Source organism: Streptomyces sp. NPDC052020, assembly GCF_040680575.1.
Taxonomy (GTDB): domain Bacteria; phylum Actinomycetota; class Actinomycetes; order Streptomycetales; family Streptomycetaceae; genus Streptomyces.
The window spans coordinates 114,285-171,269 of the sequence record NZ_JBFAWY010000007.1; the positions used below are offsets into that span (position 1 = coordinate 114,285).

A 56,985-nucleotide genomic window follows, 5' to 3' on the forward strand; every position below is an offset into this window, starting at 1 on the left:
CCCATCGCGAGCCATGTCGTCCCGGCCGCCGACAAGCCGCACTTCCTCGCGCGGGCCTGGGAGCGGGTGCGCGAGGAGGTCGGCAACGGCCACCAGGCGTACGTCGTCTGCCCGCGCATCGGCGACGACGCCGACGAGGCGGCGGACGCCAAGAAGGCCGCGAAGAAGGAGGCTTCCGAGGGCGAGGCGGACAAGCGCCCGCCGCTGGCCGTCCTGGACGTCGCCGAGCAGCTCGCCCGGGGGCCGCTCAAGGGGCTCCGGGTGGAGGTGCTGCACGGCCGGATGCAGCCCGACGACAAGGACGCGGTCATGCGCCGGTTCGCCGCCGGGGAGGCGGACGTGCTGGTGGCCACCACCGTCATCGAGGTCGGCGTCAACGTCCCCAACGCCACCGTGATGGTGGTCATGGACGCCGACCGCTTCGGTGTCTCCCAGCTCCACCAGCTGCGGGGCCGCGTCGGCCGGGGGTCCGCCCCGGGGCTGTGCCTGCTGGTCACCGAGATGCCCGAGGCCAGCGCCGCCCGGCAGCGGCTCAACGCGGTCGCCGCCACCCTCGACGGCTTCGAGCTGTCCCGCATCGACCTCGAACAGCGCCGCGAGGGCGATGTCCTCGGCCAGGCGCAGTCCGGCGCCCGGTCCTCCCTGCGCGTGCTCGCCGTCATCGAGGACGAGGAGGTCATCGCCGAGGCGCGCCGCGAGGCCGCGGCGGTCGTGGCGGCCGACCCGGACCTGGAGTACCTGCCGGGACTGCGCACCGCGCTGGACGCCCTGCTGGACGAGGAGAGAGAGCAGTACCTGGAGAAGGGCTGAGGACCGCGCGGACGGCCGGGCGCGCGGCGGCCCGCCCGGCACCACGGGCCGGCACCACGGGCCGCGGCCGCCCACGGCGGCCGGGCGCCCCGTGCCCCGCCCGCGGAAAAGGCGGCGAGGCGCCCCCGTGTGCCGCCTGCGAAACTGGATCCACCACCGCACTACTCACAAGGACCCCAGATGACCCGCGTGATCGCCGGCGCGGCCGGCGGACGTCGCCTGGCCGTCCCGCCAGGGACCGGCACCCGCCCCACCTCCGACCGCGCGCGCGAGGGCCTCTTCTCCACCTGGCAGTCCCTGCTCGGCGGCCCCCTCCAGGGTGAGCGGGTCCTCGACCTGTACGCGGGTTCCGGCGCCGTCGGCCTGGAGGCGCTGTCCCGGGGCGCCGGCCACACGCTGCTCGTCGAGGCCGACGCCCGCGCCGTCCGCACGGTCCGGGAGAACGTGAGAGCCCTCGGCCTGCCCGGCGCCGAGGTCAGACAGGGCAAAGCGGAACAGATCATCCGCACGGCACCCCCGGCCGCGCCGTACGACCTGGCCTTCCTCGACCCGCCGTACGCCGTCTCGGACGACGATCTTCGGGAGATTCTGCTCACACTCCGCTCGGAGGGCTGGCTCGCGGAGGAAGCCCTCGTCACCGTGGAGCGCAGCACCAGAGGCGGCGAATTCCGGTGGCCCGACGGCTTCGAGGCGATCCGGGACCGTCGCTACGGCGAGGGAACGTTTTGGTACGGTCGCGCCGCCTCTACGTGCGAAGACGCACGATGACCGGACCGGAGAGCGAGGGATCACAAGTGCGCCGCGCCGTCTGTCCCGGGTCGTTCGACCCGATCACCAATGGACACCTCGACATCATCGCCCGCGCGTCCAGGCTGTACGACGAGGTCTACGTCGCGGTGATGATCAACCAGTCCAAGAAGGGCCTGTTCGCCATCGAGGAGCGGATCGACCTGATCCGCCAGGTCACCGCCGAGTACGGCAACGTCCGCGTCGAGTCCTTCCACGGCCTGCTCGTCGACTTCTGCAAGCAGCGCGACATCCCCGCCATCGTCAAGGGCCTGCGCGCCGTCAGCGACTTCGACTACGAGCTCCAGATGGCGCAGATGAACAACGGCCTCTCCGGCGTGGAGACGCTCTTCATCCCCACCAACCCCACCTACAGCTTCCTGTCGTCCTCCCTCGTCAAGGAGGTCGCGACCTGGGGCGGCGACGTCTCCCACCTGGTGCCCGAGCCGGTGCTCCAGGCGCTGACCGAGCGGCTGCGCACCGACTGAGCGCCACCGGGCCGGATGCCGCCGGACCGCCACGGGCGCGGCCGGCCCGGCCGCTCGTCACCCGGTGTCCCCCGCCCGCCCCGGGGCCGTACAGTCGTCCCGTCCGTCTCCAACACAGCTGTAGAGAGTGGCGAGCACAGGTGGACGTGCAGAAGAAGCTCGACGAGATCGTCGCGGTGGTCTCCGGCGCCCGGTCGATGCCCATGTCGGCGTCGTGCGTGGTCAACCGCGCCGAACTGCTCTCCCTGCTGGAGGAGGTGCGCGCGGCGCTCCCCGACTCCCTCGCCAGAGCCCAGGAACTGATCGGCGACCGCGAGCAGATGGTGGCGCGGGCCCGCCAGGAGGCCGAGCGCATCATCGAGAGCGCGCACGCCGAGCGCGGCTCCCTGATCTCCGGCACCGAGGTCGCCCGCCGCTCGCAGGCCGAGGCCGACCGGATCCTGGCCGAGGCCCGCCAGGAGGCCGAGGAGATCCGCGCCGAGGCGGACGAGTACGTCGACTCAAAGCTCGCCAACTTCGAGGTCGTCCTCACCAAGACCCTCGGCTCCGTCGGCCGCGGCCGCGAGAAGCTGCTGGGCACCGGCCCCGGCCTCGACGAGGACGGCTACGCGGACGCGGACGCCCCCGAGCGCAGCCACGACCCGGAGACCCTGCGCCGCGACGCCGACGCCTACGTCAACGCCAAGCTGGGCGCGTTCGAGGCGGTCCTCGCCAAGACGCTGGAGGCGGTCGGCCGCGGCCGGGAGAAGCTGCACGGCCGGATCGCCACCGACGACCTCGGCGCCCTCGCCGACGACACCACCAGCCTCCAGCACTCCAGCGACGCCGACTACCTCGCCGACCTGGCGGCCCTCGCCGCCGGGCCCGCGACCCCGCCGCAGCCCCCGGCGGCACCCCCGACGGTGCCGTCCCAGCCGTCGTACGGCGCCCAGGAGTCCTACGCCTACCAGCAGGCGCCCCAGGCCGACCCGTACGGCTACCAGCAGCAGTACGGCGGCCAGGACCCCTACGGCTACCAGCAGGCCGACCCGTACGCCTATCAGGGCTACGAGGCCCCGCAGGAGGCCCGGGAGGGCCACCCGGGCGCTCCCGGAGCCGGCGGCCCCCAGGCAAGCCCTCAGCCGGACTCCCGGGGAAGCCACCAGGGGTACGCCCTGGACGAGACCAGCCTGTTCGACACGAGCATGATCAGCGCCGAACAGCTGCGCCGGTACGAGCAGCAGTACGAGCAGCGGTACGAGCAGGACCGCTGACCGCGGATTGGGCCGAGAGCGAAAGGTCCAGTATCCTGGCTGTTCGGTCGCGTGTACGTCCGCGATCAGCGCTGCCCGGGGACACCGCTGGGCGGCGTCCCCTGAGCTCGAAGACCGAAAGCAGGAATGGCCCTGAACGCCCGTCTCGACCACCGCAACCCTCTCGTGATCGACACCCACGAGCTGGGGCGGCGGCCCGGTGCGCTGCAGCGCCTGACCCGCACGGTCGACGCTCCCCGGGACCTCGGTATCCAGGGAGTGATCGGGGTGCCGGAAGGCGCCCCGGTGGAGCTCGAACTCCGCCTTGAGTCGGTCATGGAAGGTGTGCTCGTCACAGGCACCGCCCGTGCGACGGCCGAGGGGGAGTGCGTAAGGTGTCTGGAGCCGGTCGAGCTGGAGCTCGAAGCGGACTTCCAGGAGATGTTCTCGTACCCTGACGCCGACGACCGGGGCCGCCCTGTGGCGGAACCGGGCGACGACGCCGAGGACGACGAGGACAGGCTCTTTGTCGAGGACGGTCTGATCGACCTCGAAGCCGTGCTGCGTGATGCGGTGGTGCTCGCACTGCCGATGCAGCCGGTGTGCCGGGAAGACTGCCCCGGTCTGTGCGCCGAGTGCGGGGCACGGCTGGCGGACGACCCGGACCACCACCATGACGCCGTCGACATCCGTTGGGCGGCACTGCAGGGACTCGCCGGTTCACTCGAACCCGGTGATAAGGACGACAAGAGCGGCGCCGAAGCGGGCGTCGACGAGAAGCAGGAGAAGTAGCCGTGGCTGTTCCGAAGCGGAAGATGTCGCGCAGCAACACGCGCCACCGCCGGTCGCAGTGGAAGGCTGCGGTCCCCACCCTGGTTGCGTGCGAGCGCTGCCACGAGCCCAAGCTGCAGCACATCGCGTGCCCGTCGTGCGGCACCTACAACAAGCGCCAGGTCCTCGAGGTCTGAGCGGCTGGTGAGAGGCACTGTGTCCACTGCCAAGAAGGCGGAAGACGCCGAAGCCGGCAGTTCCCGCCGACGCGGGGGCGGCCCGGCGGACAACCAGGCCTCGTCCCACACGCTTCTGGAAGGGCGGCTCGGCTATCAGGTCGAGTCCGCCCTTCTGGTGCGAGCACTGACCCACCGTTCCTACGCGTACGAGAACGGCGGTCTGCCGACGAACGAGCGGCTGGAGTTCCTCGGGGACTCCGTGCTCGGTCTCGTCGTCACCGACACGCTGTACCGCGCCCACCCCGACCTGCCCGAAGGCCAGCTGGCCAAGCTGCGGGCCGCGGTGGTCAACTCGCGCGCGCTGGCGGAGGTGGGACGTTCGCTCGACCTCGGCTCCTTCATCCGGCTCGGCCGCGGTGAAGAGGGCACGGGCGGCCGGGACAAGGCGTCCATCCTCGCCGACACCCTCGAAGCGGTGATCGGCGCGGTCTACCTCGACCAGGGTCTCGACGCGGCGTCCGAACTGGTGCACCGCCTGTTCGACCCCCTGATCGAGAAGTCCTCCAACCTCGGAGCCGGCCTGGACTGGAAGACCAGCCTCCAGGAGCTCACCGCGACCGAGGGGCTCGGCGTGCCCGAGTACCTGGTCACGGAGACCGGCCCCGACCACGAGAAGACCTTCACTGCTGCCGCCCGCGTCGGAGGCGTCTCGTACGGCACCGGCACCGGCCGCAGCAAGAAGGAGGCGGAGCAGCAGGCCGCGGAGTCCGCGTGGCGGGCCATCCGGGCCGCGGCGGACGAGCGCGTCAAGGCGACGGCCGCCGAGGTCGTCGCACAGAACGGCGCCGACACCTCGGCCTCCGCCTGACACCGAGCCCTACCCGAGCGCCCGCCCCCGCCCAGGGGACGGGCGTTCGGTTCTCGATACGGCCCGGCCCTCGCGGCGGGCCCCTCGACGGCCCGGCCGCGATCGGCACGGGCCATACGGCGGCCCCGACAGGTGTTCGGGCCGCACACGTGCGGACAGGGGAGCACATGCCCGAGTTGCCCGAGGTCGAGGTCGTCCGGCGCGGCCTGGAACGGTGGGTCGCCCACCGCGCCGTCGCCGACGCCGAGGTCCTGCACCCGCGCGCGATACGCCGCCACGTCGCCGGTGCCGACGACTTCGCCCACCGCCTCAAGGGCCACCGCATCGGCACCCCCAGCCGCCGCGGCAAGTACCTGTGGCTGCCCCTGGAGGACACCGGCCAGGCCATCCTCGCCCACCTCGGCATGAGCGGCCAGCTGCTGGTCCAGCCGCACACGGCACCGGACGAGAAGCACCTGCGCATCCGGGTCCGCTTCGCCGACGGCCTGGGAACCGAACTGCGCTTCGTCGACCAGCGCACCTTCGGCGGCCTGTCGCTGCACGACACCACCCCCGACGGGCTGCCCGACGTCATCGGGCACATCGCCCGCGACCCGCTGGACCCGCTCTTCGACGACGAGGCGTTCCACCAGGCGCTGCGCCGCAAGCGCACCACGATCAAGCGGGCCCTGCTCGACCAGTCCCTGATCAGCGGCGTCGGCAACATCTACGCCGACGAGGCCCTGTGGCGCGCCCGCCTCCACTACGAGCGCCCGACGGCCGGCTTCACCCGCCCCCGCACACTGGAGCTCCTCGGCCACATCCGGGACGTCATGAACGCGGCCCTCGCGGTGGGCGGCACCAGCTTCGACAGCCTGTACGTCAACGTCAACGGCGAGTCCGGCTACTTCGACCGCTCGCTCGACGCCTACGGCCGCGAGGGCCTGCCGTGCCGCCGCTGCGCCACCCCGATGCGCCGGCGCCCCTGGATGAACCGCTCCAGCTACTACTGCCCCGCCTGCCAGCGGGCACCCCGCGTCCGGCCGTAGCCACGGCGCACGGCGTTAGGCGGAGGGCCGGCGGGCGTCGTAGCGCTCCCGCGCCGCGAGCACCTGGTCCATGCTGCCCTCCAGGAACTCGATGAGACCGGCCAGCCGCTCGGCCACCTCGCGCCCGAGCGGCGTCAGCTCGTAGTCCACGCGCGGCGGGTTGGTGGGCTGCGCCTCACGGTGCACCAGACCGTCGCGCTCCAGCGCGTGCAGCGTCTGGGAGAGCATCTTCTCGCTGACGCCGTCGACCCGGCGGCGCAGCTGGTTGAAGCGGAAGGACCCCTCGCACAGGGCGCCGAGCGTCAGCGCGCCCCAGCGCCCGGTGACGTGCTCCAGGATGCCGCGCGAGGGACAGTCCCGTGAGAACACGTCGTACGGAAGGTCCCGCTCCGCCGTACGCCCCTGTGTGATCGCCATGACTCCAGCGTAGGCGAGCACAGCGCTGACCGAGAGCTTGCGCTCACCGCAAGACAGCGTAGGTGTGCGGCTCAGTAGCCGAAGTTCTGCGTCCACCACGGGCCGCCCGACCCGAAGTGCACGCCGACTCCCAGCGTCGTGAAGTCGCAGTTGAGGATGTTGGCGCGGTGGCCCGGGCTGTTCATCCAGGAGTCCATGACGGCCTGGGCGTCGGCCTGGCCGCGGGCTATGTTCTCCCCGCCGAGGTTGCTTATCCCGGCCTTCTCGGCCCGGTCCCACGGGGACGCGCCGCTGGGGTCGGTGTGGTCGAAGAAGCCCTGCTCGGCCATGGCGTCGCTGAAGTCCCCGGCCAGGTCGGCGAGGGCGCTGTTGGCCGCGAGCGCACTGCACCCCACCTTGGCCCGCTCCTCGTTGACCAGCCGGAGCACCTCGGCCTCGGCGGCGGCCTCGCGGGACACGGTGACGGGTGCGCCGGACTTCTCCGGCTCCTGTGTGGCCGTGCGGGTGGGCGCCGGGGCCGTCCCGCCGGCGGAGACCGTCGGCCGCTCCGCCTCCTTCGGGGCCTGTGACCCCTGCGGCTCGCCGGACTTCGAGGGCGTCCCGGACTTCGAGGGCGTCCCGGACTTCGAGGGCGTCCCGGACTTCGAGGGCGTCCCCGACTTGGACGGTGTCCCGGACGGTGACGCCGACGGGGTCGTCGGGCTCGCGGCGGGGGAGGACGGGGAGCCCGGGCCGGTCGTGCCGGGGCTCGTGGCCGTGCCCTCCTCGCTCTCGGCGCTGCCGGAGGTGCCGCCCTGCTCGGCGGGGGTGTTGGTCGGCAGGTCGGCGGACTGCACCCGGTCGCCGCCGGAGCCGCCGCCGAGCCGGTAGTTGTCCAGCCCGGGCACCGCGCCCGTGGTGACGGCGACCGCGCCGATGGCGACGGCGGCGGAGATGCCGAGCAGGCCCGTGCGGACCGGCGTCGCGGCCCTCTTCTTCCGGCGCCGGCGGGGGCCCGCGCCGCGCGTGCCGTGCTCGGGCGTGAAACCGCCGTGACTCCCGTCGGGAGGGGAGGCGGGACCGGCGGCCACCCCTTCGACTTCCCGGCCGGCGTCGCTCGCGCCGCCCGTCGCGTCGTCCGTCCCGAACAGGTAGGCGTCGCTCTTGGCGCGGACCTCGGCGTACGCCTGGGAGTCCAGCGAGGGCGGGGTCCCCATCGCGGGGCGGCCTGCCGCGGGAGAGTCCAGCGGGGGGCGCTCCCCCGGGGCGGAAGCGTCGGTGTGTCCGGCCGTCGTGGCGCGGCCCGTGGCGGCGCGGCCGGCGGCGGAGCGTCGGTGGCGTCCCATGTCCTGGCCTTCCCTTGTCCTCGCGGTCGACTCGTCCTCGCGATCCACACCCAACTCACACGATCGAGTGAGTTTCATATGAGATGCATTGCGTCGGGACGGTACCTCATGCTGGGAAGGGACGACGTGTCCGGAGAGGCATCGCCCGGTTAGGTTGCCCCCATGAGCGAGGATGTACGGATGGTCGCCTGGGTGCGCGGACGCGTCCAAGGTGTGGGTTTCCGCTGGTTCACGCGGGCGAGGGCCCTGGAACTCGGGAGTCTGAGTGGTTTTGCTCTCAATTTGGACGACGGGCGGGTCCAAGTGGTCGCGGAAGGCCCGCGAGAGCGCTGTGACGCCCTCCTGGACTGGCTGCGCGGCGACGACACGCCCGGGCGCGTGGACGGAGTGACAGAGATCTGGGACACACCTCGCGGCGGCTACGACGGCTTCGCCGTCCGCTGACCGCGCGCCACCGGCGGCCCCGGCGGCGGTCCGCGAGACCGTCCGCCGGGGGCGCCGGAAGGAAAACGAGCAGGTGATTGCGGACGAGGGCTTGCCCTGCGGAGCCGCGCACGACAGGATGATCGCCACGCCCTGAGGGCCCCGCAGAAGTCGCCGCGCCGCCGGTTCCGGCCGCGCGCCCCGGGTCGCCCGCCCCTACAGGGCGTGATCGTGTTGACCGTCAAACTTTTTGGTGAGACGCTGAAAGCCCGCGCACCTTAGCTGTTTGGCATGGCTGAACGGCAGCACAACTCCAGGCCCTGCCAAGCACCGCGGGTGCGGAACCCTCACGACCCACACCGCTTCGGTCGGTCACTCATTGTGGAGGACCATCCATCATGGCAAAGGCGCTTCTCGGTTACGTCGGCGGCTCGGACCCGCGACTCCTCGCCGAGATGCGACGGCTCCAGCAGCGCGTCCAGGACCTGGAATCCGAGCTCGTGCGGATTCAGGCGGAGAACGACGCGCTGACGGCTGCCGCTTCTCACGACAGGATCATGGAGAGCGTTGACGCACACCAGGCGGAGCCTGCGCTGACCTGATCACTGCAACGCTCCACGAAAGCACCAGCAGTGGTCGGGCTGCCCGTACAACCGCTCAGTTCTCAGAGTTGCAAGGGACGCCTCCGGCGTCCCTTCTTTCTTTCCCCCGCGCCCTCGCCCGCCGGCCGCGCCGCCTTCTCTTCCCCGCGCATCCTTTCAGTGTCTTAACGTCTGGTGTGCCCTGCGCGTTGATCCGTGAAACCGCGCGAGGCGGCCGCTTCATGGAGCGGGGCACCCCCGGAAGGTAGAGTCCACCGGCGTGCACCTGAAGGCCCTGACCCTGCGCGGGTTCAAGTCGTTCGCCTCGGCGACCACGCTCCGGTTCGAACCGGGGATCACCTGCGTGGTCGGACCGAACGGCTCGGGCAAGTCCAACGTCGTCGACGCGCTCAGCTGGGTCATGGGCGAACAGGGCGCCAAGTCGCTGCGCGGCGGCAAGATGGAGGACGTCATCTTCGCCGGCACCACGGGCCGCCCGCCCCTGGGCCGCGCCGAGGTCTCCCTGACCATCGACAACTCCGACGGGGCCCTGCCCATCGAGTACTCCGAGGTCACCATCACGCGGACGATGTTCCGCAACGGCGGCAGCGAGTACCGGATCAACGGTGACACCTGCCGCCTGCTCGACATCCAGGAACTGCTGTCCGACTCCGGCATCGGCCGGGAGATGCACGTCATCGTCGGCCAGGGCCAGCTCGACTCCGTCCTGCACGCCGACCCGATGGGCCGCCGCGCCTTCATCGAGGAGGCGGCCGGTGTCCTCAAGCACCGCAAGCGCAAGGAGAAGGCGCTGCGGAAGCTGGACGCGATGCGGGCCAACCTCGCGCGCGTGCAGGACCTCACGGACGAGCTGCGCCGACAGCTCAAACCGCTCGGCCGCCAGGCGGCCGTGGCCCGCAGGGCCGCCGTCATCCAGGCCGACCTGCGCGACGCCCGGCTCCGCCTGCTCGCCGACGACCTCGTACGGCTGCGTGAGGCACTCCAGGCCGAGATCGCCGACGAGGCGGCGCTGAAGGAGCGCAAGGAGGCCGCCGAGCAGGAGCTGAACCGGGCCCTGAAGCGCGAGGCCCAGCTGGAGGACGAGGTGCGCCGCCTCACCCCGCGCCTCCAGCGCGCCCAGCAGACCTGGTACGAGCTGTCCCAGCTCGCCGAGCGGGTGCGCGGCACCGTCTCGCTGGCCGACGCGCGCGTGCAGAGCGCCGCGTCGGCGCCGGTGGAGGAGCGACGCGGCCGGGACCCGGAGGACCTGGAGCGCGAGGCCGCCCGCGTCCGCGAGCAGGAGGCCGAACTCGAAGCCGCCCTGGAGGCGGCCCGGCACGCCCTGGACGACACGGTCGCCCACCGCGCCGAGCTCGAACGCGAGCTGGCGCAGGAGGAGCGGCGGCTGAGGGACGCCGCCCGCGCCCTCGCCGACCGGCGCGAGGGCCTGGCCCGGCTCACCGGGCAGGTGGGGGCGGCCCGCTCGCGGGCCGCCGCCGCCCAGGCCGAGACGGAACGCCTGGGCGCCGCCCGGGACGAGGCCAGGGAACGGGCGGTGGCCGCCCAGGAGGCGTACGAGGCGCTCAAGGCCGAGGTCGACGGCCTCGACGCCGGTGACACCGAACTCGCCGAACGGCACGAGGCGGCCAGGCGCGACCTCGCCGAGGCGGAGGCCGCGCTGGCCGCCGCCCGGGAGGCCGCCACCGCGGCGGAGCGCCGGCGCGCCGCCACCCAGGCCCGGCACGACGCCCTCGCCCTGGGCCTGCGCCGCAAGGACGGCACCGGCGCGCTGCTCGCCGCGCGGGACCGGCTCACCGGCCTGCTGGGCCCGGCCGCCGAGCTGCTCACCGTGACCCCCGGGTACGAGGTGCCGCTCGCCGCCGCCTTCGGTGCCGCCGCCGACGCGCTCGCCGTGGCGAGCCCGGCCGCCGCCGCCGACGCCCTGCGCCTGCTGCGCAAACAGGACGCCGGCCGGGCCACCCTGCTGGTCGCCGGCGCCCCCGGCGACGTACCCGAGGAGACCGGCAGCGGCGGGCCGCCGTACGCGGCCGACCTGGTGCGCGGGCCGGACGAGCTCATGCCCGCCGTACGGCGGCTGCTGCGCGGGATCGTCGTCGTCGCCACCCTGGAGGACGCCGAGGAGCTCGTCTACGCGCGGCCCGGCCTGACCGCCGTCACCGCCGAGGGCGATCTGCTGGGTGCGCACGTCGCGCACGGCGGATCCGCCGGGGCGCCCAGCCTCCTGGAGGTGCGGGCGTCCGTGGACGAGGCCGCCGCCGAGCTGGCGGAGCTGGCCGTACGGTGTGCGGAACTGGCCGGGGCGCAGCAGGCGGCGGGGGAGCGGCGCCGGGAGTGCGCCGCGCTGGTGGAGGAGCTGGGGGAGCGGCGGCGGGCCGCCGACCGGGAGAAGTCGGCCGTGGCCCAGCGGCTCGGGCGGCTGGCCGGGCAGGCGCGGGGCGCCGCAGGTGAGGCCGAGCGGTCGGAGGCCGCCGCGCGACGGGCGCAGGAGGCGTTCGACGAGGCGGCGGCGCGGGCCGGGGAACTCGCCGAGCGGCTCGCCGTCGCCGAGGAGACGCCGGCCGGGGAGGAGCCCGACACCACGCGCCGCGACCGGCTCGCCGCCGACGGGGCCAACGCCCGCCAGACCGAGATGGAGGCCCGCCTCCAGGTCCGTACGCACGAGGAACGGGTCAAGGCGCTGGCCGGGCGGGCCGACTCGCTGGACCGGGCCGCCCGCGCGGAGCGCGAGGCACGCGCGCGTGCCGAACGGCGCCGGGCCCGGCTGCGGCACGAGGCGGCCGTCGCCGAGGCGGTCGCCTCCGGTGCCCGGCAGCTCCTCGCCCACGTCGAGGTCTCCCTCACCCGTGCCGAGCAGGAGCGGACCGCCGCCGAGGCGGCCAAGGCGCGCTGCGAGCGGGAGCTGGCCGCCGCGCGCACCGCGGGCCGGGACCTCAAGGCGGAACTCGACAAGCTGACGGATTCAGTCCACCGGGGAGAGGTACTCGGCGCCGAGAAGCGGCTGCGGATCGAGCAGCTGGAGACCAAGGCGCTGGAGGAACTCGGTGTGGAACCGGCGGGGCTCGTCGCCGAGTACGGTCCGGATCAGCCGGTGCCGCCCTCGCCCGCCGCCGACGGCGAGCAGCCGCCGGACGATCCGGACCATCCGCGCAACCGGCCCCGCCCCTTCGTACGGGCCGAGCAGGAGAAGCGGCTGAGGGCGGCCGAGCGGGCCTACCAGCAGCTCGGCAAGGTCAATCCGCTGGCCCTGGAGGAGTTCGCGGCGCTGGAGGAGCGGCACCAGTTCCTCAGCGAGCAGCTGGAGGACCTGAAGAAGACCCGCGCCGACCTGCTCCACGTCGTCAAGGAGGTCGACGAACGGGTCGAGCGGGTCTTCACCGAGGCGTACCGGGACACCGCCCGCGAGTTCGAGGGCGTGTTCGGCCGTCTGTTCCCGGGCGGTGAGGGCCGGCTCGTGCTGACCGACCCCGACCGCATGCTGACCACGGGTGTGGACGTCGAGGCCCGGCCGCCGGGCAAGAAGGTCAAGCGGCTGTCGCTGCTGTCCGGCGGGGAGCGCTCGCTGACCGCCGTGGCGCTGCTCGTGTCGATCTTCAAGGCGCGGCCCAGCCCGTTCTACGTCATGGACGAGGTCGAGGCCGCGCTCGACGACACCAACCTGCGGCGGCTGATCCGGATCATGCAGGAGCTGCGGGAGACCTCGCAGCTGATCGTGATCACGCACCAGAAGCGGACGATGGAGGTCGCCGACGCCCTCTATGGCGTGTCCATGCAGGGCGACGGTGTGTCGAAGGTCATCTCCCAGCGGCTCCGCTGAGGTTCGGGCGGGTCTGGACCGGTCGCGACCTGCACATCTGAAAACTTCCACCCCCAGGACTTCAAGTCTTGAACACTAGGACGCCAACTATGGCTGAAAACTCACAGGCTTTGGCCTATTGACTTCGAAACTTGAAGGCATAGTCTCTGCAACGTTGCTTTTACCTTCAGGTACCTTCAGGTCACCTCGAAGGGCTTCACCCACCCCGGCAGCGTTGCCGGTGGCCCGAGGAGTACACGTGACCAGCACAGCGCAGGCACCCAAGTCAGGAGCCAGGACGGCTCACCCCGAACATCTCGGGCACGTCATCTTCATCGCGGCGGCGGCCGCCATGGGCGGCTTCCTCTTCGGCTACGACAGCTCCGTCATCAACGGCGCCGTCGAGGCCATCCGGGACCGCTACGACGTCGGCTCCGCGGCGCTGGCCCAGGTCGTCGCCATCGCGCTGATCGGCAGCGCCATCGGCGCGGCGACCGCCGGCCGCATCGCCGACCGCATCGGCCGCATCCGCTGCATGCAGATCGCCGCTGTCCTCTTCACCGTCAGCGCCGTCGGCTCCGCCCTGCCCTTCGCGCTGTGGGACCTCGCCTTCTGGCGCGTCATCGGCGGTTTCGCCATCGGCATGGCCTCCGTGATCGGCCCCGCCTACATCGCCGAGGTCGCCCCGCCCGCCTACCGCGGCCGGCTCGGCTCCTTCCAGCAGGCCGCCATCGTCATCGGTATCGCCGTGTCGCAGCTCGTCAACTGGGGGCTGCTGAACGCCGCCGGCGGCGACCAGCGCGGTGAGCTGCTGGGCCTGGAGGCCTGGCAGGTCATGCTCGGTGTCATGGTCGTCCCGGCCATCCTCTACGGCCTGCTGTCCTTCGCCATCCCCGAGTCCCCGCGCTTCCTGATCTCCGTGGGCAAGCACGACCGCGCCCGCGAGATCCTCGCCGAGGTCGAGGGCAAGGACGTGGACCTGGACGCCCGCGTCACCGAGATCGAGACGGGCATGAAGCGCGAGGAGAAGTCCTCCTTCAAGGACCTGCTCGGCGGCACCTTCTTCTTCAAGCCGATCGTCTGGATCGGTATCGGCCTGTCGGTCTTCCAGCAGTTCGTCGGCATCAACGTCGCGTTCTACTACTCCTCGACGCTGTGGCAGTCGGTCGGCGTCGACCCGTCGGACTCGTTCCTCTACTCGTTCACGACGTCGATCATCAACATCGTCGGCACCGTGATCGCCATGATCTTCGTGGACCGCATCGGCCGTAAGCCGCTCGCCATCATCGGCTCGGTCGGCATGGTGATCGGCCTGGCTCTGGAGGCCTGGGCCTTCTCCTACGACCTGGTCGGCGGCAAGCTGCCGGAGACCCAGGGCTGGGTCGCCCTGATCGCCGCCCACATGTTCGTCCTCTTCTTCGCCCTGTCGTGGGGTGTGGTCGTCTGGGTCATGCTCGGCGAGATGTTCCCGAACAAGATCCGCGCCGCCGCGCTGGGCGTCGCCGCCGCCGCGCAGTGGATCGCCAACTGGGCCATCACCGCGAGCTTCCCGTCGCTGGCCGACTGGAACCTCTCCGTCACCTACGTGATCTACACGGTCTTCGCCGCGCTCTCCATCCCGTTCGTCTGGAAGTTCGTGAAGGAGACGAAGGGCAAGGCCCTGGAGGAGATGGGCTGACCGGCCCGCCGCACAGGCCCGAGGAGAAGGGCCAAGTCCCCGCTGCCCCTCTCCTCGTACCCGAGGCGCGCTGCCCCGGCTCCCCCCGACCGCGAGGTCGGCGGAGCCGGGGCAGCGCGCCTTTCGGTGTTCGTGGACGTTCGAGCGTTCGGGAGTCCCGGGGTCTACGGGGGCGTGGCGGCAGGCAGCGCTGAGTGCTCCACAACGTGGGCGCGGGGACGGCGGGGGAGAGGCGGCGAGGGCCCCCGTGTGAGGGGAGCGGCGGACGGGAGCGGAGCCAAGCGCGGTCCGGTGCGTCTCCCGGCACCACCCGGACGTCCCCCCTTCTCCTGGACGTTCACGTCCCCCCTTCTCCCGGACGTTCTCCTGGACGCCGGACACCGCTCCCGAAAGCCCGCTCTCCGGACGCTGTCCCGTGCTCTACGGGGCGCTCCCGTCCCCGCTCCCTTCGCGCCACGACCGCCGCCGGAATCGGGCGCACGGCAACGGCCCACGACAGCGACACGGGAACGGGCGCAGAAGCGGGGCACACGACAGCGGGCACAGGAGCAGCCGGGCACACGACCGCGGGTGCAGAGCAGCCGGGCACACGACCGCGGCGGCACAGGAGGGGGGCACCCACCGCGTCCGGCCGCGCGAACGACGACGTCCCCCTCCGCCCGGCGGGGCGAGGGGGGACGTGGGCGGAGGCCGAGGCCGAGGATCAGACGGTGAGCGAATCCGGTCGCGCGGCCTGGCCGGCCTGCCCGGGGACCCCTGCCCGCTCGGTGGGCCCGCCCGGCTTCCCCGGGGTGACCACGGCGGGCTTGGGCAGGGCCAGATACAGCAGACCGGAGATCACGACCGTGGCCACCCAGCCGAGGCCGTACTCGCCGATGACGTTGTTGGTGGCGAGCGGCCCGGTGAACCAGTCGGACGTGCTGAACATCAGGCCCGCGACCAGGCCCACCGCCCAGGCGGCCACCGCGGCGGGGGAGAACCCGCCCCGGTACCAGTAGGCGCTGGTGCGTCCCGTGTCGGCCATGGCCTCGCCGTCGTACTCCCGGCGGCGCAGCATGTCGGCGCCGAAGACGCCGACCCAGGCGGAGAAGGCCACCGCGAGCAGCGACAGGAAGGCGATGAAGGAGCCCATGAAGCTGGTCGCCACCAGCATCAGCACCCCGCCGAACACCAGGGAGATCACGGCGTTGACCGAGACGGCCCAGTGCCGGGGGACCTTGATGCCCAGGGTCTGCGCGGTGAAGCCCGCCGAGTACATCGACATCGAGTTGATCAGCAGCATGCCGATCAGGGCGATCAGCAGGTACGGCACCGCGATCCACGTCGGCAGGATCTCGCCGAGGAAGGAGACCGGGTCGGCGGCCGAGGCCAGATCCGGCGTCGAGACGGCCATGACCACGCCCATCAGGACCATGGGCAGGACGACGATGCCGGCCCCGCCGACCGTGACGCCCACGATGCCCTTGGCGGAGGCGGTACGCGGCAGGTAGCGCGTGAAGTCGGGGGCGGACGGGATCCAGCTGACGCCGCCCGCCGCGATCAGCCCCACGCCGGCGATCATCGCCGCCACCGAGCCGGCGGACCGGTCGAAGACCCGCGCCCAGTCCGTGTCGACGACCAGATAGACCAGCACCAGCACCGAGAAGACGCCGAACAGGTACGTCGCGTACTTGTTGCACTTCTGGACCGCGTTGATGCCGAGGCCGGAGATCGCGAAGGTCGCGACCACGAAGGCGAGCAGCATCACCATGTCCAGGACGCTGTTGGCCCGTACGCCGAAGAGGATGTCGACGACGGAGAGCATGGCGTAGGCGCCGGTGACCGCGTTGATCGTCTCCCAGCCCCAGCGGGCCACCCAGATCAGCGAACCCGGCAGCAGATTGCCGCGCTGCCCGAACACCGCGCGGGACAGCGCCATGCCGGGCGCGCCGCCGCGCTTGCCCGCGATGCCGATCAGCCCGACCAGGCCGTACGACACGATCGGCGCGGCCACGGCGACGACGAGGGCCTGCCAGAGGTTCAGGTGGTAGGCCACGACGAGGCTCGCGCCCATCGTCAGCAGCAGGACGCTGATGTTGGCGCCCACCCAGGTGGGGAACAGCTCGCGCGTCCTCGCGGTGCGCTCCTGGTCGGGCACCTGCTCGATGCCGCGGGTTTCCAGGGCGCCTTCGGTCTCGGCGGTTTTGCTCATGAACGTGGGGTTTCCATGCCTCGGTCGTGGGGGGTCCGCGCCCCGGGGAGCCGCTGCGTTCCGGGTCCTCGGGCGGCGGGAGAGGTGGAGCGGGGGGCAGTGGGGACGACGGGGACTCTACGCGCGTTGAAGCGCTGTCTTCCATCGTACTTTGCTCCGAGTCCTGCCCCCCAGGGGCCTTTGTCCTTTGGATGAAGTCACAAACGGGGTGTCCCCGGGACCCATGGCTGATACTGGACGGGTTATGGACATCGTCATCCTTGCTGTAGTCATCGCCGTGGTCGTGATCGGCGCCCTCGGCGGGCTGGTGGTGGGCAGTCGCCGCAAGAAGCGGCAGCTGCTCCAGCCGCCGCCCACCGCGCCCGACATCACCGCCCCTCCGGCCGAGCCGCACGTCGGCGAAGAGGCCGAGACACCGCGCGACGAACCGCGCCGGACGGTAGAGGAGGTGGACCTCCCGGACGGCGGCACCGGCCCCGTCGCCGTCGAGGAACCGCCCGCCGTCGAAGAGCTCGAAGTACCCGCGATCGAGGTGCCCGAGCCCACCGCCGGCCGTCTGGTCCGGCTCCGCGCCCGCCTGTCCCGCTCCCAGAACGCCCTGGGCAAGGGCCTGCTCACGCTGCTGTCCCGCGAGCACCTCGACGAGGACACCTGGGAGGAGATCGAGGACACGCTGCTGACCGCCGACGTCGGCGTGATGCCCACCCAGGAACTGGTCGAGCGGCTGCGCGAGCGCGTGAAGGTGCTCGGCACCCGCACGCCGCAGGAGCTGCGCGGCCTGCTGCGCGAGGAACTGCTCACGCTGGTCGGTCCCGACCTGGACCGCACCGTCAGGACCGAGCCCGAGGGCCGCAAGCCGGGCATCGTGATGGTCGTCGGCGTCAACGGCACCGGCAAGACCACCACCACCGGCAAGCTCGCCCGCGTCCTGGTGGCCGACGGCAACTCCGTCGTCCTCGGTGCCGCCGACACCTTCCGCGCCGCCGCCGCCGACCAGCTCCAGACCTGGGGCGAACGGGTCGGCGCCCACACCGTGCGCGGCCCCGAGGGCGGCGACCCGGCCTCCGTCGCCTTCGACGCGGTCAAGGAGGGCAAGGAGATCGGCGCCGATGTCGTCCTCATCGACACCGCCGGCCGCCTGCACACCAAGACCGGCCTCATGGACGAGCTGGGCAAGGTCAAGCGCGTGGTGGAGAAGCACGCCCCGCTGGACGAGGTGCTGCTCGTGCTCGACGCCACCACCGGCCAGAACGGCCTGGTCCAGGCCCGTGTCTTCGCCGAGGTCGTCGACATCACCGGCATCGTGCTCACCAAGCTGGACGGCACCGCCAAGGGCGGCATCGTGGTCGCCGTGCAGCGTGAGCTCGGCGTGCCGGTCAAGCTGATCGGTCTCGGCGAGGGCGCGGACGACCTCGCGCCGTTCGAGCCGGAGGCGTTCGTGGACGCGCTGATCGGTGACTGAGACGCGGTTACCGAGCACGACGGCCCGGTCGCCGGCCCCGGTGGCCGCGTACGAAGAGGCGCCCGCCCCGAGACTCAGCCGGGAGCGGGCGCTTCGCCGTACCGGCCGGCGAGCCCCGGGGCCCGCCTGACGGTTCCCGCCCCGCCCCGCGGCGTCCGGCGGGACCGCTCACCGGCGCCGGTCAGGCGCCGTCGTTCGCCCGCGAGCCGATCCGGGACGGCCGGCCCCGGGCCCGCGACCGGTGCGCCAGATGGGCCAGGGTCCCCAGCAGCAGCCGCGCCTCCGGCGGGCTGGCCGCCGAGTCGAGAGCGGGCGGACGCAGCCAGCGCACCGGGCCCAGCCCGCCCCGGTCGGAGGGCGGGGCCGTCAGGTACGCACCCGGGCCGAGGCCGCGCAGGTCGAGGGTGGAGGGAGTGTCCCAGCCCAGGCGGTACAGCAGCCGGGGCAGCTCGGCCGCGCCGCCCGGAGCGACGAAGAAGTGGGCGCGGCCCTCAGGGGTCGCCGTGACCGGGCCGAGCGGCAGGCCCATGCGCTCCAGCCGGGTCAGCGCCCGGCACCCGGCCGGCTCCGCCACCTCGATCACGTCGAAGGCCCGGCCGACCGGGAGCATCACGGAGGCGCCGGGGACCCGGGCCCATGCCTCGGTCACCTCGTCCAGCGTGGATCCGGCGGGGATCTCCGGCGCGAAGTCCAGCGGATGCGCGCCCGGGGCCCGGCAGTCGCCACGGCCGCAGGAACAGGCCCCCGCGGCGGCCCGCGCGCCCGGCACCACGTCCCAGCCGTACAGCCCGGTGAACTCGGCCACCGCCGTGCACTCCGACGAACGGCCACGGCGGCGCGAGCCGGACCGGATGTCGCGGATGCCCCGACTGCCGCCGATGGTGAACCCCATACCCCCTCCAACGGGTCCGGCGCACCGATGGTTACGCAACGGACGCACGACGTGACTCTCTGTTTCCACATCCCCGGTGCCGCGCGATTCAGTCAGCGCCTTGTGGCACTCGGGGTGGCGGACCGGGCGACGCGCGCCCCGGTGTGTACCGCCGCGCTCACCCCCGTCCGGGCTCTGTCAAGTGAATCGTGCGAAGGTTGCCGGGCGTTCATTCGTTGGGGTGGCGAATGGTGGCGTTTCCGGGAACCGCGTGGCCGGAGGGGTGATCGTGGGATTACGGTGCGTGCACACCGCCTGGCGGCACATGCACATGCGGGTATGCCGGAGGCAAGGCGGCGATCTTGCTCGAAGGGCGGGAACCGCCGGACGGCCGGCCGTGTCCACCGGCATTCTGATAGGGCTTGGCGCACCCGGCGCCACGTGGTCTCAGGGATGGGGGCGTTCGAGTGGGCGGCAACGGCGGAAGCGGGACGAGCGCTGGAGACGCTGCCCACGCTGGACACGCTGTGAGCACCGAGAAACGCCCCAACGAGCTGCTGGCGTCATGGTTCGTGCGCAGCGGCTGGTCCAAGGGGGAGCTCGCCCGCCAGGTCAACCGGCGCGCCCGCCAGCTGGGCGCCCACCACATCTCCACGGACACCTCGCGCGTGCGGCGCTGGCTCGACGGGGAGAACCCCCGCGAGCCGATCCCGCGCATCCTGTCCGAGCTGTTCTCCGAGCGCTTCGGCGTCGTCGTCTCCATCGAGGACCTGGGCCTGCGCATCTCCCGCCCGCTCCCCTCGGCGATCGGTGTCGACCTGCCCTGGACGGGCCCGCAGACCGTGGCCCTGATCAGCGAGTTCTCGCGCAGCGACCTGATGCTGGCGCGGCGCGGCTTCCTCGGGAGCTCGCTGGCCCTCTCCGCGGGCCCGTCCCTCATCGAGCCCATGCAGCGCTGGCTCGTCCCCACGCCCCAGGCCCCGCAGCCCGAGCCCGAGCCGGTCCCCGCCACGCGGGCGCGCGGACGCCTGTCCAAACCGGAGCTGGACCTGCTGGAGACGACCACGATGATGTTCCGGCGGTGGGACGCCCAGTGCGGCGGCGGCCTGCGCCGCAAGGCCGTCGTCGGCCAGCTGCACGAGGTGACCGACCTCCTCCAGGAACCCCAGCCCGAGGCCGCGCGCCGCACGCTGTTCAAGGTCGCCGCCGAGCTGGCCGAGCTCGCCGGCTGGATGTCGTACGACGTCGGGCTCCAGCCCACCGCGCAGAAGTACTTCGTCCTCGCCCTGCACGCCGCCAAGGAGGCGGGCGACCGGCCGCTCGGCTCGTACATCCTCTCCAGCATGAGCCGGCAGATGATCCACCTCGGCCGGCCCGACGACGCGCTGGAGCTCATCCACCTCGCCCAGTACGGCAGCCGGGACTGCGCCAGTCCGCGCACCCAGTCGATGCTGTATGCGATGGAGGCCCGCGCCTACGCCAACATGGGCCAGCCCGGCAAGTGCAAACGGGCCGTCCGGCTGGCCGAGGAGACCTTCGCCGACGCCGACGAGTGGGACGAGCCGGACCCCGACTGGATCCGCTTCTTCTCCGAAGCCGAACTGCACGGCGAGAACTCCCACTCCTTCCGCGATCTCGCCTACGTCGCCGGCCGCAGCCCCGCCTACGCCTCCCTGGCCGAGCCCCTGATGCGGCGGGCCGTGGAGCTGTTCGAGAAGGACAGCGAACACCAGCGGTCGTACGCGCTGAACCTGATCGGCATGGCCACCGTGCACCTCCTGCGGCGGGAACCGGAGGAGAGCACGGTCTATGCCAAGGAGGCCCTGCGGATCGCCGCCAAGGTCCGCTCCGAACGCGTCAACACCCGGATCCGCAAGACGGTCGGCACGGCCGCACGCGACTTCGGCGACCTCGCCGATGTCGCCGACCTCACCGAACGGCTCGCCGTCGAGCTGCCCGAGACCCCCGTGGCGGTCTGACGCCCCGCAAGCCCCGGCCGCGGCCGGCCTTCCCGAACCGCCCGACTCGGCTCCCCCACGCCAGGTCAGCGGAAGGCCGCCGCGGCCGGTTCGGTTCGGTTGCGCCACGATAACGATCGCGCGGCCGGACATCTCGCGGTTCATCGACGCGTAACACGCACGGCGCCTTCGTCACGGCGGCGAAACAACGAGGGGCACCCACCGAAACCGCGCTGCGCCAATCTCATGGCGCACAACCGGCCCACCCCTCATTCCGCTCTGGCTTCGCCCGCACGGGGCCGTACCAACGACGAGGAGACGCCGATGGCTCCAGCCATCACGCTTGCCGCAGAGACGGAGCTCTCTGCCGCCAACACAGGCTTCATGCTCATCTGCTCCGCCCTGGTGATGCTCATGACCCCGGCGCTGGCCTTCTTCTACGGGGGCATGGTCCGCGTCAAGAGCACCCTGAACATGCTGATGATGAGCTTCATCAGCCTCGGGATCGTCACCGTCCTGTGGGTGCTGTACGGCTTCTCCCTCGCCTTCGGCACGGACTCCGGCGGCCTCATCGGCTGGAACTCCGACTGGGTCGGCCTGAGCGGCATCGGCCCGGCCGAGCTGTGGGACGGCTACACGATCCCCGTCTTCGTCTTCCTGGTCTTCCAGCTGATGTTCGCCGTCCTCACCCCCGCCCTGATCAGCGGCGCCCTCGCCGACCGGGTGAAGTTCACGGCATGGGCGCTGTTCGTCGCCCTGTGGGCCACGGTCGTCTACTTCCCGGTCGCCCACTGGGTGTGGGGCGCCGGCGGCTGGGCCTTCGAGCTGGGCGTGATCGACTTCGCGGGTGGCACGGCGGTGCACATCAACGCCGGTGCGGCGGCGCTCGGCGTGATCCTCGTCATCGGCAAGCGCATCGGCTTCAAGAAGGACCCGATGCGCCCGCACAGCCTGCCGCTGGTCATGCTCGGCGCCGGTCTGCTGTGGTTCGGCTGGTTCGGCTTCAACGCCGGCTCCTGGCTCGGCAACGACGACGGCGTCGGCGCGCTGATGTTCGTCAACACCCAGGTCGCCACCGGCGCCGCCATGCTGGCCTGGCTCGCCTACGAGAAGATCCGCCACGGCGCCTTCACCACGCTGGGCGCCGCCTCCGGCGCGGTCGCGGGCCTGGTCGCCATCACCCCGGCCGGCGGCGCGGTCTCCCCGCTCGGCGCGATCGCCGTCGGCGCCCTCGCCGGTCTGCTGTGCGCCATGGCCGTCGGCCTGAAGTACAGGTTCGGCTACGACGACTCCCTCGACGTCATCGGCGTCCACCTGGTCGGCGGCATCGCCGGCTCCCTCCTGGTCGGCTTCTTCGCCACCGGCAAGGGCCAGTCCGACGTCGCGGGCCTCTTCTACGGCGGCGGCCTGGACCAGTTCTGGAAGCAGTGCGCCGGTGTCTTCGCGGTCCTCGCCTACTCCCTGGTCGTCTCCGCGGTCCTCGCCTTCCTCCTCGACAAGACGATCGGCATGCGGGTATCGGAGGACGACGAGGTGGCCGGCATCGACCAGGCCGAACACGCCGAGACCGCGTACGACTTCAGCGGAGCCGGCGGCGGTGCCGCCCGCACGACCGCCGCGCCGGCCCCCGTGGCCGTCCCGGCAGAGAACAGGAAGGTGGACGCATGAAGCTCATCACCGCGGTCGTCAAGCCGCACCGGCTCGACGAGATCAAGGAGGCCCTCCAGGCGTTCGGCGTGCACGGCCTGACCGTCACCGAGGCCAGCGGCTACGGCCGCCAGCGCGGCCACACCGAGGTCTACCGGGGCGCCGAGTACACCGTCGACCTCGTCCCCAAGGTCCGTATCGAGGTGCTGGTCGAGGACGACGACGCCGACCAGCTCATCGAGGTCGTGGTCAAGGCGGCCCGCACCGGGAAGATCGGCGACGGCAAGGTCTGGGCGGTCCCGGTCGAGACGGCCGTACGGGTCCGCACCGGCGAGCGCGGTCCCGACGCGCTCTGACACGGCACAGGACAGAACAGGAGCCACCGGGTGACGAGTACGGACGTGACGAAAGAAGCGGAGGACTCCGGACCCGGCGGCTACGCGGCGGCCCGGCTGCGCCTCCTCACCGAGGGGACGCGGTCCGGGCCGCCGCGCCGTACGGCCCTCGCCGAACTGACGGACGACTGGCTGGCCGGCCTCTTCGGCGCGGGAGCGGCGGGGCTGGAGGGCGTGGCGCTGATCGCCGTCGGCGGCTACGGCCGCGGCGAGCTGTCCCCGCGCAGCGACCTGGACCTGCTCCTGCTGCACGACGGCGGCGATCCGCGCGCGGTCGCCGCCCTCGCCGACCGTCTCTGGTATCCCGTCTGGGACCTCGGCCTCGCCCTCGACCACTCCGTCCGCACCCCGGCCGAGGCCCGCCGGACGGCCGGCGAGGACCTCAAGGTCCAGCTCGGCCTGCTGGACGCCCGGCACCTCGCGGGCGACCTGGAACTCGCCGCCCGGCTGCGCGCGGCCGTGCTGGCCGACTGGCGCGAACAGGCCTCCGAGCGCCTCCCCGAACTGCACGAGCTGTGCGCCGAACGTGCCGCGCGCCAGGGCGAGCTGCAGTTCCTGCTGGAACCGGACCTGAAGGAGGCGCGGGGCGGGCTGCGGGACGCCACCGCCCTGCGCGCCGTCGCCGCCTCCTGGCTCGCCGACGCCCCGCGCGAGGGCCTCGCCGACGCCCGGCGCCGGCTGCTCGACGTGCGGGACGCACTGCACCTGGCCACGGGCCGGGCGACCGACCGGCTCGCCCTCCAGGAGCAGGACCAGGTCGCGGCCGAGCTCGGCCTCCTCGACGCCGACACCCTGCTGCGGCAGGTGTACGAGGCGGCGCGGGTCATCGCGTACGCCAGCGACGTCACCTGGCGTGAAGTGGGGCGCGTACTGCGGTCCCGCGCGGCGCGCCCGCGCCTGCGCACACGGGCGAGGGAGCGGGGCGACTTCCTCAGAAGGACGGTGGCGGGCGACGGGAGGGCGCTGAGCGGGGGGAAGCCGGCCGCCGAGCGGTCACCGCTGGCGGAGGGCGTGGTGGAGCAGGACGGCGAGGTGGTGCTCGCCCGTACCGCGCGCCCCGAACGCGACCCCGTGCTTCCGCTGCGCGCCGCGGCCGCCGCCGCGCAGGCCGGGCTCCCGCTCTCGCCGCACGCCGTACGGCGCCTCGCGGCCGCCGCGCGCCCCCTGCCCACGCCCTGGCCCGCCGAGGCGCGCGAGCAGCTCGTCACCCTGCTCGGCTCCGGCCGCCCCACCGTCGAGGTCTGGGAGGCGCTGGAGGCCGAGGGGCTGATCACCCGCCTCCTGCCGGACTGGGAGCGGGTCCGCTGCCGCCCCCAGCGCAACGCCGTGCACGTGTGGACCGTCGACCGGCACCTCATCGAGACCGCCGTGCGCGCCTCCGCGTTCACCCGCCGCGTCAGCCGCCCCGACCTGCTGCTCGTCGCCGCCCTGCTGCACGACATCGGCAAGGGCTGGCCCGGCGACCACTCGGTGGCCGGCGAGATCATCGCCCGCGACGTGGTCGGCCGCATCGGCTTCGACCAGGCGGACGTCGCCGTCGTCGCCACCCTCGTACGCCACCACCTGCTGCTCGTCGAGACCGCCACCCGGCGCGACCTGGACGACCCGGACACCGTCCGCTCGGTCGCCGAGGCGGTCGGCACCCCGGGCACGCTGGAGCTGCTGCACGCCCTCACCGAGGCGGACGCCCTGGCCACCGGGCCCGCCGCCTGGTCGTCCTGGCGCGGCTCCCTCGTCGCCGACCTGGTCGAACGGGTCTCGGCGGTGCTCTCCGGGGACGCGCCCGCCGACCCCGAGGACGCCGCGCCCACCGCCGAGCAGGAGCGGCTCGCCGTCGAGGCGTTCCGCACCGGCGGCCCGGTGCTGGCGCTGCGGGCGCAGACCGAGCCCGCCGCCGAGGAGCCGGCCGGGGAGCCCGAGCCGCTCGGCGTCGAGCTGCTCATCGCCGTACCCGACCAGCCGGGCGTGCTGCCCGCCGTCGCCGGAGTCCTCGCGGTGCACCGGCTGACCGTCCGCACCGCCGAGCTGCGGTCCCTGCCGCTGCCGGACGGCGTCGACGGCTCCGTCCTGCTGCTGGACTGGCGGGTGGCCGCCGAGTACGGCTCCCTGCCGCAGGCCGCCCGGCTGCGCGGGGACCTGGTCCGGGCACTGGACGGCACCCTGGACATCGCCGCCCGCCTCGCCGAACGGGACGCCGCCTACCCGCGGCGCCGTGGCGTGGTCGCGCCCCCGCCGCGGGTGACGGTCGCCGCGGCCGCCTCGCGCCTGGCCACGGTGATCGAGGTGCGCGCGCAGGACGCGCCGGGGCTGCTGTTCCGGATCGGGCGGGCGCTGGAGGGGGCGGGCGTGCGGGTGCGCAGCGCCCATGTCTCCACGCTCGGCGCCAACGCTGTCGACGCGTTCTACGTCACCGGTGCCGAGGGCGCGCCGCTGCCGGCGAAGGAGGCGGTGGCCGTGGCGCGGAGCCTGGAGGAGACGCTGCGGGCGTGAGGTGTCCGGCACGACCGTGACCCGGGGGTGTGGAGCCGGGATACCCTGGAGGGCGATTCACCAGCCGTCACCGACCCCGAGGACCGCGAGCGCCGTGTTCGACACTCTCTCCGATCGCCTGTCAGCGACTTTCAAGAGCCTGCGTGGCAAGGGGCGGCTGTCCGAAGCGGACATCGACGCCACCGCGCGCGAGATCCGCATCGCGCTCCTCGAGGCGGACGTGGCCCTGCCGGTCGTCCGGACGTTCATCAAGAACGTCAAGGAACGGGCCCTGGGCGCCGAGGTCTCCAAGGCGCTCAACCCGGCCCAGCAGGTCCTCAAGATCGTCAACGAGGAACTGGTCACCATCCTCGGCGGCGAGACCCGGCGCCTGCGCTTCGCCAAGCAGCCGCCCACCGTGATCATGCTCGCCGGTCTCCAGGGTGCCGGTAAGACCACCCTCGCGGGCAAGCTCGGCCGGTGGCTCAAGGAGCAGGGCCACTCGCCGCTGCTGGTCGCCTGCGACCTCCAGCGCCCCAACGCCGTGAACCAGCTGAGCGTGGTCGCCGAGCGCGCCGGTGTCGCCGTCTACGCGCCCGAGCCGGGCAACGGCGTCGGCGACCCGGTCAAGGTCGCCAAGGACTCCATCGAGTTCGCCAAGGCCAAGGTCCACGACATCGTCATCGTCGACACCGCCGGCCGCCTGGGCATCGACCAGGAGATGATGCAGCAGGCCGCCGACATCCGGGACGCGGTCCGGCCCGACGAGATCCTCTTCGTCGTCGACGCGATGATCGGCCAGGACGCGGTCAACACCGCCGAGGCCTTCCGCGACGGCGTCGGCTTCGACGGCGTGGTGCTCTCCAAGCTCGACGGCGACGCCCGCGGCGGTGCCGCCCTGTCGATCCGGCAGATCACCGGCAAGCCGATCATGTTCGCGTCGAACGGCGAGAAGCTCGACGACTTCGACGCCTTCCACCCGGACCGGATGGCCTCCCGCATCCTCGACATGGGTGACCTGCTCACCCTGATCGAGCAGGCGGAGAAGACGTTCAGCCAGGAAGAGGCCGCCAAGATGGCCTCCAAGCTGGCGTCCAAGAAGGGCCAGGACTTCACCCTGGACGACTTCCTGGCCCAGATGGAGCAGGTCCGGAAGATGGGCAGCATCAGCAAGCTGCTCGGCATGCTTCCCGGCATGGGCCAGATCAAGGACCAGATCAACAACATCGACGAGCGGGACGTCGACCGCACCGCCGCCATCATCAAGTCGATGACCCCGGCCGAGCGCCAGGACCCGACGATCATCAACGGCTCGCGCCGCGCCCGTATCGCCAAGGGCTCCGGCGTCGAGGTCAGCGCGGTGAAGAACCTGGTCGAGCGGTTCTTCGAGGCCCGCAAGATGATGTCCCGCATGGCCCAGGGCGGCGGCATGCCCGGCATGCCGGGCATCCCCGGCATGGGCGGCGGGCCCGGCCGGGCGAAGAAGCAGCAGAAGAAGGCCAAGGGCAAGCAGCGCTCCGGCAACCCGATGAAGCGCAAGCAGCAGGAGCAGGAGGAGGCCGCCCGCCGCGCCGCCGCCGCGCAGAACGGCGGCGCCTTCAACCTGCCGCAGCAGGGCGGCCAGGACTTCGAGCTGCCGGACGAGTTCAAGAAGTTCATGGGCTGACGGACCGCCCGCGATCCGGGAACACGGCACTGGGGGCGCCCCTCGCACCGAGGGCGCCCCCAGTGCCGTATCCACACGTGCCCGCGAGGCATTCCTGGCGTAACGTCCGAATATGAGCGATGCCACCCCGCCGCGCGACGCCCCGGAACCGCCCTGGCGGACCGAGGGCACGCCGGAGGAGCCCCCGAAGCCACCGCCCGGCGGGCGGCGGATACGCGGCGGCTGGTGGAGCCTGGTCGTCGCCGCGCTGGTCGTCTACCTCGTCACCAACCTCGTGCTGTCCTTCCTCGACGAGGGCGACGAGCCGACGATCTCCTACACCGAGTTCAGCAAGCAGGTCGACGCGGGCAACGTCAGCAAGATCTACAGCAAGGGCGACTCCATCCAGGGCCAGCTGCGCAAGGCCCGGGACAACCCCGAGGGCGACGGGACCTACACCAAGTTCCAGACCCAGCGCCCGGCCTTCGCCGACGACCGGCTCTGGGAGGACCTGACCCGGCACCACGTCACCGTCACGGCCGAGCCGGTCGTGCGGCAGCGCGGCTTCCTCGCCAACCTGCTGATCTCGCTGGCGCCGATGCTCCTGCTGATCGTCCTGTGGATCCTCATCGCGCGGCGGATGCGCGGGGCGATGGGCGGCGCCGGCGGCATGCTCGGCCGCAAGGCCCCGCCCAAGCCGGTGGAGCTGGAGCCGGGCCGCGGCCGCACCACCTTCGCGGACGTGGCCGGCATCGACGAGGTGGAGGGCGAACTCAACGACGTCGTCGACTTCCTGAAGAACCCCGACGCCTACCGCCGCATGGGCGCCAAGATGCCCCGCGGCGTGCTGCTCTCCGGCCCGCCCGGCACCGGCAAGACGCTCCTCGCGCGCGCGGTGGCCGGTGAGGCGGGGGTGCCCTTCTTCTCGGCGTCCGCCTCCGAGTTCATCGAGATGATCGTGGGCGTGGGGGCGTCCCGGGTGCGGGAGCTGTTCGCGGAGGCGCGGAAGGTGGCGCCGTCGATCATCTTCATCGACGAGATCGACACCATCGGCCGGGCCCGCGGCGGCGGCTCCGGCATGGGCGGCCACGACGAGCGCGAGCAGACGCTGAACCAGATCCTCACCGAGATGGACGGCTTCTCCGGCGCCGAGGGCGTCATCGTCATCGCCGCCACCAACCGCGCCGACATCCTCGACCCCGCTCTGACCCGCCCCGGCCGCTTCGACCGGGTGGTCAGCGTCTCCCCGCCGGACCGGGGCGGCCGGGAGGCGATCCTGCGCATCCACACCCGCGAGATCCCGCTCGCTCCCGACGTCGACCTCCGGCAGGTCGCCCGCACCACCCCCGGCATGACCGGCGCCGAACTGGCCAACCTCGCCAACGAGGCCGCCCTCCTCGCGGTCAAGCGCAAGCAGCGGCAGGTGACGCAGACGGACCTGTCCGACGCCCTGGAGAAGGTCCAGCTCGGTGCCGAACGCGCGCTGGTGATGCCCGAGGAGGAACGCCGGCGCACCGCTTACCACGAGAGCGGGCACGCCCTGCTGGGCATGCTCCAGCCGGGCGCCGACCCGGTCCGCAAGATCACCATCGTCCCGCGCGGGCGGGCGCTCGGCGTGACCCTGTCGACGCCGGACTCGGACAAGTACGCGTACACCGAGGAGTACCTGCGCGGACGGATCATCGGCGCGCTCGGCGGCATGGCGGCCGAGCACGTCGTCTACGGCGTCATCACCACCGGCTCCGAGAACGACCTGGAGCAGGTCACCCGGATCGTGCGCGGCATGGTCGCCCGCTGGGGCATGAGCGAGCGGGTCGGCCGCCTCTCCGCCCTCCCCAACGACGGCCAGCAGACCTACGGGCTCGCCGCCGCCCCGCAGACCCTCGACGCCATCGACGGCGAGATGCGGCGGATCGTCGACGAGTGCTATGAGGAAGCCTGCCGCAAACTGCGCGACCACCGCGCCCGGCTCGACGCCCTGGCCCAGGCGCTGCTGGCGAACGAGACGCTGGAGGAGGCGGACGCCTACCGGATCGCCGGCATCACCCGCCCGCACAAGGAGGCGCCGGAGGCCTGAGGCCCCCGGCCGGGCCCGTCCCGGGCCGCCGGGCGGGCGTCACGGAGTCCGGGCGATCAGGTACCGGAACACGTTCGGCATCCACACCGTCCCGTCCCCCCGCCGGTACGGGTGCAGCGCCTCCGCCAGCTCCTTGTCCACCTGCTCCGGGTCCGTCGCGGCGATCGCCGCGTCGAACAGCCCCGTCGACAGCAGGCCCCGCACCGCGCTGGCGAGGTCGGCGTACCCGAAGGGACAGGCCACCCGGCCCGAGCCGTCCGGCCGGAGACCGGCGCGCTGGGCGACCTCCTCCAGGTCGTCCCGCAGGGCCGGCCGCCAGCTGCGCGCGCTGCGCAGCGGATCCGCCAGCCTGGTGGCCACCCGCAGCACGGTCGAGGTGGCGCAGCGCTCCGGCGGCCCCCAGCCGGCCAGCACCACCGGCGTCCCCCGCCCGGCGAGCGGCGTCGCCTCCGCGAGCAGCTCGCCGAGCCCCTCCGAGTCGCCGGCCAGGCACCCGATGGGCTCGAAGGCGGTCACCAGGGTGTACGCGGCCGCGCCGGCCTTCCGCGCGTCGTCCGCGTCGCGGGGTGAGCCCTCGACGATCCTGGTGTCCCCGCGCGCGCGGGCGTTCTCCGTCCCGGGCAGCAGCCGCTCCCGTGCGAGGGCCAGCCGCTCCGGGGCGCGCGCGTCGACACCGGTGACCGCGGCGCCCCGGGAGGCGGCCATCAGCAGGGCCAGCCCGGAACCGCAGCCGAGGCCCAGCAGCCGGGTGCCGGCGCCCACGTCCAGTCGCTCGTAGACGGCCTCGTAGAGGGGTACGAGCATCCGCTCCTGGATCTCGGACCAGTCACGCGCGCGTGCCCGCAGGTCCACGCGGGGGGCCGCCCCGGCGTGAGACGGGTGCTGCCGCACGAGCGTAGGTGTCATAGGAAAGCGCCCCAATCGCCGAGAGTTCTCGCAAGTTGCCGCTGTGCCGTGTCGTCGGTGGCCCCCGTGCAGTGCGCCCGCACTCCCCGTATGCCAGGAAACTCCGGGCGCGCCGTGACGTCCAGTGCTCGTAAGGGTTGGTTTGCGTAATCGGCGGGGCCGTGGCGAGATTTCACCTTCCCGAAACCTGGGCCCGCGGGAGCCGTGCCCGCGCGGGCCGCCGGCACCCTCACCCCGGAGGGCGGGACGGGCGGGGCGGGACGCTCCGGCCGGGCAGCGGCCGCGGGGCCCGCCGCGCCTCCGCCCGGGTCCGCCGCGCGCGGTCCCCGTCCGGCCGACGGGCGCCCGGAGCCCGCCCGGGGGCTGCTCCCCGCGCACGGCGGGTGGCCTGATTCATGCCGTACGGCGACGACGGCGGCCCCGGCCGCGCCCGTCCGGGCGGCCGTCCGCGCGGCGAAGGGCGGCGAGACGGTTTCGGCCAGGCTCCGCGAGCCCGGCGGCCGGCCGCGGTCCGCGGACGCCCGCGCCCGGGCCGGCGACCGCGCGGACCCGCCCTGGGGAGCCGCCGCGCCGTCGACGGGCAGCTCAGCCGGTACGCGGCGGGCCGGGGGCCCGTGACCGGGGACCTGGACGGCCCCCCGGCGCCGCCGCGGTGGCCGTGAAACCCCCGCCTCGGGCGTGCCGACGGCCGGGGAACGCGCCGGGGGCGCCACGGCGGGCGGGCCGGGCGCACCGGGCGGGCGCCCGCGTCAGCGGGACGGTGCGCGGCGAGCGGGGCGAGGCCGGACCGGCCGGGTAACCGGCCACCGTACGGTGCCCGGTCGCGTCGAGGGCGGGCCGGTGCCGGACGCCGACGGCACACCCGGTAACGTCGCCATCGGGACGCGCGCGCACCGCGGTGGTGCACACCGGCGCGCACCCGGCCGAAACGCCCCTTGCGCACCGGCGCGCCGACGGCCCCCGGCGCGTGGACACGCGCTCCACGCCCGCGCGTACGGCGGGCTACGCACCACCTTGATACGAGCTGTGCGGCTTCTCCGCAGATCGGCGCACCCGCCCTCGTCGGCGCGCATCAGCGGCAACTGACGGGTACGAGCAAAATATTTGGGATGCCCCGGAATAGGAACACAGCGGCACCCCGGCTCGTTGGCGTTACGTGAGCACGACACCACCTGTTCTCGCCGCAGAGCTGGCGCAGGCGTGGGCCGACATTCAGCGGCACCACCCCGAGCTGCCCGATCTTGCCGCGCCCGAGTCCCTGATCGGAGAGTCGTCGTCCGCCTGCGGGCACGAACTCTCCTTCGAACGACTGCTCCACGAGGCAGTCCACGGCATCGCCGCCGCGCGCGGTGTACGCGACACCTCCCGCGCCGGCCGCTACCACAACCGCAGATTCCTCGCGATCGCCGAGGAGCTGGGCCTGGACCACCCCGAGGAGCCGCACCCCAGCAGCGGCTTCTCCCTGGTCACGCTCACGCCCGAGGCGAAGCGCCGCTACCGCCCGACGATCGAGCGCCTCCAGCGCGCCCTGAAGGCCCACACCGCGGCCACCGCGGCCGACTCCGCCCGCACCTTCCGCGGCCCGGCCGCCCGCCACGGCTCCTCCGGCGGCGGCGTGCGCGTGAAGGCCGTCTGCGACTGCGGCCGCAACGTACGGGTCGTCCCGTCCGTGCTGGCCCAGGCCCCGATCGTGTGCGGCGGCTGCGGAAAGCCGTTCCGGATCCCCGAGGTCGTGGGCGCGGTGGCGAGCTGAGGGGCGCGGCGGCCGTCGCCGCCCCCCTGTCCGGCCGCGCGCCCCGGCGCACCCCTGGCCGGAAGCGCCCCGCGGGGTATGGCAGAATGGCTAGCTGTACTCGACAGCCGCATAGGACCCCTCTCTCCTCCGGCTGACGCGTCCATCGGGCACTCGGGTACCGCAACCCCACGCGGCCTTCCCGCCGTGCCCCACCACGTCAATTCCAGGAGAACCCACTCCCGTGGCAGTCAAGATCAAGCTGAAGCGTCTGGGCAAGATCCGTTCGCCTCACTACCGCATCGTCGTCGCCGACTCCCGTACCCGCCGTGACGGCCGGGCCATCGAGGAGATCGGCAAGTACCACCCGACGTACAACCCGTCGGTGATGGAGGTCGACAGCGAGCGTGTGGCGTACTGGCTCTCTGTCGGCGCCCAGCCCACCGAGCCCGTGCTCGCCATCCTGAAGAAGACCGGCGACTGGCAGAAGTTCAAGGGCGAGCCCGCCCCGGCTCCGCTGCTGCAGCCGGCCGAGAAGCCGGCGCGCCCGTCGTTCGAGGCTATCGGCGGTGACGACGAGGGCAAGGGTGAGGCCATCACCCAGAAGAAGAAGGCTGAGAAGAAGGACGAGGCTGCGGCTGAGTCCGAGTCGACCGAGGCCTGAGCATGCTCGAGGAGGCTCTCGAGCACCTCGTGAAGGGCATCGTCGACAACCCTGACGATGTGCAGGTCGCCTCGCGCAACCTGCGCCGTGGACGTGTGCTCGAGGTCCGGGTCCACCCGGACGACCTCGGCAAGGTGATCGGCCGCAACGGCCGCACCGCACGCGCTCTGCGCACCGTCGTGGGCGCCATCGGCGGCCGCGGCGTCCGTGTCGACCTTGTCGACGTGGACAACGTCCGCTGACGCTTTCGCAGCACCGGCTCGGGCCGGGGAGGGCCACAGGGCCGTCCCCGGCCCGCAGTCGTTTACGACAGGAGATTCACGCACGTGCAGCTGGTAGTCGCTCGCATCGGCCGCGCCCACGGCATCCGGGGCGAGGTCACCGTCGAGGTCCGTACCGACGAGCCGGAACTGCGGCTCGCCCCCGGTGCCGTCCTGGCCACCGACCCCGCCTCGGCCGGGCCGCTGACCATCGAGACGGGCCGTGTCCACAGCGGCCGCCTCCTGCTGCGCTTCGAGGGCGTGCGCGACCGCACCGCCGCCGAGGCCCTGCGCAACACCCTTCTGATCGCCGAGGTGGACCCGGACGAGCTGCCCGAGGAAGAGGACGAGTACTACGACCACCAGCTGATCGACCTCGACGTCGTCACCGAGGACGGCGTGGAGGTCGGCCGGATCACCGAGATCTCCCACCTGCCCTCCCAGGACCTGTTCGTGGTGGAACGCCCCGACGGCAGCGAGGTGTTCGTGCCGTTCGTGGCGGAGATCGTCACCGAGATCGACCTGGAGGAGCAGCGGGCGGTCATCGCCCCGCCGCCGGGCCTCATCGACGACCGGGCCGAGATCGCCTCGTCCAGGGACGGCGACGCATGAGGCTCGACGTCGTCACGATCTTCCCCGAGTACCTGGAACCGCTGAACGTCTCCCTCGTCGGCAAGGCCCGCGCGCGCGGGCAGCTCGACGTGCACGTGCACGACCTGCGCGCGTGGACGTACGACCGGCACAACACGGTCGACGACACCCCGTACGGCGGCGGCCCCGGCATGGTGATGAAGACCGGGCCGTGGGGCGACGCGCTGGACACCGTGCTCGCCGACGGCTACGAGACGGGCTCCGGCGAGCCCGCCCTGATCGTGCCGACCCCCAGCGGCCGCCCCTTCACCCAGGAACTCGCCGTCCACCTCTCCGAGCGCCCCTGGCTGATCTTCACGCCCGCCCGCTACGAGGGCATCGACCGGCGCGTCGTCGACGAGTACGCCACCCGCGTGCCCGTCTACGAGGTCTCCATCGGCGACTACGTCCTGGCCGGGGGCGAGGCCGCCGTCCTCGTCGTCACCGAGGCGGTGGCCCGGCTGCTGCCCGGCGTCCTCGGCAACGCCGAGTCCCACCGCGACGACTCCTTCGCCCCCGGCGCCATGGCGAGCCTCCTGGAGGGGCCCGTCTACACCAAGCCGCCCCTGTGGCGCGGCCGGGACATCCCCGAGGTGCTGCTCAGCGGCCACCACGGCAAGATCGCCCGCTGGCGCCGCGACGAGGCGCTGAAGCGGACGACGGCCCACCGGCCCGACCTGATCGAGCGCTGCGGTCCCGGGGTCTTCGACAAGAAGGACCGTGAGATGCTCTCCATCCTGGGCTGGGAACCGGATCCGGACGGGGAGCCGTATGGCCGATTTTGGCGCAGGACTCCGGGCGTGGAAGAATAGGCCGCTGTTGTGCGTCGGTCCGGCGTGCGCCCCTGCCACAGGGGGAGACGACGCCCGCCCCGACCCGCGCGACCCCGATCCGAACCACCTAGTTCCCGTTGATGACCTGTGGCATCAGCGAAGAAAGCAGACGAAATGTCTCACCTGCTCGACACCGTCGACGCCGCGTCGCTGCGCAGTGACGTCCCGGCCTTCCGCCCCGGCGACACCGTCAACGTCCACGTCCGCGTCATCGAGGGCAACCGCTCCCGTGTGCAGCAGTTCAAGGGCGTGGTCATCCGCCGCCAGGGTTCCGGCGTGCGCGAGACCTTCACGGTCCGCAAGGTCTCCTTCTCCGTCGGCGTCGAGCGCACCTTCCCGGTGCACACCCCGATCGTGGAGAAGATCGAGCTCGTCACCAAGGGTGACGTGCGTCGCGCCAAGCTGTACTACCTGCGCGAGCTGCGCGGCAAGGCGGCGAAGATCAAGGAGAAGCGCGAGAACTGAGCGCGCTCGGGGGTTCACAGCGGGGCCGGATAACATCTGGCCCCGATGGACACCGAAGCACAGCCGACGGAGCGCGACCGCTCCCCCCGTCCTTCCGGCACCGAGGAACCCTCGGAACCGGAGCGGCCGGAGGGGCGGTCGCGTTTCGCGTTGGCGGCACGGATCGCCCAGTGGGTGCCGGGCGGGTGGTTCACCGTGGCCGTACTGGCGCTGCCGCTGTGCCTGCTGCTGGTCTTCACCTTCGTCCTCCAGCCGTTCCGGATCCCCAGCGGATCGATGGAGAACGGACTGCGGATCGGTGACCGGGTCCTCGTCAACAAGCTGGCCTACCGTTTCGGGGCCGGGCCGCAGCGCGGCGACATCGTCGTGTTCGACGGCACCGGGTACTTCGGGCACGGCGACTACATCAAACGCGTTGTCGGTGTGGGCGGCGACCACGTGGTCTGCTGCGACGGCGAGGGGAGGATCGAGGTGAACGACAGGCCGGTCGACGAGTCGGCCTTCCTGTACCCCGGCGACAGCCCCTCCACGGTCCGCTTCGACGTCGTCGTGCCCGAGGGCAGGCTGTTCGTCCTCGGTGACCACCGCGGCGATTCCAGCGACTCCCGGGACCACCTGGGTTCGCCGGGCGGCGGCATGATCCCCGTGCACGAGGTGATCGGCCGGGCCGACTGGATCGTCTGGCCCTTCGGCCACGCCACCCGTCTGGACCGCCCCGGGGCCTACGCGCGCGTGCCCGCCGCGGGACGGGACGCCGGCCGGGCGGAGGCGGTGCCGGCGGGAGAGGGCGGCCATGGGTAACCGCGGCCGGCCCCGCGGCGCCTCCGGCGGCCCGGCCGGCGCCCCGCCGTCCACGGGAGCCCGCCGCACCGGCGGCCCGGCGGGCGGCCGGACCCGTGCCGAGCGGCGCAAGCTCCAGCGCAAGGTCAAACGGCGCCGCAGGCGCGGCGTGATGAAGGAGATCCCGCTGCTCGTCGGTGTCGCCGTCCTCATCGCGCTGGTGCTCAAGACGTTCCTCGTCCAGGCGTTCGTGATCCCCTCGGGTTCGATGGAGCAGACCATCCGGATCGGCGACCGGGTCCTGGTCGACAAGCTCACTCCGTGGTTCGGGGCGCGATCGCAGCGCGGGGACGTCGTCGTCTTCCGCGACCCCGGCGGCTGGCTCCGGGGCGAACAGACGCCCGCGAAGGAGGATCCGGTCGTCGTCAAGCAGATCAAGGAGGGGCTCACCTTCATCGGCCTGCTGCCCTCCGACGACGAGAAGGACCTCATCAAGCGGGTCGTCGGCGTCGGCGGCGACCGCGTTAGCTGCTGCGACGCCCAGGGCCGGGTCACCGTCAACGGCGTCCCGCTGGACGAGGATTACCTCCATCCCGGCGACGCCCCCTCCACCATCCGCTTCGACGTCACGGTCCCCGAGGGGCGGCTGTGGGTGATGGGCGACCACCGGTCCAACTCGGCCGACTCCCGCGTCCACCGGGACCGGGGCTACGGCGGCACGGTCGCCGAGGACCAGGTGGTCGGACGGGCCATGGTCATCGCCTGGCCGTTCGGCCACTGGAGCACGCTGGGGGAGCCGGACACGTACGCGTCCGTGGGCGACGCGGCCTCCGGATCGACCGCCGGGCCCGGCCTGTCGCATAGGGTTGCCCCCGACGATCCGAACGGAATGATCCAGCTCCCGAGCCCTGCGGAACTCCCGCTCGTTATGGGAGTGGTGGGCCTGCGCCGTACATGGGGCGGGCGGCGGCACAGAGTGAGGAGTTGGCGTGGGGGATGTGGCGGTTGGCGCACGGTCGGGACACGACGGCGAGGAGCACCGCGGACGCCCCGTGGAAGCGGCCGGTTCGGCCGGCACCCCCGCGGCCCCGGGCTCCCGGACGATGGCTGAGGACGGCACGGTGACGGGCGAGCAGACCGGTGGAAGCGAGGACCAGGGGCCGGAGGCGAAGCGGTCCCCCAAGGAGGCCAGGAAGCAGCGCTCCTTCTGGAAGGAACTGCCGATCCTGATCGGCATCGCGCTCGTACTGGCGCTGCTGATCAAGACGTTCCTGGTGCAGGCGTTCTCGATCCCCTCCGACTCGATGCAGAACACCCTCCAGCAGGGCGACCGGGTCCTGGTCGACAAGCTCACCCCCTGGTTCGGTTCCGAGCCCGAGCGTGGTGAGGTGGTCGTCTTCCACGACCCCGACAACTGGCTGGCAGGCGAGCCGACGGTCGACCCCAACCCCCTCCAGGAGTTCCTCAGCTGGATCGGGCTGATGCCGTCCGCCGAGGAGAAGGACCTCATCAAGCGCGTGATCGGCGTCGGCGGCGACACGGTCGAGTGCGACAGCACCGGGCCGGTCAAGGTCAACGGCAAGGCGCTGGACGACCGGGACTTCGTCTATCCCGGCAACACGCCGTGCAGCCTCGACGACAACGGCGGGCAGTTCAAGGTCAAGGTCCCCGAGGGCTACATCTGGGTCATGGGCGACCACCGCCAGAACTCCCGGGACTCCCGGTACAACCAGGCCGACCGGCACCACGGCATGGTCCCGGTGAGCGAGGTCGTCGGCCGCGCCATCGTGATCGCCTGGCCGGTCAACCGCTGGGACACCCTCCCGGTCCCGGACACCTTCGACCAGCCCGGCCTGAACGCCGGGGCCGCGGCGGCCGGTGCCCTCTCGGTGGCGCCGCAGGGCCTCGCCCTCGCCGGTGCGGTGCCGCTCGTGCTGTGGCGGCGCCGGCGGATCGCGCCCGCCGAGACCCGCTGACGCTTCGGCCGGGACAGCGGCCCGTACGCCCGCGGGGGTGATCCCCGGCGCGGGGCTGACCCGCCCGGGTACCGCCGGGTAGGGTGCCAACCCATGGGTGGCGAGAGCACGACACGTACGGCACCGCGCGGCGGTGGTGTGAACACGAGCCCGGCCGGCAGCCGGACCGGGCAGCGGCTGTCGGGGCTGGCCGTGGCGCTGGGGCTGGCGCTGTTCCTGGGCGGCTTCGCCTGGGGAGCGGTGGTCTACCGGCCGTACACCGTGCCGACCCGCTCGATGGCGCCGACCATCGACGCCGGCGACCGCGTCCTGGCCCAGCGCGTCGACGGCGGGGAGGTCCGCCGCGGAGACGTGGTGGTCTTCAAGGACGCCACCTGGTCCAACGCCCCCATGGTCAAGCGTGTGGTCGCCGTCGGCGGTGACACCGTCTCCTGCTGCCGGGACGGCAAGCTGACCGTCAACGGCGAGAAGATCGACGAGCCCTACCTGCCCGAGGGCGCCGCGGCCGAGACCGGTCCCTTCCCCACCGTGACCGTGCCGCGGGGACGCCTGTTCCTGCTCGGCGACGAACGCGACAGCTCCCTGGACTCCACCGCCCACCTGACCGAGGCGGCCCGGGGCACCGTGGCGAGCGGCGCCGTCGAAGCGCGCGTCGACGCCGTCGTCTGGCCCATGGACGGCATGCTCCAGCGGCCGACCGGCTTCGAGGCGCTCGGCGCCCTGTCCTCGCCCGGCCCGCTGCGCACGCTCGTGGCGCTGGTGGCCGCGGGCACCGTGCTGATCTTCGGCGGCGCGGCCTACGGTCCGCTGGCCAGGCGGGCCGCCGCCTCCCGCGCCCGGTCCGGGACGGAGACCGCCGGTGGCCGCTGAGCCGACGGAGGCGGGGCAGGACACGTACGAGGGCGGGCTGCGCAAGGTCGCCCGGGTGGTGCTGCTCGACCCGCGCGACCGCATTCTCCTGCTGCACGGGCACGAACCGGACGATCCGGCGGACGACTGGTGGTTCACCCCCGGAGGCGGGGTCGAGGGCGACGAGACCCGTGCCCAGGCCGCCCTGCGGGAACTCGCCGAGGAGACGGGCATCACCGACGTCGACCTGGGCCCGGTGCTGTGGCGACGGCGGTGCTCCTTCCCGTTCGCCGGTCGCCGCTGGGACCAGGACGAGTGGTACTACCTGGCCCGGACGGCCCAGACGGCGACCGTGGCGGCGGGCCTGACCGAACTGGAACGGCGCAGCGTCGCAGGAGCGCGCTGGTGGACGTGCGAGGAACTGGCGGGGGCACATGAGACGGTGTATCCGACCAGACTCGCCGAGCTGCTGCGCACGCTGCTCGACGAAGGTCCCCCGGCCGGGCCCGTGACCCTTGACCCGGAAATCGTCTAGGGGCTCGCGGGACTGGCGCACAATGGTGGGATCGCACGGCTGAAGGGGAACATGCCATGAGCGCCGAGGACCTCGAGAAGTACGAGACCGAGATGGAGCTCAAGCTCTACCGGGAGTACCGCGATGTCGTCGGTCTGTTCAAATACGTGATCGAGACCGAGCGGCGCTTCTATCTGACCAACGACTACGAGATGCAGGTCCACTCGGTCCAGGGCGAGGTGTTTTTCGAAGTCACCATGGCGGATGCGTGGGTCTGGGACATGTACCGGCCGGCCCGCTTCGTCAAGCAGGTACGGGTGCTCACGTTCAAGGACGTGAACATCGAGGAGCTCAACAAGAGCGATTTGGAGCTGCCGAGCGGGTGACGATCGGCCTGTCGCCGGGCGGCGCCGCGCCGCGACAGGGGTGATCGTCACCCGAGTGGGTGAGCGAGTTCTCCACAACCACCGAGCCGTCCACCGAGATCCAAAAGGTCGCCGGTCGGCCCTCATCGTTGGCACCGGAGGTGGTGCCGAGATGAACGCACGAGGTGCGCTGGGAAGGTACGGCGAGGATCTGGCCGCGCGGCGGCTGTCCGAGACCGGCATGACGGTCCTGGAGCGCAACTGGCGCTGCGGCCGGACCGGTGAGATCGACATCGTGGCCCGGGACGGGGACGTCCTGGTCTTCTGCGAGGTGAAGACCCGCCGGGGCGGCCGCTTCGAACATCCGATGGCCGCGGTGCGGCCGGAGAAGGCCGAGCGGCTGCGGCGGCTCGCCGAGCGCTGGATCCAGGCCCACGGCGCGGCACCCACCGGCGGCGCCCGGATCGACCTGGTCGGCGTGGTGCTGCCCGAACGCGGCGCGCCCGTGGTCGAGCACGTGCGGGGGGTGGCGTGATGGGGTTCGCGCGGACGTGCTCGGTGGCCCTGGTGGGCGTCGAGGGCGTGGTCGTGGAGGTCCAGGCCGACCTCGAACCGGGCGTCGCGGCGTTCACGCTGGTGGGACTGCCCGACAAGAGCCTGTCGGAGAGCCGGGACCGGGTCCGGGCGGCCGTGGTCAATTCCGGGGCCGAGTGGCCCCAGAAGAAGCTCACCGTGGGCCTCAGCCCGGCGTCGGTGCCCAAGGCGGGCAGCGGCTACGACCTCGCCGTCGCCAGCGCCGTCCTCGGCGCCGCCGAGCGGATCGACCCCCGCGTGCTCGCCGACATCGTGATGATCGGCGAGCTGGGCCTGGACGGGCGGGTCAGGCCGGTCAGGGGCATCCTGCCGGCGGTGCTGGCCGCCGCGGACGCCGGTTTCGACCAGGTGGTCGTGCCGGAGTGCGCCGCCGCCGAGGCGTCCCTGGTGCCCGGCGTCTCGGTGCTGGGGGTGCGCACCCTGCGCCAGCTGATCGCCGTCCTCGCGGACGAGCCGGTGCCCGAGGAGGAGCCGGCGGAGCCGGACCGCCCCGACCCCATGGCGGCCGGCCTGCGCGTCCCGGGGGCGGGCCTGCACGCCGTCGGAGCGGCGCCGCCCGATTACGGCCACGATCTCGCCGACGTCGTCGGCCAGCTCTCGGCGCGCACGGCGGCGGAGGTCGCCGCGGCGGGCGGCCACCACCTCTTCCTGGAGGGACCGCCGGGCGCCGGGAAGACCATGCTCGCCGAGCGGCTCCCCGCGATCCTGCCCCCGCTCGGCCGGCCGGAGTCGCTGGAGGTCACGGCGGTGCACTCGGTCGCCGGCCTGCTGCCGCCGGGCAAACCGCTCATCGACACGGCCCCCTACTGCGCCCCGCACCACTCGGCCACCATGCAGGCACTCGTGGGCGGCGGCCCCGGCATCGCCCGGCCCGGAGCCGTTTCGCTCGCCCACCGGGGCATCCTCTTCCTCGACGAGACCCCCGAGTTCAGCGGTCACGCCCTGGACGCCCTGCGGCAGCCCCTGGAAGCCGGACACGTCGTCATCGCGCGCAGCGCGGGCGTGGTGCGGTTCCCGGCGAAGTTCCTCATGGTCCTCGCCGCCAACCCCTGTCCCTGCGGGCGCTTCTCGCGGCGGGACGACCTGTGCGAGTGCCCGCCCTCGGCGGTCCGCCGCTACCAGGCCCGGCTCTCCGGCCCGCTGCTCGACCGGGTCGACCTGCGCGTCGAGGTGGACCGCGTCACCCGCGCCGAACTGGCGGGGCGCGGCGCCCGCGGCGAGTCCACCGCGACCGTCGCCACACGCGTCCGGGCGGCCCGGGAGCGGGCCGGCGCGCGTCTGGCCGGCACGCCGTGGCGCAGCAACAGCGAGGTCCCCGGGCGCGAGCTGCGCCACCGCTGGCCGGCCGCGCCGGGCGCGATGGACGAGGCGGAGCGGAGCCTGGAGCGGGGCGTGCTGACCGCCCGCGGCCTGGACCGGGTGCTCCGCGTCGCCTGGACCGTCGCCGACCTGGCCGGCCACGACCGCCCCGACGCCACGGACGTGGCCCTCGCCCTGCAACTGCGGACCGGCGTGCCGCGCGGCGTGCCCATGGCCATCGGGGCGCTGCCGTGAACGCCGGGGGCGCGGCGGACCCGGAGCTGCTCGACCGGGTCTTCCTCACCAGGGTCATCGAGCCCGGCGACGAGGCCGGCGGGCGATGGGTGCGGGAGTGCGGAGTCCGGGAGGCGGCCCGGCGGCTGCGCGCGGACGGGCCGGCCCTGCCGGGCGTGAGCGCCAAGCGGTGGGCGGGGCTGCGGGCGAGGGCCGCACGGGCCGACCCGCGCGGCGACCTGGCCGCCGCCCACGCCGCCGGCGTGCGGTTCGTCTGCCCCGGCACCGCGCAATGGCCGGGCCAGCTCGACGACCTGGGCGATGCCCGGCCCCTGGGACTGTGGGTCCGCGGCCGGCCCGACCTGCGCATATGGGCACTGCGGTCGGTGGCCGTGGTCGGTGCCCGGGCCTGCACCGGGTACGGCGCCCACATGGCGGCCACGCTCGCCGCCGGTCTCGCCGAACGCGGCTGGGTCGTCGTCTCCGGCGGCGCCTACGGCATCGACGGCGCCGCCCACCGGGGCGCCCTCGGCGCGGGCGGGGCCACCGTCGCCGTCCTCGCCTGCGGCGTCGACCGCCCCTACCCGCGCGGGCACGCCGGGCTGATCACCCGCATCGCGGAGCAGGGACTGGTGGTGGGGGAGCTGCCACCGGGCGAGCATCCGACGCCGAGCAGGTTCGTCCTGCGCAACCGGGTGATCGCCGCGCTCACCCGCGGCACCGTGGTCGTCGAGGCCGCCCACCGCAGCGGCTCCCTGGCCACGGCCCGGGCGGCACAACGCCTGGGCCGGCACACGATGGGCGTGCCCGGCCCGGCCACCAGCGGGCTCTCCGCGGGCGTGCACGAACTGCTGCGCGGGGGCGCCGCACTCGTGACCGACGCCGCGGACGTCGTGGAGCTGGTCGGGGCGATGGGGGAGCTGGCCCCCGAACGGCGCGGGCCGGTGCTCCCCACCGACCTGCTGACCGGGCCCGCCCGCCAGGTGCTGGCCGCCCTCCCGGCGGGCCGGGCGGCGTTGCCGTCCGAGATCGCCCGGGACGCCCGGACGACGGAGGACGACGCGATCGCGAGACTGTACGAGCTTCGAGCACTCGGTTACGTCGAACGACACGACGACGGCTGGAAGTTGACACGCCAGGCCGTGTCGCCGAGCCGGGCCGCTCGGCCACCCGGCTGACCGACCGTGTTCGGCCGTCCGAGGGAACGCCGACACCCTTGGGAATTACCGCAGTTGAGGCATGTGCGTGATCACGCAGAGCGATCATCATGCATCCGGTGCGGTGTCCGATGGAACGTATCCGCGGACGATCCGCACTCTCTTGTTCGCGCACCGCGACAGCCCAGTCACGCTACGCTCACGAGGACCCCACACAGATCGGCAAGCAGGCCCGGGACGACAGGTCACCCAGGCACCCCACTCCACGGCAGAACGGCACAAGGCGACGAATGCCCCAGCACACCTCCGGGTCCGACCGGGCGGCGATCCCCCCAGCCGCCCGGGACGGTGGCAGCGTGCGGCCGCCCGCCCCCTCGACGCTCGACGAGCTGTGGCGGTCGTACAAGGCGACAGGGGACGAGCGGCTGCGGGAGCAGCTGATCCTGCACTACTCGCCCCTGGTGAAATACGTGGCGGGCCGGGTGAGCGTCGGGCTGCCGCCCAACGTCGAGCAGGCGGACTTCGTCTCCTCCGGGGTGTTCGGGCTGATCGACGCGATCGAGAAGTTCGACATCGACCGCGAGATCAAGTTCGAGACGTACGCGATCACGCGCATCCGGGGCGCGATGATCGACGAACTGCGGGCACTGGACTGGATCCCGCGCTCGGTGCGGCAGAAGGCGCGGAACGTGGAACGGGCCTACGCCACCCTGGAGGCGCGGCTGCGGCGGACCCCCACGGAGAGCGAGGTGGCCGCCGAGATGGGCATCGCCGTGGAGGAACTGCACTCCGTCTTCAGCCAGCTGTCGCTGGCCAACGTGGTGGCCCTGGAGGAGCTGCTGCACGTCGGGGGCGAGGGCGGCGACCGGCTGAGCCTCATGGACACCCTGGAGGACACCGCCGCCGACAACCCGGTGGAGGTGGCCGAGGACCGGGAGCTGCGGCGGTTCCTCGCACGGGCCATCAACACCCTGCCCGACCGGGAGAAGACCGTCGTCACGCTGTACTACTACGAGGGCCTCACCCTCGCCGAGATCGGGAACGTGCTGGGCGTGACCGAGAGCCGGGTCAGCCAGATCCACACCAAGTCGGTGCTCCAATTGCGGGCGAAGCTGGCAGGATTCGGACGCTGAGCCGCCCTCCAGGGGAGGCGCGGCGGCCGTGCCGGGACGGGGACGGGTCCCGTCGGCGGTGGCGCGTCCGTAAAGTGGACGACGTGCCAAGGATTCGAGCGGCCTCCGTGGCCGAGCACCGGTCGATGCAGCGTGCCGCCCTGCTGGACGCGGCACGCTCCCTGCTGTCCGAGGGCGGGACGGAGGCGCTGACCTTCCCGGCCCTCGCGGAGCGCACGGGGCTTGCCCGGTCGTCCGTGTACGAGTACTTCCGGTCGCGGGCGGCGGTCGTCGAGGAGCTCTGCGCGGTCGACTTCCCGGTCTGGGCGGCGGAGGTCGAGGCGGCGATGGCCGCGGTCGACGGGCCGGAGGCGAAGGTCGAGGCGTATGTCCGCAAGCAGCTGGAACTCGTCGGCGACCGGCGGCACCGGGCCGTGGTGGCGATCTCGGCGAGCGAGCTGGACGCCGGCGCCAGGGAGAAGATCCGCGCCGCCCACGGCGGCCTGATCGCGATGATCGTCGAGGCGCTGGGGGAGATGGGACACGCGCAGCCCCGGCTGGCGGCGATGCTGCTGCAAGGGGTCGTCGACGCGGCGGTGCGCCGCATCGAACTGGGGGCCGCGGAGGACCCCGCGTCGGTCACGGACGCGGCGGTCTCGATGGCGCTGCGGGGCGTACGCGGCTGACGCGGCAGGTGCCGGCGGCAAGCGGTGCGCGGCCGCCGGCACCGGTGGCCGGGCCCGTAGTCCGGTCCCGCCGGGGCGGCGGATCGCCGCCCGGACGCCGACGCGGGGCGCCGGTGGCCGGACAGCGACCGGTTGCTGCCGCCCGGCTGCGCGGTTCCCGGGCGGTGGGCGCCCTTATCCTCGACGCGGCGGTGTGACGTCGCCGCGGGGACGGCGCGGGCGAACGGCCCGTACCGTTTCGCACCGGCCACCGCGGACCGGTCGCCGGTGCCGGACGGGCCGGCAGGCGACCGCCGTCACGGCGGCAGCGGTACACCCAGCACCGGCAGCAGGCGCGAGGGGCCCGTGCCCAGCAGCCACGGCGGCAGCAGCGTCAAGGGGTTCAGATAGGTCCCCTCGCCGCGCAGGCCCCAGTGCAGGCACGGCGCCGCGCAGTGCGACCCCGCCGCCTCCACCGCGCCGACCACCTCGCCCGCCGCGACCGTCTCGCCCGCGCGCACCGACGCCCGGACGGGTTCGTACGTCGTCCGCAGGGGCGTCCCGCCCGTGCCCGCCAGCTCGACCGAGACGACGCCCTTTCCGGCCACCCGGCCCGCGAAGGACACCCGCCCCGGTGCCACCGCCCGCACCGGAGTGCCCGGCGGCGCGGCGAGATCCACGCCGCGGTGACCGGGGGCGTACGGAGCGGGCGGAGGGTCCCAGCCGCGCAGGACCGGGGGACGGGCGCCGACCGGCCAGACGCGGCCGACGGCCGGCACCGCGGGGCCGGCGGACCGCCCGCCGCCGGCGGCCACCGCCGCCGGGGCCGGGCCCGGCGGCAGGGCCGGCGCCAGCAGCAGCGCCGACAGGAGCGCCGGCCACGTACACGGATGCACACATCGCCTCAGTCGCATGCCGCGACCCTCCCGCACCGCCGCCGGGCACGGCCCGGGCCTGTGGACCACTCGCCGGTTGTGGACAGCGGCGTCACCCGGCGCCCCGCGGGTCCCGTACACTTCTGATGGCGACCCGGGCCACCGGGTCGACTTCGCACGCCCCGGTACCGGGGGCCGGCACGCGCCGGTCTCCCGGTATCAGCGCCCCTCGGTCCTTCGCGGCACGGCGCACCGCGGGCGTCAGGCGCGGGAGCCGTCCGGCATCCGCGGCACAACCGAGAACTCAAGGAGAGTACGGCCATGGCCGTCGTCACGATGCGGGAGCTGCTGGAGAGCGGCGTCCACTTCGGTCACCAGACCCGTCGTTGGAACCCGAAGATGAAGCGCTTCATCTTCACCGAGCGCAACGGCATCTACATCATCGACCTGCTCCAGTCGCTGTCGTACATCGACCGCGCCTACGAGTTCGTCAAGGAGACCGTCGCCCACGGCGGCACGGTCATGTTCGTCGGTACGAAGAAGCAGGCGCAGGAGGCCATCGCCGAGCAGGCCACCCGCGTCGGCATGCCCTACGTCAACCAGCGCTGGCTGGGCGGCATGCTCACCAACTTCTCGACCGTCTACAAGCGTCTGCAGCGCCTGAAGGAGCTGGAGCAGATCGACTTCGAGGACGTCGCGTCCTCCGGTCTGACCAAGAAGGAGCTCCTGGTCCTCTCCCGCGAGAAGGCCAAGCTGGAGAAGACCCTCGGCGGTATCCGCGAGATGCAGAAGGTGCCCAGCGCCGTCTGGATCGTGGACACCAAGAAGGAGCACATCGCGGTCGGCGAGGCCCGGAAGCTCAACATCCCGGTCGTCGCCATCCTCGACACCAACTGCGACCCCGACGAGGTCGACTACAAGATCCCGGGCAACGACGACGCGATCCGCTCCGTCACCCTGCTCACCCGCGTGATCGCCGACGCCGTCGCCGAGGGTCTGATGGCCCGCTCCGGTGTCGCCGAGGCCGGCAAGGGTGACAAGGCCGCGGGCGAGCCGCTCGCCGAGTGGGAGCGCGACCTGCTCGAGGGTGAGAAGAAGGCCGACGAGGCCCCGGCCGCCGCCGAGGGCGAGGCCGAGAAGCCGGCCGAGGCCGCCGCCGAAGCTCCGGCCGACGAGGCCCCGGCCGCCGAGGCCGAGCAGGCCTGACCCGTCAGCGTCCGAGTTGACGGCGGGAGCGGTGACATGAACTCCGCTCCCGCCGTTCACCCGTAGGTCGGCGGAAGGACAGCGCGCCCCGTCTCCATGGGTCGCGCACCCCGCAGACCTTCGATCTTCCAGACTTCGAGAAAGATTCACAGACTCATGGCGAACTACACCGCCGCCGACGTCAAGAAGCTTCGTGAGCTCACGGGCGCCGGCATGATGGACTGCAAGAAGGCGCTGGACGAGGCCGAGGGCAACGTCGACAAGGCCGTCGAGGCGCTCCGCATCAAGGGCCAGAAGGGCGTCGCCAAGCGCGAGGGCCGCTCCGCCGAGAACGGCGCCGTCGTCTCGATCATCGCCGACGACAACTCCTCCGGTGTCCTGGTGGAGCTGAAGTGCGAGACGGACTTCGTCGCCAAGGGCGAGAAGTTCCAGGCCGTGGCCAAGGCCATCGCCGAGCACGTCGCCAAGACCTCCCCGGCCGACATCGAGGCGCTGCTCTCCTCCGAGATCGAGCCCGGCAAGACCGTCCAGGCGTTCGTGGACGAGGCCAACGCCAACCTCGGCGAGAAGATCGTCCTGGACCGCTTCGCGCAGTTCTCCGACGGCTACGTCGCGGCCTACATGCACCGCACGATGCCCGACCTGCCGCCGCAGATCGGTGTCCTCGTCGAGTTCGACAAGCCGAACGCCGAGGTCGCCAAGGGCGTCGCCCAGCACATCGCCGCCTTCGCGCCGAAGTACCTCGCCAAGGAGGACGTCCCGGCCGAGGTCGTCGAGGCCGAGCGCCGCATCGCCGAGGAGACCACCCGCGCCGAGGGCAAGCCCGAGGCCGCCCTGCCGAAGATCGTCGAGGGTCGCCTCAACGGCTTCTTCAAGGACGCCACGCTGCTCGGCCAGCCGTACGCGCTGGACAACAAGAAGTCCGTCCAGAAGGTCCTGGACGAGGCCGGTGTCACCCTGAAGCGCTTCACGCGCATCAAGGTCGGCATCTGAGTCCGTTCCGCGACGGACACCCGACCCCGGTAGGGTCGACAGCAGTCGTCCGCGCCGTTCGCGCAGGCCGATCCGCACACGCGGGCGGCGGACGACAGCAGAACTGACGAGGAGGCCATTGCCGCGTATGGGATGCGAACCACCCACCGGCGATGGCCTCCTTCGTATGTGCAACACGTAACAGAGGCGGGATCTCCATGACCACCAAGGCCGACAAGAGCGACGACGGCAAAGTACGCGGCCGGTTTCTGCTGAAGCTGTCCGGAGAGGCCTTCTCCGGTGGCGGCGGCCTGGGCGTCGACCCCGACGTGGTGCACGCCATCGCCCGCGAGATCGCGGCCGTCGTCCGGGACGGCGCGCAGATCGCGATCGTCATCGGCGGAGGCAACTTCTTCCGGGGCGCGGAGCTCCAGGTGCGTGGCATGGACCGCGCCCGGTCCGACTACATGGGCATGCTCGGCACCGTCATGAACTGCCTCGCCCTACAGGACTTCCTGGAGAAGGAAGGCGTCGACTGCCGCGTGCAGACCGCCATCACCATGGGCCAGGTCGCCGAGCCGTACATCCCGCTGCGCGCCGTGCGCCACCTGGAGAAGGGCCGCGTCGTCATCTTCGGCGCGGGCATGGGCATGCCGTACTTCTCCACCGACACCACCGCCGCCCAGCGCGCCCTGGAGATCGACGCCGAGGCGCTGCTGATGGGCAAGAACGGCGTCGACGGCGTCTACGACTCCGACCCGAAGACCAACCCCGACGCGGTCAAGTTCGACGCGCTCGGCTACGGCGAGGTCATCACCCGCGACCTGAAGGTCGCCGACGCCACGGCCGTCACCCTCTGCCGTGACAACAGGCTCCCGATCGTGGTCTTCGAGCTTTTGAAGGAGGGCAATATCGCCCGCGCCGTCAAGGGTGAGAAGATCGGCACGCTGGTGGGCGACGAGGGCAGCCGGGACTGACTCCCCACCCGCCCCCGTCTTCGGGCACCGCCCTGTCCGTACCACCTGTAAGAGGGACGGACGGGACGGAGCCGGGCCGGGGGATGGACAATGTCCTGCCGGTCGGGAACCGTGCAGGAAGAAGACGCGACGCAGCCGGCCGCCGCCCCCGACAAGGAACCGCAGCCGGGCCTACTCAAGACACGCAGGAGCAAGTGGTGATCGAAGAGACCCTCCTCGAGGCCGAGGAGAAGATGGAGAAGGCCGTCGTGGTCGCCAAGGAGGACTTCGCCGCGATCCGCACGGGCCGTGCGCACCCGGCGATGTTCAACAAGATCGTGGCCGACTACTACGGCGCGCCGACGCCGATCAACCAGCTGGCCTCGTTCTCCGTGCCCGAGCCGCGCATGGCCGTGGTGACCCCCTTCGACAAGAGCGCCCTGCGCAACATCGAGCAGGCCATCCGCGACTCCGATCTGGGCGTCAACCCGAGCAACGACGGCAACATCATCCGCGTGGTGTTCCCCGAGCTGACCGAGGAGCGCCGCCGCGAGTACATCAAGGTCGCCAAGGGCAAGGGCGAGGACGCCAAGGTCTCCATCCGTTCCGTGCGCCGCAAGGCCAAGGACGCCATCGACAAGCTGGTCAAGGACGGCGAGGTCGGCGAGGACGAGGGCCGCCGCGCGGAGAAGGAACTCGACGACACCACCGCCAAGTACGTCGCCCAGGTGGACGAGCTCCTGAAGCACAAGGAAGCGGAGCTGCTCGAGGTCTGATGAACGACTCTTCCTGGGGGGCGCCGCCGCAAGCCGGGTACTGGGAGCCCACCGACCGGGGGCCCGCCCGAGCGGCGGCCCCGGCGGGTCCCGCGTACGATGCGCAGCACGCGCAGCAGACTCGCCCCATGCCCATCGTGCCCGACGTACCCGAACACGGCGGAGACCAGGATGACGACCGGGGGGCCGCTCGGCTGAGCGGCCCCTTGTTCCGCGACGGGACGCCGCAGCCGCGGCCGTACGGGACACCGCGGCCGGGACCGTACGGACCGCCGCGGACCGACCCGTACGACGCGCCGCAGCCGCGGCCCCACGACACGCCGCAGGCACCGCCCTCCGGGGCCGTGCCGCAGAATCCGGAGCCCATGCCCGACGCCCCGCAGCCGGCGCCCCCGCAGAAGAAGAGCGCGGGGCGCGACCTGGGTGCCGCGATAGGGGTCGGGCTCGGACTCGGCGCGGTGATCGTCGCGTCGCTCTTCATCGTCAAGGCCGTCTTCGTCGGTGTGATCGCGGTCGCCGTCGTGGTCGGCCTGTGGGAGCTGAACAAACGGCTCCAGGAGCGCAAGGGCATCAAGGCGCCCCTGGTGCCGCTCGCCGTCGGCGGCGCCGCCATGGTCGTCGCCGGGTACGCGGGCGGCCCCGAGGCCGCCTGGGTGGCGATGGCGCTGACCGCGCTGGCGGTGCTGGTCTGGCGCATGACCGAACCGCCCGAGAACTATCTGAAGGACGTCACGGCGGGCGTCTTCGCCGCCTTCTACGTGCCGTTCCTCGCCACGTTCGTGGCGCTGATGCTGACGGCGGACGACGGCCCGGCCCGCGTCCTGACCTTCCTGGTGCTGACGGTCGTCAGCGACACCGGCGCCTACGCCGTCGGCTGGCGCTTCGGCCGCAAGAAGCTCGCGCCCCGCATCAGCCCCGGCAAGACCCGTGAGGGCCTGCTCGGGGCCGTCGCGTTCGCGATGGCCGCGGGCGCGCTCTTCATGCAGTTCCTGATCGACGGCGGCTCCTGGTGGCAGGGCCTGCTGCTCGGCCTCGCGGTCGCGGCCAGCGCCACGCTCGGCGACCTCGGCGAGTCGATGATCAAGCGGGACCTGGGCATCAAGGACATGGGTTCGCTGCTGCCCGGCCACGGCGGCATCATGGACCGCCTGGACTCGCTGCTGCCCACGGCGCCGGTGGTCTGGCTGCTCCTGGTGGTGTTCGTCGGCGCGGGCTGACCCGCGACTTCTGTGAAGCGGGGCCCGCCGTCCACAGGACGGCGGGCCCCGCTTCGCGCGCCTGTGACACGGGCAGAGCCATGCCTAAGCCCGGAGAACTGGCGGTAGCCGGGCAGCGACAAGCCCCCTGCCAGCGCGTTCGGCGCGGGTAGGGGCCTTGTTGGGGTCACGTGCCGGCGCCCCAGGCCGCGCGGGACCTCTGCCGGCTCGCGGCGGACCCCCGAGCCACACCCCGGCTGGCAGGGACATCGGACCCTCTCGAAGTCCTACGTCAGACCTACCGCGTCGACCGACTGTTGAGCGGCGCGATCGAGGAAGCTCTGATCGCGGCAGCCCCAGGTACTCGGCTATGGCATCGGAGTCTGATCAGCGGCCCCATGTCCGCGCGTCCCGCGCCACGCTGTAGACATGCGCCACCTGGCCGGCCGATAGCTCGGGCGTCAGCCCCGAGAGGACTCGCTCCAGGTGCTCCACATCGAGGACGAGCACCGGCGGGTTCGTGTTCTTGACCTTGAGCTTCGCCGCGTGCACCACGGAGATCACCGGGCGGACCCGGACAACGAGCCCGCAGCGGCGGGACAAGGCGCGCGATACTCGGCGCGCTTCCGACTGGCTCACCGCGATGTGGCGCTGCGCCACCCCGTTCACCGTGATGGCCGCATCGCCGTACCAGACGGACTTGCCGCGGTGCCGTTTGGAATTGATGGAGAAGACGCCGGCGGGACCGATGGCGAGATGGTCGATGTCGGCGCCGCTGGTCCACTGAATGGCGTGGAGCGTGTACCAGCCGCGCCCGCGCAGCCTGTCCAGCCGCCGGCCGGTGACGCGCTCTCCCACCAGCCCATCCGACCAGCTACGAATCTCCGACCGAGGAGACCAGCGTCCCACCAGTCTCAGCAGTGGGTTCGGCTGTAACTCCAGGATCTTGCGCCGTACCGCGTCGCCCGGACGGTTCCTCGCCAAGTCGCCTGCCAGTGGCTGCACCCTGCCCCCTCGTGTGCGCGTCGCTGCAAGACCACCACGGAGGCTCACCGAGGCCAAGACCCGTATCGGCCAGGAGCTGTTACAGCTTTGTCCGCCTCGTCAAGCCGGAAGTCCCACAGCCGTACGGCAACCAAGCGAGGACCAAGAGGTCGATGACGAGCAGTGCGATGCTGACCCCGCTTCGCAGGCCGGTCGGCGGCTCGCTCACGTGCTCCGCGCCTCCCACGGTTCCGCTTGAAGGCGGCCATCGGCCGACCGGCACGCGCCCCAGCATGGTGGGCCCGTCGGTGTTTCACATGAGCACGTGTACTCAGATGCTCCCGCTCCTGCCCTGACTGAGAGCCGGCGAGTGATCTCCGCCGGCCGTCTCCGGGCCGTCCGGGGCCGTCCACGGCGACCGGCGACGGCTACTACCGACAGCCGTAGCGAGTGACGCCCGCGGGTCACCCAAGTGGATCTGCGACACTGGTAACGCCATGCCTAAGCCCGGAGAACTCACTTTCGTCGCCCCGCGCGGAGCCAAGAAGCCGCCGCGGCACCTTGCCGACCTCACGCCCGCCGAGCGCAAGGAGGCCGTCGCCGCGATCGGCGAGAAGCCGTTTCGCGCCAAGCAGCTCTCGCAGCACTACTTCGCGCGGTACGCGCACGAGCCGGAGCAGTGGACCGACATCCCGGCCGGCTCCCGCGGCAAGCTCCGGGAGGCGCTGCTGCCGGAGCTGATGACGGTGGTGCGGCACCTGTCGACCGACCAGGGGACCACCCGCAAGACGCTGTGGCGGCTGTTCGACGGCACCCTCGTCGAGTCGGTGCTCATGCGCTACCCGGACCGGGTGACCATGTGCATCAGCTCGCAGGCGGGCTGCGGCATGAACTGCCCGTTCTGCGCCACCGGACAGGCCGGCCTGGACCGGAACCTGTCCACCGCGGAGATCGTGCACCAGATCGTGGACGGCATGCGGGCCCTCAGGGACGGCGAGGTGCCGGGCGGTCCGGCCCGGCTGTCCAACATCGTCTTCATGGGCATGGGCGAGCCGCTCGCCAACTACAACCGGGTCGTCGGGGCCATCCGCAGGCTCACCGACCCCGAGCCCGACGGGGTGGGCCTGTCGCAGCGCGGCATCACCGTCTCGACGGTGGGCCTGGTCCCGGCCATCCACCGCTTCGCCGACGAGGGCTTCAAGTGCCGTCTGGCGATCTCGCTGCACGCGCCCGACGACGAGCTGCGCGACACCCTCGTCCCCGTGAACACGCGGTGGAAGGTGCGCGAGGTGCTGGACGCCGGGTTCGAGTACGCCGCGAAGTCCGGCCGGCGGCTCTCCATCGAGTACGCGCTGATCCGGGACATCAACGACCAGGCGTGGCGCGGTGACCGGCTCGGCCGGCTGCTCAAGGGCAAGCCGGTGCACGTCAACCTGATCCCGCTCAACCCGACGCCCGGCTCGAAGTGGACCGCCTCGCGGCCCGAGGACGAGAAGGCGTTCGTGGAGGCGATCGCCGCCCATGGTGTGCCGGTCACCATCCGGGACACCCGTGGGCAGGAGATCGACGGGGCGTGCGGACAGCTCGCCGCGAGCGAACGGTAACCTGACCACCGTAAGAACGCACACCATCACCACATCCGCATATTCCGACAGGGGAGCGCCACAGCGCTGAGAGTGCGGCACCGGCCGCAGACCCTCCGAACCTGGCCCAGGTCATTCTGGGTAGGGAGATCGGTCATCACTCGAGCTGTTGCGCCCTGCCCGGGGCACCTTCCAGGGGGTCTGGGCAGGGCCGCGTCTCTTCCTGGTCACCCAGGAGGACATCAGTGGGCATCACCAAGAAGGCCGCGATCCTGGCCGTGGGACTCGGCCTGGTCACGCTCTCGGCGTGCGGGTCGTCCGGCGGTGGCGGGGAATCCGGCGACCCGAAGACCGTGACGCTGGTCAGCCATGACTCGTGGGCCGCGTCGAAGGACGTGATCGCCGCCTTCGAGAAGGAGTCCGGTTACCGGGTCAGGGTCCTCAAGGACGGCGACGCGGGCCAGGCCGTGAACAAGGCGATCCTGACCAAGGACAACCCGCAGGGCGACGTCTTCTTCGGCGTCGACAACACCCTGCTGTCGCGGGCGCTGGACAACGGGCTCTTCCAGCCGTACGAGCCGAAGGACGCCGACCGGATCGGGCCGGAGTACCGGGCCGACGGGGAACGGCACCGGGTCACCCCCATCGACACCGGTGACATCTGCGTCAACTACGACAAGGAGTGGTTCGGCGAGCACAGGCTCACCCCGCCCGCCTCCTTCGACGACCTGATCAAGCCGGAGTACAAGAACCTCCTGGTCACCGAGAACGCCGCCACCTCCTCGCCCGGCCTCGGCTTCCTCCTCGGCACCGCCGCCCGCTACGGCGACGGCTGGCCGGAGTACTGGAAGAAGCTGAAGGCCAACGGCGTCAAGGTGGTCGACGGCTGGGAGCAGGCCTACAACGAGGAGTTCTCCGGCTCCGCCGCCGGCAAGAAGGCCAAGGCCGACCGCCCGCTGGTCGTGTCGTACGCCTCCTCGCCGCCCGCCGAGGTGATCTACGCCGACCCCCGGCCCGACACGGCGCCCACGGGCATCGCCTCCAACACCTGCTTCCGCCAGGTGGAGTACGCCGGACTGCTGAGCAACGCCGAGAACCCCGAGGGCGGCAAGGCGCTGCTGGACTTCCTGATCGGCAAGCGGTTCCAGGACGACCTGCCGCTGAACATGTTCGTCTACCCGGTGCGGGACGACGCGAAGGTGCCGGAGGACTTCGCGAAGTTCGGGCCGCAGGCGAAGAACCCGCAGACCATGGACCCGGACGAGATCGCCGACCACCGTGACGAGTGGGTCAAGTCGTGGACCTCGCTCGTTCTGAAGTAGCCGCCCGCGGGCGGCGGCGCCAGGCCGCGGCGCGGCTCGCGCTCATGGCCGGGCCCGTCGCGTTCTTCGCGGTCTTCTTCGCCTATCCCGTCGTCGCGATCGTCGGGCGGGGGCTGAAGGACGGCGACGGCTGGCACCTCGGGCGGATCGGCCAGGTGCTGGCGGACTCCGGCGTCCGGCACGTGCTGTGGTTCACCACCTGGCAGGCGCTGGTCTCCACCGCGCTGACCCTGCTGGTCGCGCTGCCCGGCGCGTACGTCTTCGCCCGCCTGGACTTCCCCGGCAAAAAGGTGCTGCGGGCCGTGGTGACCGTGCCGTTCGTGCTGCCGACGGTCGTCGTCGGGACCGCCTTCCTCGCGCTGGTCGGGCGGGGCGGGCTGCTGGACGAGCTGTGGGGCGTACGGCTGGACACCACCGTGTGGGCGATCCTGCTCGCCCACGTCTTCTTCAACTACGCCGTCGTCGTCCGCACCGTCGGCGGGCTGTGGGCGCAGCTCGACCCGCGGCAGGAGGAGGCGGCGCGGATGCTCGGCGCCTCGCGCACGGCGGCCTGGCGCACGGTCACCCTGCCCGCGCTGGCGCCCGCCGTGGCCGCCGCCGCGCTGATGGTGTTCCTGTTCACCTTCACCTCCTTCGGCGTCGTCCAGATCCTCGGCGGGCCCGCCTTCGCCACCCTGGAGGTGGAGATCTACCGGCAGACCGCCGACGTCTTCGACCTGTCGACGGCCGCCGTGCTGACGATGATCCAGTTCGTCGCGGTCGGCGCGATCCTCGCCGTGCACGCCCGGACCGTACGGCGGCGGGAGACCGCGCTGCGGCTGGTGGACGCCTCCCTGACCGCGCGCCGGCCGCGCGGGGCGGGACAGTGGGCGCTGCTCGCCGGTGTCCTCGTCACCGTAGCCGTGTTGCTGGTGCTGCCGCTCGCGGTGCTGGTCGAGCGGTCGCTGGACGCGCCCGGCTTCGCCTCGTACCGGGCGCTGACCAGCGCGGACAGCGGCGTCTTCCTGGTCCCCCCGATCGAGGCGATCGGCACCTCCCTCCAGTACGCCGTCGCCGCCACCGCCATCGCCGTGGTGATCGGCGGCCTCGCCGCGACCGCGCTCACCCGGCGGGACGCGGGCCGCCTCGTACGCGGGTTCGACGCGCTGCTGATGCTGCCCCTCGGGGTGTCGGCGGTGACCGTCGGCTTCGGTTTCCTGATCGCGCTGGACGAACCGCCGCTAGACCTCAGAAGCTCCTGGATCCTGGTGCCGCTCGCGCAGGCCCTGGTCGGCGTCCCCTTCGTGGTGCGGACCATGCTGCCGGTGCTGCGGGCGGTGGACCCCCGGCTGCGGGAGGCCGCCGCGGTGCTCGGCGCGTCCCCGTGGCGGGTGTGGCGCGAGGTCGATCTGCCGCTGGTGCGGCGGGCGCTGCTGGTCGCCGCCGGGTTCGCCTTCGCGGTGTCGCTGGGCGAGTTCGGGGCGACCGTGTTCATCGCCCGGCCCGACAACCCGACGCTGCCGGTCGCGGTGGCACGGCTGCTGGGACGGCCGGGCGAGACCAACTACGGGCAGGCGATGGCCCTGTCGACGATTCTGATGGTGGTGTGCGCGGTGGCCCTGCTGGTGCTGGAGCGGCTGCGGACCGACCGGACCGGGGAGTTCTAGGGATGCTGCTCAGCCTTCGGGGCGCGACCGTCCGCTTCGGCGGGCGGGCCGTGCTGGACGCCGTCGACCTCGAGGTCGCCGAGCACGAGACCGTGTGCGTGCTCGGGCCGAGCGGCAGCGGCAAGTCGACGCTGCTGCGGGCGGTCGCCGGACTCCAGCCGCTGGACGCCGGGGCGGTCCTGCTCGGCGGGCGGGACCAGGCGGGCGTGCCCGCGCACCGGCGCGAGGTGGGGCTGATGTTCCAGGACCACCAGCTGTTCCCGCAGCGGGACGTGGGCGGCAACGTCGCCTTCGGGTTGCGCGCCCGCGGAGTGCCGCGCGCGGAACAGAGCGATCGCGTACGGGAGTTGCTGGAACTGGTCGGCCTGCCGGGGGCCGCCCGGCGGGCCGTCGCCGCACTGTCCGGCGGGGAGCAGCAGCGGGTGGCGCTGGCCCGGGCACTGGCCCCCCGGCCGCGCCTGCTGATGCTGGACGAGCCGCTCGGCCAGCTCGACCGCTCGCTGCGGGAGCGGCTCGTCGTCGAGCTGCGGGAGCTGTTCGGCCGGCTGGGCACCACGGTGCTCGCCGTGACGCACGACCAGGGCGAGGCGTTCGCGCTCGCCGACCGGGTGGTGGTGATGCGGGAGGGGCGGATCGCCCAGTCGGGGACGCCCCTGGAGGTGTGGCAGCGGCCCGCCGACGCGTTCGTGGCCCGCTTCCTCGGCTTCGAGAACGTCGTGGAGGCGACCGTCACCGGGCAGGCCGCGGACACCCCCTGGGGCAAGGTGCCGGTTCCCGGGGACGCCCCGCAGGGGGCGCGCACCCTGCTGGTGCGGCCCGCGGGCGTGCGTCTGGTGCCCCCCGGCGAGGGGCTGCGCTGCACGGTCGCCGCGCGCACCTTCCGGGGTACCCATGTCGCCGTCCGGCTCCAGCCGGGGGACGCGCCCTCGCTGGAGGCCGCGTGCGCGCTGCGGGCGGCGCCGGAGGTCGGGGCGGAGGCCGGGGTGGAGTTCGACCCGGCCGACATCGTGGTGCTCGGCTGACCGGACCGCCGTAGGGTGCGGGGCATGACACTCCTTGCCCACGACCGCTACTGCGACGAAATCACCGAACAGGTACGGAAGTTCAGAGACCTGATCACTTCCGGCGCCGACCTGTCCGCGACCGTGCCGACCTGTCCCGACTGGACGCTGGAGGAGCTGATACGGCACACCGGCGGGGCCCTGCGCTGGGTGGAGCTGCTGGTGCGCACCCGGGCGGGGGAGGAGATCCCCGTGGAGCGGGTGCCCGGGGGCGACGGGCCGCCGGCCCGGGGGGACGCCGCGGCGCTGGACGCGTGG

At 72.6% G+C, this 56,985-nt stretch carries 53 protein-coding genes and 1 riboswitch (2 of these 54 running past the window's edge); of the genes, 46 read left to right on the forward strand and 7 right to left on the reverse strand.

Translation table 11 applies throughout. From position 1 onward, the window contains the following. From recG to mutM, 8 genes are all read left to right on the forward strand, one after another. Positions 1-810 carry the end of an ATP-dependent DNA helicase RecG gene (gene recG / locus AB0L74_RS09375; protein ID WP_365647783.1) on the forward strand. The gene continues 1,431 nt to the left of window position 1, outside the view, so the window shows 810 of its 2,241 coding nt (coding positions 1,432-2,241); the start codon falls outside the window, past its left edge; the stop codon is at positions 808-810. 180 nt (positions 811-990) lie between these two features. Beyond that, on the forward strand, positions 991-1,578 hold the full coding sequence (rsmD, locus tag AB0L74_RS09380; RefSeq protein WP_365647785.1) for a 16S rRNA (guanine(966)-N(2))-methyltransferase RsmD: 588 nt from the start codon (positions 991-993) through the stop codon (positions 1,576-1,578). Positions 1,579-1,604: 26 nt separating this feature from the next. Further along, complete coding sequence (coaD, locus tag AB0L74_RS09385; protein WP_365648180.1) at positions 1,605-2,084, forward strand: pantetheine-phosphate adenylyltransferase; 480 nt, start codon at positions 1,605-1,607, stop codon at positions 2,082-2,084. Positions 2,085-2,224: 140 nt separating this feature from the next. Beyond that, complete coding sequence (locus AB0L74_RS09390) at positions 2,225-3,337, forward strand: ATP synthase F0 subunit B (RefSeq protein WP_365647788.1); 1,113 nt, start codon at positions 2,225-2,227, stop codon at positions 3,335-3,337. Positions 3,338-3,463: 126 nt separating this feature from the next. Then, positions 3,464-4,108 (forward strand): YceD family protein, encoded by a 645-nt coding sequence (locus AB0L74_RS09395; protein WP_365647791.1) that lies wholly within the window; start codon positions 3,464-3,466, stop codon positions 4,106-4,108. Between the two features lie 2 nt (positions 4,109-4,110). After that, entirely contained in the window at positions 4,111-4,284 is a 174-nt protein-coding gene (gene rpmF, locus AB0L74_RS09400; RefSeq protein ID WP_007493396.1) for a 50S ribosomal protein L32, read from the forward strand. A gap of 7 nt (positions 4,285-4,291) precedes the next feature. Continuing rightward, the gene (gene rnc, locus AB0L74_RS09405; protein ID WP_365647794.1) at positions 4,292-5,134 is read left to right on the forward strand and encodes a ribonuclease III; all 843 of its coding nucleotides are present in this window, start codon (positions 4,292-4,294) and stop codon (positions 5,132-5,134) included. A gap of 167 nt (positions 5,135-5,301) precedes the next feature. Further along, entirely contained in the window at positions 5,302-6,162 is an 861-nt protein-coding gene (gene mutM / locus AB0L74_RS09410; protein ID WP_365647797.1) for a bifunctional DNA-formamidopyrimidine glycosylase/DNA-(apurinic or apyrimidinic site) lyase, read from the forward strand. Between the two features lie 15 nt (positions 6,163-6,177). On the opposite strand, the gene AB0L74_RS09415 is transcribed toward mutM, so the two are convergent. Continuing rightward, positions 6,178-6,579: a helix-turn-helix domain-containing protein gene (locus tag AB0L74_RS09415; RefSeq protein ID WP_365647799.1), complete on the reverse strand. Its 402-nt coding sequence runs from the start codon at positions 6,577-6,579 to the stop codon at positions 6,178-6,180. Positions 6,580-6,650: 71 nt separating this feature from the next. Beyond that, a complete protein-coding gene (locus AB0L74_RS09420; protein WP_365647802.1) occupies positions 6,651-7,904 on the reverse strand; it encodes a CAP domain-containing protein in 1,254 nt (417 codons plus the stop codon). Positions 7,905-8,066: 162 nt separating this feature from the next. Here AB0L74_RS09420 and AB0L74_RS09425 point away from each other — a divergent pair, with 162 nt between their 5' ends. From AB0L74_RS09425 to AB0L74_RS09440, 4 genes are all read left to right on the forward strand, one after another. Then, positions 8,067-8,348, forward strand: coding sequence for an acylphosphatase (locus tag AB0L74_RS09425; protein WP_365647805.1), 282 nt, complete (start codon positions 8,067-8,069; stop codon positions 8,346-8,348). Between the two features lie 377 nt (positions 8,349-8,725). Next, on the forward strand, positions 8,726-8,929 hold the full coding sequence (locus tag AB0L74_RS09430) for a hypothetical protein (RefSeq protein ID WP_142192916.1): 204 nt from the start codon (positions 8,726-8,728) through the stop codon (positions 8,927-8,929). A 259-nt stretch (positions 8,930-9,188) separates the two neighbouring features. Continuing rightward, the gene (gene smc, locus AB0L74_RS09435; protein WP_365647808.1) at positions 9,189-12,743 is read left to right on the forward strand and encodes a chromosome segregation protein SMC; all 3,555 of its coding nucleotides are present in this window, start codon (positions 9,189-9,191) and stop codon (positions 12,741-12,743) included. 238 nt (positions 12,744-12,981) lie between these two features. After that, positions 12,982-14,400 carry a sugar porter family MFS transporter gene (locus tag AB0L74_RS09440; RefSeq protein WP_365647811.1) on the forward strand — a complete coding sequence of 473 codons (1,419 nt, stop codon included), beginning with the start codon at positions 12,982-12,984 and terminating at the stop codon, positions 14,398-14,400. Between the two features lie 703 nt (positions 14,401-15,103). Here AB0L74_RS09440 and AB0L74_RS09445 read toward each other — a convergent pair. Continuing rightward, positions 15,104-16,591, reverse strand: a complete 1,488-nt coding sequence (locus tag AB0L74_RS09445) for a cytosine permease (RefSeq protein ID WP_365647814.1) — start codon at positions 16,589-16,591, stop codon at positions 15,104-15,106. Positions 16,592-16,835: 244 nt separating this feature from the next. Between AB0L74_RS09445 and ftsY the strand changes: the two genes are divergently transcribed. Next, positions 16,836-18,053, forward strand: a complete 1,218-nt coding sequence (ftsY, locus tag AB0L74_RS09450; RefSeq protein ID WP_365647817.1) for a signal recognition particle-docking protein FtsY — start codon at positions 16,836-16,838, stop codon at positions 18,051-18,053. 181 nt (positions 18,054-18,234) lie between these two features. On the opposite strand, the gene AB0L74_RS09455 is transcribed toward ftsY, so the two are convergent. Continuing rightward, the gene (locus tag AB0L74_RS09455; protein WP_365647820.1) at positions 18,235-18,945 is read right to left on the reverse strand and encodes a bifunctional DNA primase/polymerase; all 711 of its coding nucleotides are present in this window, start codon (positions 18,943-18,945) and stop codon (positions 18,235-18,237) included. 446 nt (positions 18,946-19,391) lie between these two features. On the opposite strand from AB0L74_RS09455, the gene AB0L74_RS09460 reads away from it, so the two are divergent. The 6 genes from AB0L74_RS09460 to ftsH all read left to right on the forward strand — a co-directional run bounded on the left by AB0L74_RS09460 (position 19,392) and on the right by ftsH (position 29,115). Beyond that, positions 19,392-20,903, forward strand: coding sequence for a hypothetical protein (locus AB0L74_RS09460; RefSeq protein WP_365647823.1), 1,512 nt, complete (start codon positions 19,392-19,394; stop codon positions 20,901-20,903). Positions 20,904-21,206: 303 nt separating this feature from the next. Continuing rightward, positions 21,207-22,550 carry an ammonium transporter gene (locus tag AB0L74_RS09465; protein WP_365647826.1) on the forward strand — a complete coding sequence of 448 codons (1,344 nt, stop codon included), beginning with the start codon at positions 21,207-21,209 and terminating at the stop codon, positions 22,548-22,550. Further along, on the forward strand, positions 22,547-22,885 hold the full coding sequence (locus tag AB0L74_RS09470) for a P-II family nitrogen regulator (protein ID WP_365647829.1): 339 nt from the start codon (positions 22,547-22,549) through the stop codon (positions 22,883-22,885). The genes AB0L74_RS09465 and AB0L74_RS09470 overlap by 4 nt, the downstream gene beginning before the upstream one ends. Positions 22,886-22,915: 30 nt before the next feature. Further along, positions 22,916-25,414, forward strand: a complete 2,499-nt coding sequence (locus AB0L74_RS09475; protein ID WP_365647832.1) for a [protein-PII] uridylyltransferase — start codon at positions 22,916-22,918, stop codon at positions 25,412-25,414. Positions 25,415-25,508: 94 nt separating this feature from the next. Further along, positions 25,509-27,059 (forward strand): signal recognition particle protein, encoded by a 1,551-nt coding sequence (gene ffh, locus AB0L74_RS09480; protein WP_365647835.1) that lies wholly within the window; start codon positions 25,509-25,511, stop codon positions 27,057-27,059. Positions 27,060-27,171: 112 nt separating this feature from the next. Beyond that, positions 27,172-29,115: an ATP-dependent zinc metalloprotease FtsH gene (ftsH, locus tag AB0L74_RS09485; protein WP_365647838.1), complete on the forward strand. Its 1,944-nt coding sequence runs from the start codon at positions 27,172-27,174 to the stop codon at positions 29,113-29,115. 39 nt (positions 29,116-29,154) lie between these two features. Here the strand turns inward: ftsH and AB0L74_RS09490 are convergent, their stop codons facing one another. Next, positions 29,155-30,021 (reverse strand): SAM-dependent methyltransferase, encoded by an 867-nt coding sequence (locus AB0L74_RS09490; protein ID WP_365647841.1) that lies wholly within the window; start codon positions 30,019-30,021, stop codon positions 29,155-29,157. A 1,156-nt stretch (positions 30,022-31,177) separates the two neighbouring features. Between AB0L74_RS09490 and AB0L74_RS09495 the strand changes: the two genes are divergently transcribed. The 17 genes from AB0L74_RS09495 to AB0L74_RS09575 all read left to right on the forward strand — a co-directional run bounded on the left by AB0L74_RS09495 (position 31,178) and on the right by AB0L74_RS09575 (position 44,171). Further along, positions 31,178-31,774, forward strand: a complete 597-nt coding sequence (locus tag AB0L74_RS09495) for a hypothetical protein (RefSeq protein ID WP_365647844.1) — start codon at positions 31,178-31,180, stop codon at positions 31,772-31,774. Between the two features lie 223 nt (positions 31,775-31,997). Then, entirely contained in the window at positions 31,998-32,417 is a 420-nt protein-coding gene (gene rpsP / locus AB0L74_RS09500) for a 30S ribosomal protein S16 (protein WP_365647847.1), read from the forward strand. 2 nt (positions 32,418-32,419) lie between these two features. Further along, on the forward strand, positions 32,420-32,659 hold the full coding sequence (locus AB0L74_RS09505) for an RNA-binding protein (protein WP_029385578.1): 240 nt from the start codon (positions 32,420-32,422) through the stop codon (positions 32,657-32,659). A gap of 84 nt (positions 32,660-32,743) precedes the next feature. Next, entirely contained in the window at positions 32,744-33,289 is a 546-nt protein-coding gene (gene rimM / locus AB0L74_RS09510) for a ribosome maturation factor RimM (protein WP_365647850.1), read from the forward strand. After that, a complete protein-coding gene (gene trmD / locus AB0L74_RS09515) occupies positions 33,286-34,119 on the forward strand; it encodes a tRNA (guanosine(37)-N1)-methyltransferase TrmD (RefSeq protein WP_365647853.1) in 834 nt (277 codons plus the stop codon). The genes rimM and trmD overlap by 4 nt, the downstream gene beginning before the upstream one ends. Before the next feature lie 135 nt (positions 34,120-34,254). Beyond that, positions 34,255-34,605, forward strand: a complete 351-nt coding sequence (gene rplS / locus AB0L74_RS09520; protein WP_289940158.1) for a 50S ribosomal protein L19 — start codon at positions 34,255-34,257, stop codon at positions 34,603-34,605. 45 nt (positions 34,606-34,650) lie between these two features. Next, positions 34,651-35,406: a signal peptidase I gene (gene lepB, locus AB0L74_RS09525; RefSeq protein WP_365647857.1), complete on the forward strand. Its 756-nt coding sequence runs from the start codon at positions 34,651-34,653 to the stop codon at positions 35,404-35,406. Further along, a complete protein-coding gene (gene lepB, locus AB0L74_RS09530; protein ID WP_365647860.1) occupies positions 35,399-36,496 on the forward strand; it encodes a signal peptidase I in 1,098 nt (365 codons plus the stop codon). The genes lepB (AB0L74_RS09525) and lepB (AB0L74_RS09530) overlap by 8 nt, the downstream gene beginning before the upstream one ends. Then, on the forward strand, positions 36,384-37,361 hold the full coding sequence (gene lepB / locus AB0L74_RS09535; protein WP_365647862.1) for a signal peptidase I: 978 nt from the start codon (positions 36,384-36,386) through the stop codon (positions 37,359-37,361). Before lepB (AB0L74_RS09530) ends, lepB (AB0L74_RS09535) begins: the two co-directional genes overlap by 113 nt. Positions 37,362-37,454: 93 nt before the next feature. Next, positions 37,455-38,231: a signal peptidase I gene (lepB, locus tag AB0L74_RS09540; protein WP_365647865.1), complete on the forward strand. Its 777-nt coding sequence runs from the start codon at positions 37,455-37,457 to the stop codon at positions 38,229-38,231. Beyond that, positions 38,221-38,745 (forward strand): NUDIX hydrolase, encoded by a 525-nt coding sequence (locus AB0L74_RS09545; RefSeq protein WP_365647868.1) that lies wholly within the window; start codon positions 38,221-38,223, stop codon positions 38,743-38,745. Before lepB (AB0L74_RS09540) ends, AB0L74_RS09545 begins: the two co-directional genes overlap by 11 nt. Positions 38,746-38,801: 56 nt before the next feature. Next, positions 38,802-39,110: a DUF2469 domain-containing protein gene (locus AB0L74_RS09550; protein ID WP_018544766.1), complete on the forward strand. Its 309-nt coding sequence runs from the start codon at positions 38,802-38,804 to the stop codon at positions 39,108-39,110. Positions 39,111-39,261: 151 nt separating this feature from the next. After that, the gene (locus tag AB0L74_RS09555; protein WP_365647871.1) at positions 39,262-39,624 is read left to right on the forward strand and encodes a YraN family protein; all 363 of its coding nucleotides are present in this window, start codon (positions 39,262-39,264) and stop codon (positions 39,622-39,624) included. Then, the gene (locus AB0L74_RS09560; protein WP_365647874.1) at positions 39,624-41,237 is read left to right on the forward strand and encodes a YifB family Mg chelatase-like AAA ATPase; all 1,614 of its coding nucleotides are present in this window, start codon (positions 39,624-39,626) and stop codon (positions 41,235-41,237) included. Before AB0L74_RS09555 ends, AB0L74_RS09560 begins: the two co-directional genes overlap by 1 nt. After that, on the forward strand, positions 41,234-42,394 hold the full coding sequence (dprA, locus tag AB0L74_RS09565) for a DNA-processing protein DprA (RefSeq protein ID WP_365647877.1): 1,161 nt from the start codon (positions 41,234-41,236) through the stop codon (positions 42,392-42,394). Before AB0L74_RS09560 ends, dprA begins: the two co-directional genes overlap by 4 nt. 269 nt (positions 42,395-42,663) lie before the next feature. Beyond that, positions 42,664-43,506, forward strand: coding sequence for an RNA polymerase sigma factor WhiG (gene whiG, locus AB0L74_RS09570; protein WP_365647880.1), 843 nt, complete (start codon positions 42,664-42,666; stop codon positions 43,504-43,506). Positions 43,507-43,613: 107 nt separating this feature from the next. After that, positions 43,614-44,171 (forward strand): TetR/AcrR family transcriptional regulator, encoded by a 558-nt coding sequence (locus tag AB0L74_RS09575; protein ID WP_044384381.1) that lies wholly within the window; start codon positions 43,614-43,616, stop codon positions 44,169-44,171. 296 nt (positions 44,172-44,467) lie between these two features. On the opposite strand, the gene AB0L74_RS09580 is transcribed toward AB0L74_RS09575, so the two are convergent. Continuing rightward, positions 44,468-45,064, reverse strand: a complete 597-nt coding sequence (locus tag AB0L74_RS09580; protein ID WP_365647883.1) for a M23 family metallopeptidase — start codon at positions 45,062-45,064, stop codon at positions 44,468-44,470. 282 nt (positions 45,065-45,346) lie between these two features. Between AB0L74_RS09580 and rpsB the strand changes: the two genes are divergently transcribed. The 5 genes from rpsB (at position 45,347) to AB0L74_RS09605 (ending at position 50,152) form a co-directional block, all read left to right on the forward strand. After that, a complete protein-coding gene (gene rpsB, locus AB0L74_RS09585) occupies positions 45,347-46,231 on the forward strand; it encodes a 30S ribosomal protein S2 (RefSeq protein WP_365647886.1) in 885 nt (294 codons plus the stop codon). Between the two features lie 156 nt (positions 46,232-46,387). Next, positions 46,388-47,224, forward strand: coding sequence for a translation elongation factor Ts (gene tsf, locus AB0L74_RS09590; RefSeq protein ID WP_365647889.1), 837 nt, complete (start codon positions 46,388-46,390; stop codon positions 47,222-47,224). A 197-nt stretch (positions 47,225-47,421) separates the two neighbouring features. Beyond that, complete coding sequence (pyrH, locus tag AB0L74_RS09595) at positions 47,422-48,180, forward strand: UMP kinase (RefSeq protein WP_365647892.1); 759 nt, start codon at positions 47,422-47,424, stop codon at positions 48,178-48,180. A gap of 197 nt (positions 48,181-48,377) precedes the next feature. Further along, a complete protein-coding gene (gene frr, locus AB0L74_RS09600) occupies positions 48,378-48,935 on the forward strand; it encodes a ribosome recycling factor (protein ID WP_044388432.1) in 558 nt (185 codons plus the stop codon). Then, positions 48,935-50,152: a phosphatidate cytidylyltransferase gene (locus AB0L74_RS09605; RefSeq protein WP_365647895.1), complete on the forward strand. Its 1,218-nt coding sequence runs from the start codon at positions 48,935-48,937 to the stop codon at positions 50,150-50,152. The genes frr and AB0L74_RS09605 overlap by 1 nt, the downstream gene beginning before the upstream one ends. Before the next feature lie 366 nt (positions 50,153-50,518). On the opposite strand, the gene AB0L74_RS09610 is transcribed toward AB0L74_RS09605, so the two are convergent. Next, complete coding sequence (locus tag AB0L74_RS09610; protein ID WP_365647898.1) at positions 50,519-50,989, reverse strand: nuclease-related domain-containing protein; 471 nt, start codon at positions 50,987-50,989, stop codon at positions 50,519-50,521. A gap of 623 nt (positions 50,990-51,612) precedes the next feature. On the opposite strand from AB0L74_RS09610, the gene rlmN reads away from it, so the two are divergent. The 5 genes from rlmN to AB0L74_RS09635 all read left to right on the forward strand — a co-directional run. After that, positions 51,613-52,719, forward strand: coding sequence for a 23S rRNA (adenine(2503)-C(2))-methyltransferase RlmN (gene rlmN / locus AB0L74_RS09615; RefSeq protein ID WP_365647901.1), 1,107 nt, complete (start codon positions 51,613-51,615; stop codon positions 52,717-52,719). Between the two features lie 39 nt (positions 52,720-52,758). Further along, positions 52,759-52,864, forward strand: a riboswitch (TPP riboswitch). Positions 52,865-52,943: 79 nt separating this feature from the next. Then, positions 52,944-54,020: a thiamine ABC transporter substrate-binding protein gene (locus AB0L74_RS09620; protein ID WP_365647904.1), complete on the forward strand. Its 1,077-nt coding sequence runs from the start codon at positions 52,944-52,946 to the stop codon at positions 54,018-54,020. Then, entirely contained in the window at positions 53,996-55,666 is a 1,671-nt protein-coding gene (locus tag AB0L74_RS09625) for an iron ABC transporter permease (RefSeq protein ID WP_365647907.1), read from the forward strand. The genes AB0L74_RS09620 and AB0L74_RS09625 overlap by 25 nt, the downstream gene beginning before the upstream one ends. Before the next feature lie 2 nt (positions 55,667-55,668). Beyond that, entirely contained in the window at positions 55,669-56,688 is a 1,020-nt protein-coding gene (locus AB0L74_RS09630) for an ABC transporter ATP-binding protein (RefSeq protein ID WP_365647910.1), read from the forward strand. A gap of 24 nt (positions 56,689-56,712) precedes the next feature. Next, on the forward strand, positions 56,713-56,985 hold the 5' end (the start) of the coding sequence (locus AB0L74_RS09635) for a maleylpyruvate isomerase family mycothiol-dependent enzyme (RefSeq protein WP_365647912.1). The gene runs 528 nt beyond the window's last position; the window shows 273 of its 801 coding nt (coding positions 1-273); it begins with the start codon at positions 56,713-56,715; the stop codon falls past the right edge of the window.

Excerpts from the sequence above, each read along its gene's own strand:
- ftsY (WP_365647817.1), top strand. The coding sequence starts at position 16,836 with ATGGACATCGTCATCCTTGCTGTAGTCATCGCCGTGGTCGTGATCGGC.
- AB0L74_RS09445 (WP_365647814.1), bottom strand. The coding sequence starts at position 16,591 with ATGAGCAAAACCGCCGAGACCGAAGGCGCCCTGGAAACCCGCGGCATC.
- AB0L74_RS09420 (WP_365647802.1), bottom strand. The coding sequence starts at position 7,904 with ATGGGACGCCACCGACGCTCCGCCGCCGGCCGCGCCGCCACGGGCCGC.
- AB0L74_RS09605 (WP_365647895.1), top strand. The coding sequence starts at position 48,935 with ATGAACGACTCTTCCTGGGGGGCGCCGCCGCAAGCCGGGTACTGGGAG.
- ftsH (WP_365647838.1), top strand. The coding sequence starts at position 27,172 with ATGAGCGATGCCACCCCGCCGCGCGACGCCCCGGAACCGCCCTGGCGG.
- rpsB (WP_365647886.1), top strand. The coding sequence starts at position 45,347 with ATGGCCGTCGTCACGATGCGGGAGCTGCTGGAGAGCGGCGTCCACTTC.
- AB0L74_RS09395 (WP_365647791.1), top strand. The coding sequence starts at position 3,464 with ATGGCCCTGAACGCCCGTCTCGACCACCGCAACCCTCTCGTGATCGAC.
- tsf (WP_365647889.1), top strand. The coding sequence starts at position 46,388 with ATGGCGAACTACACCGCCGCCGACGTCAAGAAGCTTCGTGAGCTCACG.
- mutM (WP_365647797.1), top strand. The coding sequence starts at position 5,302 with ATGCCCGAGTTGCCCGAGGTCGAGGTCGTCCGGCGCGGCCTGGAACGG.
- rlmN (WP_365647901.1), top strand. The coding sequence starts at position 51,613 with ATGCCTAAGCCCGGAGAACTCACTTTCGTCGCCCCGCGCGGAGCCAAG.
- AB0L74_RS09550 (WP_018544766.1), top strand. The coding sequence starts at position 38,802 with ATGAGCGCCGAGGACCTCGAGAAGTACGAGACCGAGATGGAGCTCAAG.
- AB0L74_RS09470 (WP_365647829.1), top strand. The coding sequence starts at position 22,547 with ATGAAGCTCATCACCGCGGTCGTCAAGCCGCACCGGCTCGACGAGATC.
- AB0L74_RS09560 (WP_365647874.1), top strand. The coding sequence starts at position 39,624 with ATGGGGTTCGCGCGGACGTGCTCGGTGGCCCTGGTGGGCGTCGAGGGC.
- pyrH (WP_365647892.1), top strand. The coding sequence starts at position 47,422 with ATGACCACCAAGGCCGACAAGAGCGACGACGGCAAAGTACGCGGCCGG.
- AB0L74_RS09465 (WP_365647826.1), top strand. The coding sequence starts at position 21,207 with ATGGCTCCAGCCATCACGCTTGCCGCAGAGACGGAGCTCTCTGCCGCC.
- AB0L74_RS09455 (WP_365647820.1), bottom strand. The coding sequence starts at position 18,945 with ATGGGGTTCACCATCGGCGGCAGTCGGGGCATCCGCGACATCCGGTCC.
- AB0L74_RS09415 (WP_365647799.1), bottom strand. The coding sequence starts at position 6,579 with ATGGCGATCACACAGGGGCGTACGGCGGAGCGGGACCTTCCGTACGAC.
- AB0L74_RS09490 (WP_365647841.1), bottom strand. The coding sequence starts at position 30,021 with ATGACACCTACGCTCGTGCGGCAGCACCCGTCTCACGCCGGGGCGGCC.
- lepB (WP_365647865.1), top strand. The coding sequence starts at position 37,455 with ATGGGTGGCGAGAGCACGACACGTACGGCACCGCGCGGCGGTGGTGTG.
- AB0L74_RS09505 (WP_029385578.1), top strand. The coding sequence starts at position 32,420 with ATGCTCGAGGAGGCTCTCGAGCACCTCGTGAAGGGCATCGTCGACAAC.
- trmD (WP_365647853.1), top strand. The coding sequence starts at position 33,286 with ATGAGGCTCGACGTCGTCACGATCTTCCCCGAGTACCTGGAACCGCTG.
- AB0L74_RS09630 (WP_365647910.1), top strand. The coding sequence starts at position 55,669 with ATGCTGCTCAGCCTTCGGGGCGCGACCGTCCGCTTCGGCGGGCGGGCC.
- whiG (WP_365647880.1), top strand. The coding sequence starts at position 42,664 with ATGCCCCAGCACACCTCCGGGTCCGACCGGGCGGCGATCCCCCCAGCC.
- rplS (WP_289940158.1), top strand. The coding sequence starts at position 34,255 with ATGTCTCACCTGCTCGACACCGTCGACGCCGCGTCGCTGCGCAGTGAC.
- rsmD (WP_365647785.1), top strand. The coding sequence starts at position 991 with ATGACCCGCGTGATCGCCGGCGCGGCCGGCGGACGTCGCCTGGCCGTC.
- AB0L74_RS09580 (WP_365647883.1), bottom strand. The coding sequence starts at position 45,064 with ATGCGACTGAGGCGATGTGTGCATCCGTGTACGTGGCCGGCGCTCCTG.
- AB0L74_RS09430 (WP_142192916.1), top strand. The coding sequence starts at position 8,726 with ATGGCAAAGGCGCTTCTCGGTTACGTCGGCGGCTCGGACCCGCGACTC.
- lepB (WP_365647857.1), top strand. The coding sequence starts at position 34,651 with ATGGACACCGAAGCACAGCCGACGGAGCGCGACCGCTCCCCCCGTCCT.
- AB0L74_RS09425 (WP_365647805.1), top strand. The coding sequence starts at position 8,067 with ATGAGCGAGGATGTACGGATGGTCGCCTGGGTGCGCGGACGCGTCCAA.
- lepB (WP_365647860.1), top strand. The coding sequence starts at position 35,399 with ATGGGTAACCGCGGCCGGCCCCGCGGCGCCTCCGGCGGCCCGGCCGGC.
- AB0L74_RS09555 (WP_365647871.1), top strand. The coding sequence starts at position 39,262 with ATGAACGCACGAGGTGCGCTGGGAAGGTACGGCGAGGATCTGGCCGCG.